At 71.1% G+C, this 53886-nt stretch carries 57 protein-coding genes (1 of these 57 cut by a window edge); 29 read left to right on the forward strand and 28 right to left on the reverse strand.

The annotated features are described in order from the left end of the window. Positions 1-141 carry the 5' portion of an anthrone oxygenase family protein gene (locus tag ACZ3II_RS13040; protein WP_465517815.1) on the reverse strand. 417 nt of this gene lie to the left of the window's left edge, so the window shows 141 of its 558 coding nt (coding positions 1-141); its start codon is at positions 139-141; the stop codon falls past the left edge of the window. A gap of 93 nt (positions 142-234) precedes the next feature. On the opposite strand from ACZ3II_RS13040, the gene ACZ3II_RS13045 reads away from it, so the two are divergent. Both ACZ3II_RS13045 and ACZ3II_RS13050 read left to right on the forward strand, forming a co-directional pair. Further along, entirely contained in the window at positions 235-873 is a 639-nt protein-coding gene (locus ACZ3II_RS13045; protein ID WP_465517816.1) for a TetR/AcrR family transcriptional regulator, read from the forward strand. 51 nt (positions 874-924) lie between these two features. Next, the gene (locus tag ACZ3II_RS13050; RefSeq protein ID WP_465517817.1) at positions 925-2055 is read left to right on the forward strand and encodes a hypothetical protein; all 1131 of its coding nucleotides are present in this window, start codon (positions 925-927) and stop codon (positions 2053-2055) included. 288 nt (positions 2056-2343) lie between these two features. Here ACZ3II_RS13050 and ACZ3II_RS13055 read toward each other — a convergent pair whose 3' ends face one another. Further along, positions 2344-3891: a pectate lyase family protein gene (locus ACZ3II_RS13055; RefSeq protein ID WP_465517818.1), complete on the reverse strand. Its 1548-nt coding sequence runs from the start codon at positions 3889-3891 to the stop codon at positions 2344-2346. Between the two features lie 382 nt (positions 3892-4273). Between ACZ3II_RS13055 and ACZ3II_RS13060 the strand changes: the two genes are divergently transcribed. Then, on the forward strand, positions 4274-5788 hold the full coding sequence (locus ACZ3II_RS13060) for a Re/Si-specific NAD(P)(+) transhydrogenase subunit alpha (RefSeq protein WP_465517819.1): 1515 nt from the start codon (positions 4274-4276) through the stop codon (positions 5786-5788). A 2-nt stretch (positions 5789-5790) separates the two neighbouring features. Then, complete coding sequence (gene pntB, locus ACZ3II_RS13065) at positions 5791-7230, forward strand: Re/Si-specific NAD(P)(+) transhydrogenase subunit beta (protein WP_465517820.1); 1440 nt, start codon at positions 5791-5793, stop codon at positions 7228-7230. 47 nt (positions 7231-7277) lie between these two features. Here pntB and ACZ3II_RS13070 read toward each other — a convergent pair whose 3' ends face one another. Beyond that, a complete protein-coding gene (locus ACZ3II_RS13070; RefSeq protein ID WP_465517821.1) occupies positions 7278-7769 on the reverse strand; it encodes a CAP domain-containing protein in 492 nt (163 codons plus the stop codon). Positions 7770-7957: 188 nt separating this feature from the next. Between ACZ3II_RS13070 and ACZ3II_RS13075 the strand changes: the two genes are divergently transcribed. Both ACZ3II_RS13075 and ACZ3II_RS13080 read left to right on the forward strand, forming a co-directional pair. Further along, positions 7958-8746 carry a hypothetical protein gene (locus tag ACZ3II_RS13075; protein WP_465517822.1) on the forward strand — a complete coding sequence of 263 codons (789 nt, stop codon included), beginning with the start codon at positions 7958-7960 and terminating at the stop codon, positions 8744-8746. A 91-nt stretch (positions 8747-8837) separates the two neighbouring features. Continuing rightward, a complete protein-coding gene (locus ACZ3II_RS13080) occupies positions 8838-9269 on the forward strand; it encodes a PRC-barrel domain-containing protein (protein ID WP_465517823.1) in 432 nt (143 codons plus the stop codon). A gap of 172 nt (positions 9270-9441) precedes the next feature. Here the strand turns inward: ACZ3II_RS13080 and ACZ3II_RS13085 are convergent, their stop codons facing one another. After that, positions 9442-9918, reverse strand: coding sequence for a nucleoside deaminase (locus tag ACZ3II_RS13085; RefSeq protein WP_465517824.1), 477 nt, complete (start codon positions 9916-9918; stop codon positions 9442-9444). 197 nt (positions 9919-10115) lie between these two features. Next, positions 10116-10541: a nitroreductase family deazaflavin-dependent oxidoreductase gene (locus tag ACZ3II_RS13090; RefSeq protein ID WP_465517825.1), complete on the reverse strand. Its 426-nt coding sequence runs from the start codon at positions 10539-10541 to the stop codon at positions 10116-10118. A 164-nt stretch (positions 10542-10705) separates the two neighbouring features. Between ACZ3II_RS13090 and ACZ3II_RS13095 the strand changes: the two genes are divergently transcribed. Continuing rightward, positions 10706-11701, forward strand: a complete 996-nt coding sequence (locus tag ACZ3II_RS13095; RefSeq protein ID WP_465517826.1) for a S1 family peptidase — start codon at positions 10706-10708, stop codon at positions 11699-11701. A 22-nt stretch (positions 11702-11723) separates the two neighbouring features. Then, complete coding sequence (locus tag ACZ3II_RS13100; RefSeq protein ID WP_465517827.1) at positions 11724-12335, forward strand: hypothetical protein; 612 nt, start codon at positions 11724-11726, stop codon at positions 12333-12335. 343 nt (positions 12336-12678) lie between these two features. Here the strand turns inward: ACZ3II_RS13100 and ACZ3II_RS13105 are convergent, their stop codons facing one another. Beyond that, complete coding sequence (locus ACZ3II_RS13105; protein ID WP_465517828.1) at positions 12679-13206, reverse strand: helix-turn-helix domain-containing protein; 528 nt, start codon at positions 13204-13206, stop codon at positions 12679-12681. A 53-nt stretch (positions 13207-13259) separates the two neighbouring features. On the opposite strand from ACZ3II_RS13105, the gene ACZ3II_RS13110 reads away from it, so the two are divergent. Next, the gene (locus ACZ3II_RS13110; protein WP_465517829.1) at positions 13260-14597 is read left to right on the forward strand and encodes an alpha/beta hydrolase family protein; all 1338 of its coding nucleotides are present in this window, start codon (positions 13260-13262) and stop codon (positions 14595-14597) included. Positions 14598-14717: 120 nt separating this feature from the next. On the opposite strand, the gene ACZ3II_RS13115 is transcribed toward ACZ3II_RS13110, so the two are convergent. Together ACZ3II_RS13115 and ACZ3II_RS13120 are read right to left on the reverse strand one after the other, a co-directional pair. Then, positions 14718-15398, reverse strand: coding sequence for an AbfB domain-containing protein (locus ACZ3II_RS13115; RefSeq protein WP_465517830.1), 681 nt, complete (start codon positions 15396-15398; stop codon positions 14718-14720). A gap of 60 nt (positions 15399-15458) precedes the next feature. Continuing rightward, entirely contained in the window at positions 15459-16484 is a 1026-nt protein-coding gene (locus ACZ3II_RS13120; protein ID WP_465517831.1) for a GNAT family N-acetyltransferase, read from the reverse strand. 31 nt (positions 16485-16515) lie between these two features. Here ACZ3II_RS13120 and ACZ3II_RS13125 point away from each other — a divergent pair, with 31 nt between their 5' ends. From ACZ3II_RS13125 to ACZ3II_RS13135, 3 genes are read left to right on the forward strand one after another with little or no spacing between them, the layout of a single operon-like run. Then, a complete protein-coding gene (locus tag ACZ3II_RS13125; protein WP_465517832.1) occupies positions 16516-16962 on the forward strand; it encodes a MarR family winged helix-turn-helix transcriptional regulator in 447 nt (148 codons plus the stop codon). A 7-nt stretch (positions 16963-16969) separates the two neighbouring features. After that, positions 16970-17272, forward strand: a complete 303-nt coding sequence (locus ACZ3II_RS13130) for a GNAT family N-acetyltransferase (RefSeq protein ID WP_465517833.1) — start codon at positions 16970-16972, stop codon at positions 17270-17272. After that, a complete protein-coding gene (locus ACZ3II_RS13135; RefSeq protein ID WP_465517834.1) occupies positions 17273-17791 on the forward strand; it encodes a putative periplasmic lipoprotein in 519 nt (172 codons plus the stop codon). A 115-nt stretch (positions 17792-17906) separates the two neighbouring features. On the opposite strand, the gene ACZ3II_RS13140 is transcribed toward ACZ3II_RS13135, so the two are convergent. Further along, positions 17907-18518, reverse strand: coding sequence for a TetR/AcrR family transcriptional regulator (locus ACZ3II_RS13140; RefSeq protein WP_465517835.1), 612 nt, complete (start codon positions 18516-18518; stop codon positions 17907-17909). Between the two features lie 84 nt (positions 18519-18602). On the opposite strand from ACZ3II_RS13140, the gene ACZ3II_RS13145 reads away from it, so the two are divergent. Further along, entirely contained in the window at positions 18603-19199 is a 597-nt protein-coding gene (locus ACZ3II_RS13145; RefSeq protein WP_465517836.1) for a flavodoxin family protein, read from the forward strand. Next, the gene (locus ACZ3II_RS13150; RefSeq protein WP_465517837.1) at positions 19196-20242 is read left to right on the forward strand and encodes an NAD(P)H-dependent flavin oxidoreductase; all 1047 of its coding nucleotides are present in this window, start codon (positions 19196-19198) and stop codon (positions 20240-20242) included. Before ACZ3II_RS13145 ends, ACZ3II_RS13150 begins: the two co-directional genes overlap by 4 nt. On the opposite strand, the gene ACZ3II_RS13155 is transcribed toward ACZ3II_RS13150, so the two are convergent. The 5 genes from ACZ3II_RS13155 to ACZ3II_RS13175 all read right to left on the reverse strand — a co-directional run bounded on the left by ACZ3II_RS13155 (position 20243) and on the right by ACZ3II_RS13175 (position 23823). Continuing rightward, the gene (locus ACZ3II_RS13155; protein WP_465517838.1) at positions 20243-20803 is read right to left on the reverse strand and encodes a MepB family protein; all 561 of its coding nucleotides are present in this window, start codon (positions 20801-20803) and stop codon (positions 20243-20245) included. Positions 20804-20872: 69 nt separating this feature from the next. Further along, positions 20873-22660 carry a sodium:solute symporter family protein gene (locus ACZ3II_RS13160; protein WP_465517839.1) on the reverse strand — a complete coding sequence of 596 codons (1788 nt, stop codon included), beginning with the start codon at positions 22658-22660 and terminating at the stop codon, positions 20873-20875. After that, complete coding sequence (locus ACZ3II_RS13165; RefSeq protein ID WP_465517840.1) at positions 22657-22863, reverse strand: DUF3311 domain-containing protein; 207 nt, start codon at positions 22861-22863, stop codon at positions 22657-22659. The genes ACZ3II_RS13160 and ACZ3II_RS13165 overlap by 4 nt, the downstream gene beginning before the upstream one ends. An 89-nt stretch (positions 22864-22952) precedes the next feature. Continuing rightward, entirely contained in the window at positions 22953-23498 is a 546-nt protein-coding gene (locus tag ACZ3II_RS13170) for a QsdR family transcriptional regulator (RefSeq protein ID WP_465517841.1), read from the reverse strand. 34 nt (positions 23499-23532) lie between these two features. Beyond that, positions 23533-23823 carry a chorismate mutase gene (locus ACZ3II_RS13175; RefSeq protein ID WP_465517842.1) on the reverse strand — a complete coding sequence of 97 codons (291 nt, stop codon included), beginning with the start codon at positions 23821-23823 and terminating at the stop codon, positions 23533-23535. 129 nt (positions 23824-23952) lie between these two features. Between ACZ3II_RS13175 and ACZ3II_RS13180 the strand changes: the two genes are divergently transcribed. Continuing rightward, the gene (locus tag ACZ3II_RS13180; RefSeq protein ID WP_465517843.1) at positions 23953-24651 is read left to right on the forward strand and encodes a hypothetical protein; all 699 of its coding nucleotides are present in this window, start codon (positions 23953-23955) and stop codon (positions 24649-24651) included. Between the two features lie 59 nt (positions 24652-24710). On the opposite strand, the gene ACZ3II_RS13185 is transcribed toward ACZ3II_RS13180, so the two are convergent. From ACZ3II_RS13185 to ACZ3II_RS13195, 3 genes are read right to left on the reverse strand one after another with little or no spacing between them, the layout of a single operon-like run. Continuing rightward, entirely contained in the window at positions 24711-25049 is a 339-nt protein-coding gene (locus ACZ3II_RS13185; protein ID WP_465517916.1) for a VOC family protein, read from the reverse strand. Between the two features lie 2 nt (positions 25050-25051). Continuing rightward, on the reverse strand, positions 25052-25825 hold the full coding sequence (locus tag ACZ3II_RS13190; RefSeq protein WP_465517844.1) for a MerR family transcriptional regulator: 774 nt from the start codon (positions 25823-25825) through the stop codon (positions 25052-25054). A 5-nt stretch (positions 25826-25830) separates the two neighbouring features. Then, complete coding sequence (locus ACZ3II_RS13195) at positions 25831-26652, reverse strand: NAD(P)H-binding protein (RefSeq protein WP_465517845.1); 822 nt, start codon at positions 26650-26652, stop codon at positions 25831-25833. Between the two features lie 67 nt (positions 26653-26719). On the opposite strand from ACZ3II_RS13195, the gene ACZ3II_RS13200 reads away from it, so the two are divergent. After that, entirely contained in the window at positions 26720-27445 is a 726-nt protein-coding gene (locus ACZ3II_RS13200) for an AraC family transcriptional regulator (protein ID WP_465517846.1), read from the forward strand. Between the two features lie 23 nt (positions 27446-27468). Here the strand turns inward: ACZ3II_RS13200 and ACZ3II_RS13205 are convergent, their stop codons facing one another. Beyond that, the gene (locus ACZ3II_RS13205; RefSeq protein ID WP_465517847.1) at positions 27469-28608 is read right to left on the reverse strand and encodes an FAD-dependent oxidoreductase; all 1140 of its coding nucleotides are present in this window, start codon (positions 28606-28608) and stop codon (positions 27469-27471) included. Positions 28609-28688: 80 nt separating this feature from the next. On the opposite strand from ACZ3II_RS13205, the gene ACZ3II_RS13210 reads away from it, so the two are divergent. Further along, positions 28689-29267, forward strand: a complete 579-nt coding sequence (locus ACZ3II_RS13210) for a TetR/AcrR family transcriptional regulator (RefSeq protein WP_465517848.1) — start codon at positions 28689-28691, stop codon at positions 29265-29267. Between the two features lie 10 nt (positions 29268-29277). On the opposite strand, the gene ACZ3II_RS13215 is transcribed toward ACZ3II_RS13210, so the two are convergent. Further along, a complete protein-coding gene (locus ACZ3II_RS13215; protein ID WP_465517849.1) occupies positions 29278-30234 on the reverse strand; it encodes a DUF1152 domain-containing protein in 957 nt (318 codons plus the stop codon). 147 nt (positions 30235-30381) lie between these two features. On the opposite strand from ACZ3II_RS13215, the gene ACZ3II_RS13220 reads away from it, so the two are divergent. The 3 genes from ACZ3II_RS13220 (at position 30382) to ACZ3II_RS13230 (ending at position 36161) form a co-directional block, all read left to right on the forward strand. Continuing rightward, entirely contained in the window at positions 30382-32118 is a 1737-nt protein-coding gene (locus ACZ3II_RS13220) for a polysaccharide deacetylase family protein (RefSeq protein ID WP_465517850.1), read from the forward strand. A 1218-nt stretch (positions 32119-33336) separates the two neighbouring features. Further along, positions 33337-35040: a phosphatidylglycerol lysyltransferase domain-containing protein gene (locus tag ACZ3II_RS13225; RefSeq protein ID WP_465517851.1), complete on the forward strand. Its 1704-nt coding sequence runs from the start codon at positions 33337-33339 to the stop codon at positions 35038-35040. Further along, positions 35037-36161 (forward strand): alpha/beta hydrolase, encoded by a 1125-nt coding sequence (locus tag ACZ3II_RS13230; protein WP_465517852.1) that lies wholly within the window; start codon positions 35037-35039, stop codon positions 36159-36161. The genes ACZ3II_RS13225 and ACZ3II_RS13230 overlap by 4 nt, the downstream gene beginning before the upstream one ends. Here the strand turns inward: ACZ3II_RS13230 and ACZ3II_RS13235 are convergent. Then, a complete protein-coding gene (locus ACZ3II_RS13235) occupies positions 36112-36681 on the reverse strand; it encodes a MarR family winged helix-turn-helix transcriptional regulator (protein WP_465517853.1) in 570 nt (189 codons plus the stop codon). The genes ACZ3II_RS13230 and ACZ3II_RS13235 overlap by 50 nt on opposite strands. A 99-nt stretch (positions 36682-36780) precedes the next feature. On the opposite strand from ACZ3II_RS13235, the gene ACZ3II_RS13240 reads away from it, so the two are divergent. Further along, positions 36781-37350, forward strand: coding sequence for a hypothetical protein (locus tag ACZ3II_RS13240; RefSeq protein ID WP_465517854.1), 570 nt, complete (start codon positions 36781-36783; stop codon positions 37348-37350). A gap of 47 nt (positions 37351-37397) precedes the next feature. Here ACZ3II_RS13240 and ACZ3II_RS13245 read toward each other — a convergent pair whose 3' ends face one another. Beyond that, positions 37398-38558 carry a cytochrome P450 gene (locus ACZ3II_RS13245; protein WP_465517855.1) on the reverse strand — a complete coding sequence of 387 codons (1161 nt, stop codon included), beginning with the start codon at positions 38556-38558 and terminating at the stop codon, positions 37398-37400. Positions 38559-38652: 94 nt separating this feature from the next. On the opposite strand from ACZ3II_RS13245, the gene ACZ3II_RS13250 reads away from it, so the two are divergent. Continuing rightward, on the forward strand, positions 38653-38844 hold the full coding sequence (locus ACZ3II_RS13250) for a ferredoxin (protein ID WP_465517856.1): 192 nt from the start codon (positions 38653-38655) through the stop codon (positions 38842-38844). Here ACZ3II_RS13250 and ACZ3II_RS13255 read toward each other — a convergent pair. Both ACZ3II_RS13255 and ACZ3II_RS13260 read right to left on the reverse strand, forming a co-directional pair. After that, positions 38837-39841 (reverse strand): ABC transporter permease subunit, encoded by a 1005-nt coding sequence (locus ACZ3II_RS13255; protein WP_465517857.1) that lies wholly within the window; start codon positions 39839-39841, stop codon positions 38837-38839. The two genes, ACZ3II_RS13250 and ACZ3II_RS13255, sit on opposite strands and share 8 nt — an antisense overlap. Then, positions 39838-40824 (reverse strand): ABC transporter ATP-binding protein, encoded by a 987-nt coding sequence (locus tag ACZ3II_RS13260; protein WP_465517858.1) that lies wholly within the window; start codon positions 40822-40824, stop codon positions 39838-39840. Before ACZ3II_RS13260 ends, ACZ3II_RS13255 begins: the two co-directional genes overlap by 4 nt. A gap of 315 nt (positions 40825-41139) precedes the next feature. On the opposite strand from ACZ3II_RS13260, the gene ACZ3II_RS13265 reads away from it, so the two are divergent. From ACZ3II_RS13265 to ACZ3II_RS13275, 3 genes are all read left to right on the forward strand, one after another. Beyond that, entirely contained in the window at positions 41140-42519 is a 1380-nt protein-coding gene (locus tag ACZ3II_RS13265) for a S28 family serine protease (RefSeq protein ID WP_465517859.1), read from the forward strand. A 357-nt stretch (positions 42520-42876) separates the two neighbouring features. Further along, positions 42877-43266, forward strand: coding sequence for a DUF2750 domain-containing protein (locus tag ACZ3II_RS13270; RefSeq protein ID WP_465517860.1), 390 nt, complete (start codon positions 42877-42879; stop codon positions 43264-43266). Positions 43267-43317: 51 nt separating this feature from the next. Further along, positions 43318-45627, forward strand: a complete 2310-nt coding sequence (locus ACZ3II_RS13275) for a DUF4132 domain-containing protein (protein ID WP_465517861.1) — start codon at positions 43318-43320, stop codon at positions 45625-45627. Positions 45628-45664: 37 nt separating this feature from the next. On the opposite strand, the gene ACZ3II_RS13280 is transcribed toward ACZ3II_RS13275, so the two are convergent. The 3 genes from ACZ3II_RS13280 to ACZ3II_RS13290 all read right to left on the reverse strand — a co-directional run bounded on the left by ACZ3II_RS13280 (position 45665) and on the right by ACZ3II_RS13290 (position 47585). Further along, positions 45665-46297, reverse strand: coding sequence for a hypothetical protein (locus ACZ3II_RS13280; protein ID WP_465517862.1), 633 nt, complete (start codon positions 46295-46297; stop codon positions 45665-45667). After that, entirely contained in the window at positions 46294-46785 is a 492-nt protein-coding gene (locus ACZ3II_RS13285; RefSeq protein WP_465517917.1) for an RNA polymerase sigma factor, read from the reverse strand. Before ACZ3II_RS13285 ends, ACZ3II_RS13280 begins: the two co-directional genes overlap by 4 nt. 209 nt (positions 46786-46994) lie before the next feature. Then, entirely contained in the window at positions 46995-47585 is a 591-nt protein-coding gene (locus ACZ3II_RS13290) for a hypothetical protein (protein ID WP_465517863.1), read from the reverse strand. Between the two features lie 84 nt (positions 47586-47669). Between ACZ3II_RS13290 and ACZ3II_RS13295 the strand changes: the two genes are divergently transcribed. Next, entirely contained in the window at positions 47670-48551 is an 882-nt protein-coding gene (locus ACZ3II_RS13295) for a hypothetical protein (protein WP_465517864.1), read from the forward strand. Here the strand turns inward: ACZ3II_RS13295 and ACZ3II_RS13300 are convergent. Further along, positions 48548-49729 carry a cytochrome P450 gene (locus ACZ3II_RS13300; RefSeq protein ID WP_465517865.1) on the reverse strand — a complete coding sequence of 394 codons (1182 nt, stop codon included), beginning with the start codon at positions 49727-49729 and terminating at the stop codon, positions 48548-48550. The genes ACZ3II_RS13295 and ACZ3II_RS13300 overlap by 4 nt on opposite strands. Before the next feature lie 100 nt (positions 49730-49829). Between ACZ3II_RS13300 and ACZ3II_RS13305 the strand changes: the two genes are divergently transcribed. Next, positions 49830-50663: a polysaccharide deacetylase family protein gene (locus tag ACZ3II_RS13305; RefSeq protein WP_465517866.1), complete on the forward strand. Its 834-nt coding sequence runs from the start codon at positions 49830-49832 to the stop codon at positions 50661-50663. Between the two features lie 111 nt (positions 50664-50774). After that, the gene (locus ACZ3II_RS13310; protein WP_465517918.1) at positions 50775-52499 is read left to right on the forward strand and encodes an FAD-binding dehydrogenase; all 1725 of its coding nucleotides are present in this window, start codon (positions 50775-50777) and stop codon (positions 52497-52499) included. Here ACZ3II_RS13310 and ACZ3II_RS13315 read toward each other — a convergent pair. After that, positions 52496-53227: an MBL fold metallo-hydrolase gene (locus tag ACZ3II_RS13315; protein WP_465517867.1), complete on the reverse strand. Its 732-nt coding sequence runs from the start codon at positions 53225-53227 to the stop codon at positions 52496-52498. The genes ACZ3II_RS13310 and ACZ3II_RS13315 overlap by 4 nt on opposite strands. Positions 53228-53282: 55 nt before the next feature. On the opposite strand from ACZ3II_RS13315, the gene ACZ3II_RS13320 reads away from it, so the two are divergent. Further along, positions 53283-53858: a CGNR zinc finger domain-containing protein gene (locus ACZ3II_RS13320; RefSeq protein WP_465517868.1), complete on the forward strand. Its 576-nt coding sequence runs from the start codon at positions 53283-53285 to the stop codon at positions 53856-53858. Positions 53859-53886 lie beyond the last annotated feature (28 nt).

Raw genomic sequence — 53886 nt, forward strand, 5'->3', positions numbered from 1 at the left:
ATCGATGAAGGCCCGGTCGTCGAGCTGCGCCAGGCCCAGCATGACCGAGCAGGCGTACGCGTAGAAGAAGCCGGCGATGAGCCCGGTCGCCACGGTGGCCGAGCCGAGGGTCCAGGCGCGGACATGAACGGATGCGAGCATGGGCGGTCTCCCGATATATTCGAACCGGCGGGTACGGTTTTAAACGTACCCGCCGGTTCGAATAAAGGCCAGAGCGACAGTGGGAGTTCCACGGTGACCGGACAGACCCGCCGCGGCAGGCCCCGCGCCGGCGAACAGGCGGCCCGCCGCCACGCCGCCCTCGACGCGGCGCTCGAGGAGATCGTCGGCCACGGCCTCGAGGGCACGACGATGCAGGCCGTCGCCGTCCGCGCCGGCTGCTCCAAGGAGAGCCTCTACACCTGGTTCGGCAACCGGGAAGGACTGCTCGCAGCTCTCGTCGAACGGCAGTCCGAGCAGGTCAACACCGCTGTCACCGCAGCCCTCGACCAGCCCGCCGCACCGCGCGCCACGCTGGCCGCCGTCGCCGGGAGCATGCTGCGGATGCTCACCGGTGACGTCTCGGTGGCGCTGAACCGGGCCGCCATGACCTCCCCGGACCTCGCCGCTGTGCTGCTGCGGCACGGCCGCCACACCACCGGGCCCCTGATCGAGGCCTACCTGGCGCGGCTCGCCGCCGACGGGCTGCTGCGCATCGACGACCCCGCCGAGGCATTCGGGCTCTTCTACGGGCTCGTGGTCCGCGACGTGCAGATCCGGACCCTGCTCGGAGAGGCTCCGCCACCCGGCGCCGAACTGGAGGCCACCGCCCACCGCGCCGTCGACCGTTTCCTCACCCTGACCGAGCATTCGAGCCACACCCGCCGTGCTTAGAGTGATGAATATGGGCACGGACACCTCGCGGCCGGCTCCGTCGCTGCGGCGATGGAGCCGGTCCTCCTCGGCATGCCGGCGCGGACGGTGCTGATGCGAGACGTCGCCGCCGTGCCCGCCGGCGATCCGGCGAACGCCGACGTGGCCGTCGTGGTGCTGCCGCTCGTTGCCGGCATCGTCGTCGGAGTCCTGTTGATCCTTCGGATCCGTGGCGCCGGCGGCCGGGCTGTCGGGAGTTCGACCCAGCTGGCCGGAGGGCTGATCCTCATCGGAACCGCCGGGTTCGCCATCGCCGCCGCGAAAGACGTCCTGTTCGCCTCGCTCACCGGCGACCATCGCACTGACGCCGCAGTCCTGGCCCTGGCCCTCGTCGCGATCAGCATGACGATTCTCGGCCTGTCGGTGCTGGCGAAGGCGGAGGTCGTGGCGAAGAGAGAGGTGACGGGGGACCGGGAGACGCGGATCGCCAGGGCGCTCGGGAGGCCGCCGGAGCCGGCCGACATCCGGGCCGCCCTGAAGTGGCGACATCTCGACGAACCCTGGCGGGCCTGGTTGCGGCGCTCGGGCGCCGGGGTGGACCTGGTCAACCGGTGGATCGAAGCCAGTGAGCACGTCGCGTTGCTCGGCGAAGAGGCCTATCGGGAACAGCTGGTGCAGACGCTCTCCCGCGTCGCTCCGCGTGACTGCGCGGCCGCCGGATTCGGCTGCACCAGGCGCAGCGACCGGTCCTGCCGTGAGCCGGAGATCTGCTCGCAGGATCCGCCCGCGGACACCGGTGGAGCCGTCCGCCGGGAAGGCCCTCTCCCCGGTGGATGCGACCACTATTACGGCTGGCGGGGCGACGACGATCCACTGCATGTCCGCTTCAGCGCCGGGAATCGGCATCGTGCGGTGGAGTGGGCCGGGCGGATGTGGATCGACGGAGACCCCATCGCCTTCGGGTACGGCGCGGAGTGGCTCGACGACCGGTTCCTCGTGGCCTCCGGCAGGGAATACGACGGGACGATCTCCTCGGTGGTCGTGCACGACGCGGACCGGAGATCGACGGTGATCCTCACGCCCACGGCCGAGGAGACGTGGACCGACCCGGCGGTGGTCCGGGACGGCGCCGTGCTGCTGGTCCACCCGGACCGGACGGGCGGGAAGCCGGACCGAACCCTGCCGATCCCACCGCCTTGCTGACCGGCGCCGGTGAACGAAGGGGATCGCGGTGGAACTGCGGATCGGGGCGTACGGGCGGATCCTGCGAGGCCTCTACGAAGGTATTACGTCCAGTTACGGGACGACGCGGAGCAGACCGGCGGCTACCTGGTGCTGATCGTGGACGACCCCGCGGCCCCCACGGACGGCGCTGACTACCGGGTGGCGGACCGCTCCGGTCTGGAAACGTTCGCCGCGGATGCGGAGTGGCGCATCCAGTGGTGACACGGGACCGCCCGGTCCGGGAGTTCCGGACCGGGCGGTGGTGGATCAGGCGAAGGTCTGGAACTCCGCGATCTTCGGGGTGCCGGACGAGCTGGTGATCTTGAAAGTCAGCTTCGTCGTGGTGGTGGCGGGGATGCTGATCGAGCCGCCACCCGTGCCGGAGGCCAGGACCGCGCCGGTGGCGCCGTTCAGGACCTGGTAGGCGCCGATGGCCGAACCCGACGCCTGGACGATGTTGATCCGGGAGACCGTGGTGGCGGCGCTCCACTTGATCGAGATGTCACCGGTCGCGCCGTTCGGCGACCAGATGGTCGACAGGTTGCCGTCCTTCACGTTGCCGTAGCTGGTGCCGCTGGCCTTGCTGGAACCGTCCGCACCGGCGCCCAGGCTCAGGTTCGTGCCGCTCGGCGTGGACGTGGACGGGGTCGGCGAGACCGAGGTGGTCGGGGAGACCGAGACGGTCGGGGAGACCGTCGGCGAGCTGGTCACCGAGCAGCTGCCGCTGGAGACCTTGAGGCCGGTGTTCGCGCCCGCTGTCGCGGCGACGATCGAGGGGACGCAGGACGCGTTGTCGAGCGCGAACGCGTACGGGATCGACACGCTCGTGTTGGACGTGACGTTCGGGCCGGCCGGGTTGGTGTCCTCGCCGGGAGCGGACCAGGTCACGTTGTCGAAGATGTTGCCGGAGACCTGCCAGTACCCGGCCGCGTCGGTGTAGAACGTGCCGAGCACGTCCTTGGAGTCCTCGAAGTAGTTGTTGTCCACCTTCGCCCGGGCGCCGGCCCGCGAGTTGATCCCGGACTCGTTGAGGCTGACGTAGTGGTTGTTGTAGATGTGCGCGATGCCGCCGCGCAGGAGCGGCGTACGGGAGTCGATGTTCTCGTACTTGTTGTGGTGGAACGTGATGAAGCCGTTCCCGGTGTCGCTCTCGCTCGAGCCGATCAGGCCACCCCGCCCGGAGTTGCGCAGGATGCTGTAGGAGAGCGTGACGTACTGGGTGTCGTCCTTCATGTCGAACAGGCCGTCGTAACCGGCCGACTCGCCACCGGAGGCGATCAGCGTGGTGTGGTCGACCCACACGTTACGGACGCTGCTCTCCATGCTGATCGCGTCACCGCCGTTGGACAGCGGCGAGCCGGACTTCTTGACGTTCTTCACCGTCACGTTCTGGATGATGATGTTGCTGGAGTCCCGGATGTGGATGCCCAGCTGGTCGAACGTGGCGCCGCTGCCGACCCCGACGATCGTGACGTTCTTGATGCCCTTGAGCTCGATCTTGTCAGCGGCGGTGTTGCAGCTGCTGCCGGACACCTTGGTGGTGTTGCCGTGGTTGATCGTGCCCTCGACCTGGATGGTGATCGGGGTGTCGGTGCTGGCCCGGGTGCACAGTGCGGCGTGGATCTGGGTTCCGGTGCTGGCCTTGACGACGGCGCCGCCCGCGCCGCCGGTGGTGCCGCCGTTCTGGCCGGCGAATCCGAGGGCGGAGGCGACGGCTGCCGAGGCGTTCGGCAGGGGGAGGCCGAAGGCGATCGCTCCGGCCACACCCGCGGTGCCGAGCACTGCGGAGAGTCGCAATGCGACTGATCGTTTCATTCTGTTCACCTGTTCCCGCGCATGGGGATGCGCGCTGGGGGATGAGCGGCGGCACGCGTGGGGATGGCCGCCACAGGACGCCTCCAACAGTGGGAAAGCGCTTTCCTGTAGTGGCAGGTTAAAGTGGCTTAAGTGAATGTGGCAAGCCCTTGTCGGGGGTGTTTCGCCGTCGATATCCTTCCGATGCTCTTGATCACCCAGGGTTGTGATCCTCGTTGCCGGCCGCGGGGGCCGAGGGAGGACGGGTCCCGTCTCACGCCACGGGACGAGGGTGCATCGGCCTCTGGCCATATACGTACTGGTGAGTAACAATCACTCGACGTTTTGAACCGGCGACGTCCGTCGACCGTTTTCAAGGTCAACATCTACCGAGGAGTCGACGATGATCATCGGTGTACTGAGGGATCCGGACCCGGCCGAGCGCCGGGTCGCCGCGACTCCCGCCACCGTGACCCAGCTGGTCAAGCTGGGATACGAGGTGGTCGTGGAGCCCGGAGCCGGCGCGCTGGCGTCGTTCTCCGACGAGTCCTACGCCGACGCCGGCGCGCGCGTGGGCGACCCGCTCGCCGCCGACATCGTGTTCGCGATCAACCCGCCGTCGGTGGCGCAGCGTGACAGGCTCCCCGCGGGCACCACGCTGATCGGCCTGCTGAACGCCCGCCTCGACCCCGATCTCGTCAAGGACCTGGCCGGGCGGCCGATCACCGCGCTGTCGATGGACGCGGTGCCGCGGATCTCCCGGGCGCAGTCGCTGGACGTGCTGTCCTCGATGGCCAACATCGCCGGCTACCGCGCGGTCGTCGAGGCGGCGCACGCCTTCGGCCGCTTCTTCACCGGTCAGGTCACCGCCGCCGGCAAGGTCCCCCCGGCCAAGGTCCTGGTGGCGGGCGCGGGCGTCGCCGGCCTCGCGGCCATCGGCACGGCAGGGAGTCTGGGTGCGATCGTACGGGCCACCGACCCCCGCCCCGAAGTCGCCGACCAGGTCCGATCCCTCGGCGGCGAGTACCTCTCGATCGAGTCCGCCGACGTCGAGGTGTCGTCCACCGGCTATGCCAAGCAGATGTCCGACGACTACAACGAGCGGGCCGCCCGCCTCTACGCCACCCAGGCGACCGAGGTCGACATCATCATCACCACCGCGCTCATCCCCGGCCGGCCGGCCCCACGGCTGATCACCGCCGAGATGGTGGCGAGCATGCGGCCGGGCAGCGTCATCGTCGACATGGCCGCGTCCAACGGCGGCAACGTCGAGGGCACGGTCGCCGGCGAGGTCGTCGTCACCGCCAACGGGGTGACCATCATCGGGTACACCGACCTGGCCGGGCGGCTGCCCGCGCAGGCGTCCCAGCTGTACGGGACGAACCTGGTCAACCTGATGAAGCTGATGACGCCCGGTAAGGACGGTCAGCTGGTCCTGGACTTCGAGGACCAGGTCCAGCGGGGCATCACCGTGGTCCGGGACGGCGAGCTGACGTGGCCGCCGCCGGCGGTGGCGGTGTCAGCGGCCCCCGACGTTGAAAAAGCCCCAGAAGTACCGAAGAAGCCGGACAAGAAGCGTGCGAACCCGTTCGTGCCGATCGGCATCGGCGCCGTCGCCCTGTTCCTGCTCACCGCCCTGGCTCCACCCGCGCTACGCGGCCACCTCACGGTCTTCGCGCTCGCCATCGTGATCGGCTACTACGTGATCGGCCACGTCCACCACGCCCTGCACACCCCGCTCATGTCGGTCACCAACGCCATCTCCGGCATCATCGTCGTCGGCGCCCTCCTGCAGCTCGGCCACGGCGGCATCCTGATCACCGCGCTGAGCTTCGTCGCGATCCTGCTGGCCAGCATCAACGTCTTCGGTGGCTTCGCGGTGACCCGCCGCATGCTCGCCATGTTCTCGAGGAGCTGACGATGACCATCGAAACAGCGGCTCAGGCTGCGTACATCGTCGCCGCCCTGCTCTTCATCCTGGCTCTCGCCGGGCTCTCCAAGCACGAGACGGCACGGTTCGGCAACGCGTTCGGCATCGCCGGCATGACCGTGGCGCTGGCCGCGACCGTCGCCCTGGCCATCGGGCGGGAGATCGACGCGGCCGGGATCGGGCTGCTCGTGGTGGCCATGGTGATCGGGGCGGCGATCGGCCTGCACCGGGCCGCGAAGGTCGAGATGACCGGGATGCCGGAGCTGATCGCCCTGCTGCACAGCTTCGTCGGTCTGGCCGCGGTGCTGGTCGGCTGGAACGGCTACCTGCACGTGGAGGCGCACCTCGACGGGGCCGAGGCGACCGGGCTGGAGAGCCAGGGCATGCTCGGCATCCACAGTGCCGAGGTCTTCATCGGCGTCTTCATCGGGGCCGTCACGTTCACCGGTTCGATCGTGGCGTACCTCAAGCTCTCCGCCAAGATCAGGTCCAGCCCGCTGATGCTGCCCGGCAAGAACGTCCTCAACCTCGGCGCCCTCGCCGTCTTCGCCGTGCTGACCGCCTGGTTCGTGATCGACCCGCAGCTGTGGCTGCTGATCGCCGTCACGGTCATCGCGCTGCTGCTCGGCTGGCACCTGGTCGCGTCGATCGGCGGCGGCGACATGCCGGTGGTCGTGTCGATGCTCAACAGCTACTCCGGCTGGGCAGCCGCGGCGGCCGGCTTCCTGCTGGAGAACGACCTGCTCATCGTCACCGGCGCGCTCGTCGGATCGTCCGGCGCCTACCTGTCGTACATCATGTGCAAGGCGATGAACCGCTCCTTCCTGTCGGTGATCGCCGGTGGTTTCGGGATCGAGGCCGGCCCGGCCGAGGACAAGGAGTACGGCGAACACCGGGAGATCAACGCCGAGGGGGTGGCGGAGCTGCTGACCGGCGCGGATTCGGTGATCATCACTCCGGGGTACGGGATGGCGGTCGCCCAGGCCCAGCACGGCGTCGCCGAACTCACCCGGATCCTGCGCGACCGCGGCGTCGACGTCCGGTTCGGCATCCATCCGGTCGCCGGCCGGCTCCCCGGCCACATGAACGTGCTGCTCGCCGAGGCCCGGGTGCCCTACGACATCGTCCTGGAGATGGACGAGATCAACGACGACTTCACGGGTACGTCCGTCGTCCTCGTCATCGGCGCCAACGACACCGTCAACCCGGCCGCCCTGGACGATCCGTCCAGCCCGATCGCCGGCATGCCGGTGCTCAAGGTCTGGGAGGCCGACCAGGTGATCGTGTTCAAACGGTCGATGGCCTCCGGGTACGCGGGTGTCCAGAACCCACTGTTCTTCAAGGAGAACACCGCGATGCTCTTCGGCGACGCCAAGGACCGGGTCGACGACATCCTGCGCGCGGTCGCCGCGCTGCAGCCCGCCCGCTGACAGGAAACGAGGCCCCCGCCATCCGTGGCGGGGGCCTCGTCACGTTCTCAGTAGCCGAAGTCCTGGGTGTAGTACGGGGTGCCGGAGGCGTTGTAGACGACGCCGACGCCGACGGTCCTGGACTGGCAGTTGAGGATGTTCTTGCGGTGGCCGGGGCTGTTCATCCAGCCGTCGACGACGGTGGCGGCGTTGCGGTAACCCCAGGCGATGTTCTCGGCGGAGGGCTTGGCGTAGCCGGCGGCCTTGGCGCGGGTGATGAAGCTGGACCCGGCGCGGCCGGTGTGGGAGAACGTGCCGGTCTGGCCCATCCAGGCGCTGTGGGTGCGGGCGGCGGCGGTGAGGGCCGGGCTGACCGTCAGGGCGGGGCAGCCGTGGCTGGTGCGCTCGACGTTGATCAGGCGGTTGACCTCGGTCTGCAGGGTGGTCTCGCTGGTCTTCGCCGCAGCGGCCTCGGCGGGTGACGCGATCATCGTGGCGCCGATGGCGGCGACCGGGGCGAGGAGGGCGGTCACGGCGAGGCGGCGAAGAAACTGGCGCAAGAGCAATCCCTTTCGGTGCGGCTGGTTGGTCTCACCGTTGACTTCGGCCCACGCCCGGGCCCGTTGATCGCGGACCCGGAGCACGATCGGTTCCGAACGGTTGCCGCCCCCGGCGCCGGAAAGTCACGTCGTTCCGGTACCGTGCCCAGCGGACATCGATCAACATTGAAGACATCTGGGAGTACGCGGTGGGTGTAGGCACTACGCCCGGCGACCGTCCGGTGGAGGACGGTGCGGGATACGCGGATGAGCGGGCCGCCTCGTTGCGCAGGATGTTCCCCAGCCGGCCCGAGGGCTCCCGGCCGTTCATGGCGCCGCCGCCCGCATCCCGGCCCCTGCTGCCGCCGGCCCCGCCGCCGCCCCCGGCCCTTCCGCCCGCGCCGCCGCCCGCTCCGCCCCGGCGCCGCGGCCGTTTCCTGGCGGTCGCCCTGGTGCTCGTGCTCGCCGCCGCCGGCACGGCAGCCGCCTTCCGGCTGCGTGACCCCGGCCCCGCCGAGCCGCCGCCGGTCGAGGTGGCGAAGGGCTTCCCCGCCGTGACACCCCCGACGTTCAGCGAGCCGTCACCCCCGCCGCCGTCCCGGGGCGCTCCCGCGTCGAGCCGCGGGACGATCACCGGGTACTCGGCCTGCTCCACGGAGTACGCGGTGACGTTCACAGCCAGGTTCAGCGACGGCTTCGCGTACCGGCACGTCTTCATCGACGCCGACGGCGACCCCTCGACCGGCTACCGGATCGACGAGATCGCGGGCGGTTTCGGCGCCGACTACCTCCTGGAGAACGACACCTTCCTCAAATCCACCGGCCCGCACTGGGCCTGGGAGCCGATCGAGCAGGGCAGCCCCCTGATCTCCGGCACCGGCGGCACCCACATCTGGAAGGTGCGCCCTGCCTACCACCCCCGCCGCGCCGTCTTCAACGGCTCCGACGGCGCCAAGTCCGAGGTCTTCAGCCCGATCCTGACCATCAAGAACTGCTGACCTGTCGGCGGTGGCGGTACTGTCGGCGGGAGCAGGTCGGGCGTGATGCCGCCGATCGAGCGGGCACCCGGCCGGTCAGGGGGTGGGTCACATGAGTGAGCCGATGGGCACGTTGACGCCGCTGAGTGACACCGATCAGGTCGTGGCGGACCCGGAGCAGGATGTGCGCGGGCGCGACGTCGTCGACAGCGCGGGGGAGAAGGTCGGCACGGTCGCGGACCTGTTGGTGGACACGGCAGCGAACCAGGTGCGGTTCCTGCGGGTCGAGCACGGCGGGATCTTCGGGTTCGGGGCGGTGTCGTCGTTCATTCCGGTGTCGGCGGTCCGGGCGGTCGACCGGGAGCGGGTGCACGTCGACAGCGACAAGGAGCACATCGCCGGCGCGCCGGGGTACCACCCGGACCTGGTTCCGGAGCACTACTACAGCCAGGTGTACGACCACTACGGCCACGAGCCGCACTGGTCGGCCGGCTACACCCAGGGCGGGTTCCCGACCGGCCCGGGTATCCCCCCGCCGCGCTGAGGGCGTTTTGTCCGGCTGGTTGTGGTGGCTGTCTCAGCACCGCTGAGACAGCCATGAGAACCAGCCGAGAGGGCATGCATGACCCGCACCCGCCGGACGGTCGTGAGGGAACGCCCGCGGTGGCCGCCGCGAGTCACGGGACCGTGGGTGGCCCGTACCGGACAAGGGGTTTTCAAGCGAGGCGGGCCAGGTGGAGAGCGCGGAGTTCGGCCTCGAAGGCGGGGACCGGGCCCTCGACGGGCACGTTCGGGGCGATCGCGTTGATCGGCAGGGGCATGACCGGGCCGGGCGGCAGGCCCCACTCGATGCGCCAGGCGGTGAGCTGGGCCGTCGAGGCGGCGTAGACGATGCGGCCCAGGCCGACCCAGCCGTGACTGGCCGCGCACATCGGGCAGTGCTCGCCGGACGTGTAGACCGTGGCGGTGGCGCGCTGCTCCGGGGTCAGGTGATTGGCGGCCCAGCGGGAGATCTCGAACTCCGGGTGCCGGGTCTCGTCGCCGTCCTTGACCCGGTTGCGGTCCTCGAACAGGACGGTGCCGTCGGCGGCGACCAGCACCGAGCCGAACGGTTCGTCGCCGTCGGCGAGCGCCTCCCGGGCCAGGTCGACGCAGCGGCGCAGATGGTTCAGATCGGTCTCGGTGATGGTCATGCCGACCATTGTCAGTGATGCGGCCGGCGGTGGTGCTGCCGGAATGCCCAGCGGCTCTCCACCACGGCCAGGACCAGGGCGGTCAGGATCCCGATGGCGCTGATCGTCCAGAACGCGATGTCCACGGCCCACCTCCTCTGCTTGCCGTGACCCACTCGGGTTCCCCCAGCAGGCCACGACAAACCAGGACGAGATGGTCAGGCGCGGGTGAGTTCGAGGACGGGGATCGTACGGATACCCTCGGTCTTCTTCTCGTACTCGGCGAAGTTGGCGTAGCGCCGCGCCTGCTCGGCGTAGACCCGGTCCCGCTCGTCGCCGGTCAGCTCACGCACGCTGACCGTGTAGGTCTCGGTGCCGACCTCGATCTGCGCCTCGCCGGCCGCGGTCAGGTTGTAGTACCACGCCGGGTGCTCGGGGGCGCCGGCCTTGGAGGCCATGATGTAGAGGGTCTTCTCGTCGGTGTCGTGCGGCAGGTACATCAGCGGGCTGACGGTCTCCTTGCCGCTCTTGCGGCCGCGATGGTGGATCAGCACCATCGGAGCGCCGGCGAACGGGCCGCCGACCCGGCCCTCGTTGGCCCGGAATTCCTCGATTACTTGGGTGTTCCAGTCGCTCACTCGCATCTCCGTTCAGTCAAGACCATCATGCTGCACGGCGCCGGGACACGGTGAACGGACGGGGGCTGTGCCGCGTACCACTGCCCGTGATGCAACCCGCCGGCCCGGACACGCGTCATGCCGTTGTGATCATGGCCGGGCTTGCTGTCGTCGTTTACCATCCGGACCCGTTGAAAAAGTTACGGAAGTTCCTCGTGTTGCTGGCCGGGCTGCTCGCCGTGATGCTCGCCGGTTCGCCGGCGCATGCCATCGCCAACGGTGAGGCGGTGCCGGACGGGCGGTACCCGTTCGCTGTCAAGATCACCGAGTTGGGGATCCCGACCCCGGAGGGCGGCAAGCGGGACAGCTCCTGCTCCGGCGGGCTGATCTCGCCACGCTGGATCATCACGGCCGCGCACTGCTTCCGCGACGTGGACGGCAACCGCGTGTCGACGATCGTCGCCGACCGGGTGATCGCCACGGTCGGGCGGGCCGACATCACCGGCCGCGGCGGCTACAACATCGACGTGGTGCAGGTCGAGCAGCACGGCGAGGCGGACGTGGCGCTGGCCCGGCTGAAAACGCCCGCGGCCGGGATCACCCCGTTGCGGCTGAACACCGCGGAGCCGGGCGAGGGGCAGAAAGCCAGGCTCGTGGGGTACGGGTTCACCAGCAAAAACGCCGACAAGACGCCGGACCGGGCACGCACCGGACGGTTCGAGGTGACGTCGGTGGCGGCGACCGAGATGGGACTGTCCGGGATCGCGCCGCGCAGCAACACCAGCCCGTGCGAGCGGGACTCCGGCGGGCCGTACTTCACCGAGGCCAACGGGACCGCGACCCTGATCGGGGTGGTCAGCCGCGGGCCCGACTGCCCGCACACCGGCCCCGACATCGCCACCAGGGTGGACGCCATCGCCCCGTGGATCACGTCGGTGATCAAGGACGACCTGGCCGAGTCCAAGCCGGCGCCGACGAAGAAGCCGGCGTCGACACGGAAGCCGTCCGGCCGTACCCCCTCGCCAGCGGCCCCGGCCACCGCCGACGCCGCACCCGCGTCGTCACCCGCCGGATCGCTCTCCCCGATTCTGCTCGTGGCGATCCCGGCGGTGGCCGTAGGGTTCGTGGCACTACTGCTGTCGAACACCCGAAAGCGACGCCAGGGCGGTCATCGCCGGCGGAGATGAATGCCCTTCCTACGATCGGGTGATGCGGATACGAGGGGTGGTGCTCGCCATGCTGCTGGCCAGTGGGGGCTGCGGATCGCCGGCGCAGGAGCCGGTCGACCCGGCGCCGGGCGGGACGCCCCCGGCGACCGTGCTCACCGCGACGGCGGAGGTCCGGGGCGCGGTGCTGCACATCCGGTACGAGCTGGTGAACGAGGCGGGCGAGGAACTGGCCGTGCTGAACCGGCTGCCCGCCGGGCTGGACGACGACGGCACGTCCACCGCGCACGTGGTCGGCGCCGCTTCCGTTGGGCGGGTGGAGGTCACCACGCGAGCCTTCGCCCAGCCGGAGGGATCGAAGATCAACTACGTGGCGACGCCCGAGGTGGGTGGGACGTACGTCGTGGCGGGTGGCTCGGTCGGCGGGGACGTCGAGGTGCCGTGGCCGTTGCAGCGCACGCATCCGTGGGGCGACGACTTCGGCGACGGGGTGGTCACCCTGCCGGATCCGGTGCGTGAGGTGGTCTTCTGCGTGGGCGTGATCCGGCGGGCCGAACTGGGGCAGGTCCGCGGCGACAACGGTCCGGTGGTGCCGCATTCCGCCGAGACGACCCGCGTCCAGTACGTGTCCTGTTCCGCCCCGCTCGACCTGTAGGGAACGGCTGCTTCCGCCGGCCGTCGTTCAGGCCGGTTGTGGGTGGCGGGTGGGCGGTCTGGCGTACGGCTGAGTTCGCGAGCCGTCGTTCAGGCCGGTTGTGGGTGGCGGGTGGGCGGTCTGGCGTACGGCTGAGTTCGCGAACCGTCGCTTAGGCGGGTTTCGAGGGGCCGGTGAGCGGCTTGGCGTACGGCTGAGTTCGTGAGCCGTCGCTCAGGCCGGTCAAGCGGCAGCCATAAGCGGCCTGAGCGACGGCTGGACTGGTCAGCGGCTCAGGATCCCGACCGGGATCCTGCCGCTCAGGGCGCCGGCCGGGCGGATCATGACCAGGGTCGTCATGGTCTCAGCCTTCGGCCGGGAAGATCACGGGGCTCAACAGGTAGCGTCTGCGGTCCGGGCCGGCCGGGTTCGCCAGCTTCGGCACGATCGCTTCCCGTAACGCCGCGATCAGATCGGTGAGCTCGTCGTCGGTGAGCCAGAGACCGTGCTGGCGGTATCCCACCGGATCGCCGGCCGGATCGGTGGCGTCCCGGTCCAGGTAGGCGCCGAACTCGGCGATCAGCGTCGCCATCGCGGTGGCGAATGCCTGCCGGTGATCATCCTTGGACATCGACCGGGCGGCTTCCGGGTCGATGCCGGCCCGGTGCTCGTGCAGCCGGTAGTGCCGTTCGATGGCGCCGCGCACCCGCCGCTCCTCGGAGACCTCCAGGATCCCGCCGGCGGCCAGGGCCTCGACGTGCCGGTAGACCATCGCCTTGGACACGTCCGGCAGCAACGCGCCGAGCTGCGCGGTGGTCAGGGTGCGGCCACCGCGCAGCGCGTGCACGATCCGCAGCCGCGCCGGATGCCCCAGCAGTTCCATCGTGGTCATTCGCCAACGATCTCATACGGTGCTACCTTTCTCGTGAATTGAGAAAGGTGGGGATGGATGTGACGACCGACCCGGTGGCGGTCGCTCTCGAGGTCATCGACATGGCCCGGGACGAGCGCTACACCGACATCGAGGCACGTTTCGCGCCGCCGCTGCGCGCCGTCGTCTCCGCCGACACCATGCGGACGGCGTGGGCCGCCGAGCGCGTCCGCATCGGAACCGACTGGTCCGTCGGCCCCGCCGAGCCCGGACCGGCCGGTCCCGGACTGACCCGGGTCGAGGTGCTGGTCACCGCGGAACGCCACGGCCACACCGTGATCGTGACGGTCGACGAGGCCGGATGGCTGCACGGGCTCCGGATCGGCCCGCTGGCCAGCGCCGCCTGGCGGCCACCCCGTTACGCCCTGCCGGTCCGGTTCCGCGAGCACGATGTCACCATCGGATCCGGGCCGCTCGCCGTCGGCGCCACCGTCACCCTGCCGCGTCGCTGGGGCGGAGTGCCGGGTGTGGTGCTGCTCGGCGGTGGCGGGCCGTTCGACAGGGATCAGAGCGTCGGCCCCGACAAGCCGCTCAAAGACCTCGCCTGGGGCCTGGCCAGCCGGGGCATCGCGGTGCTGCGGATGGACAAGGTCACCTACGACCGGCCGGAGCTCGCCTCCGAGCCCGGGCACACCATGGTCGAGGAGTACCTGCCGTCCGCCCTGGCCGCCCTCGACCTGCTGCGCCGGCAGCCCGGCGTGGCCCCGGACCGCGTCCATCTGCTCGGTCACAGCGCCGGCGGCCGGGCCGCGCCCCGGGTCGCCGCCGCCGACGGCCGGGTCGCCGGCCTGGTCATCCTGGCCGGTGACGCCGCCCCACTGCCGCAGGCAGCGGTCCGGGCGGTCCGTCATCTCGCCGCCGGGCACCCCGGTCCCGACGGCGACGCGGCGGTCGAGGCGATGATCCGGCAGGCGGCGCTCGCCGACAGCCCGGACCTGTCACCGTCGACCCCCGCGGCCGGGCTGCCGTTCGGCTTGGCCGCCTCGTACTGGCTCGACCTGCGCACCTACGACCAGGTCGCGACCGCCGCATCCCTGAACCTTCCGGTGCTGATCCTCCAGGGCGGTCGTGATCATCAGGTCACCGTCGCCGATGATCTGGCGCTGTGGCGGGCCGGCCTTCCCGGCGCCACCGTCCGCGTCCACGACGACCTGGACCACTTCTTCTTCGGCGCCCCTGATGCGGACCGCGGCCCTGATGCGGACCGCGCCCCTGATGCGGACCGTCCCGCCGCCGCGGACCGCGCCACCGCGAACCGTGCCGCTCACGCCGACCGGCATGTCGACCCGGCCGTGATCAGCGACATCGCCCGCTGGCTCCAGCCCTCCCGCCAGCGCCGCTGGTTCGCCTGAGCCCCGCGTCATCCGACTGACCCCATCGGCTGGTTCTTCTGGCTGTCTCAACGGCCGCGAGACAGCCAGAAGAACCAGCCGCACAAGATCCACGGCAGGCCGGCTGAGCGGCGAACCGCGTCAGGTGGTGGCGGACGGGTCCTGCACCATGAAGGAGCTACGGGCGGCGAAGTCGTCGCCCTCCGGCTTCGCGATGTAGAGGCTGTTGTCGTCCCGCCGGTGCAGCAGGAATTCGGGATAGTTCTTGGAGCGCAGCCGGATCGTGCCGACAGCGGTCCCGGCCTCCTGACAGAACGTCGCGTCGGCGCGGAACAGGTCGCTGTCGTCGGCGGCGTCGAAGCGCAGCCGGTAGTCGAAGTGCCGCAGGTAGCGCCCGTCCTCGAGCCGGAACGAGAAGCACGTGTCATCGGCGAGCCCGGTGACCACGGACAGCTTCGTCGGATCGGCCGGCGACATCTTGGCGAACTCGTTGCTGACCGTGAGATAGGTGTTCGGATCACCGAGCGGGGACACGAGCCACGTGCCGGTGGTCAGCTGAGCCGGGACCGGGTTCGCCGCGGTCGGTTCCGGCGCGGCGGAGGCGGTGGCCACGGAGGTGGCGGCGATGGCGGCGGCCGGCTCGTCGGGGCTGCCGCCGATGCTCGACCAGGCGGTGTAGCCCAGGATCAGGACGGCGACCGCGCTGACACCGACGATGGCCGGGACGATCCGGGGCATGCGGCTCGGCGCGCCCGCGCTGACGTTCACGCCGCCACGGCCGTAGACGGTGCCGGAGCCGCGCGACGGGTCCTGGTCGGTCATCGGAATGCTCCCTTCGACAGGAAACCGGCCGGAGGAAGGACCGGTGCCCGGGCCGAAAGGTTACGTGGTCCCCGGCTGCCGTTTCCAGGAGACCTCCCCGGCGGGAACGGGCCTGGTCAGCTGGACGACGCCGTCGGCGGTGCTCACGATCTCGTACCCGGCACTGCGATAGAGGTCGATGTTGCGTTTGCTGGCGGCGCCGGTGAACAGCACGAGGCGGCGGATGTCCGGGGTCGCCGAGGCTTCAGCGGTACGCAGCAGCCAGCGCCCGAGTCCATGCCCGCGCACGTCCGGCAGCACCCCGAGGCGTCCGATGTGCCAGTCCGGCCCGTCGGCGTGGGTCCGCACCATGCCCAGCAGCCGCCCGTCCCGCCACACCCCGGTGACGTGGTGAGCGGCGAGCCAACCCCGTACGTCGCCGATCGTCTCGTGCAACGCCGGATGGTCCAGGGTGTCGTTGAGGATCGCCTCCTCGACCCAGCAGCACCGCTGCAGCACGGTGACCTGCGGCGCGTCGTCCGGGGTGAGCCGCCGCGCGTACGACCCGGGGACCGGCGCGGCCGTCGCCCCGTCCCGTTCCCGCATCGGCCGCAGCGCGTGGGACAGCCGCACCAGCTCGTCCAGCATGCCGAGCGCCGCGCCGTCCGGCCGGGTCTCGTCACCGATCCGGATGGTGACCGTGGCGCCCAGCGGAACCAGCCGCAACGCGGTCACCACCTGTTTGGCGTGCTGCACCGAACGGGTCCCGGCCGAGGTGTGGCCGTAGCTGACGAACCCGATCGGCTTCCACGCCCACTCGCGTTTCAGGTAGTCGAGGGCGTTCTTCAGGGTCGCCGGCATCCCGGAGTTGTATTCCGGCGTCACCGCGATGAATCCGTCCGCCCCGGCGACCGTCTCGCTCCACCGGCGGGCGTGGTCCCCGGCCTCCTCGGTGTCGAGGAACGGCAGGTCGAGCCGAACCGGGACGATCTCCGCGCCCAGCTCGGCGGCCCGCGGCGCGATCGTGTCGGCGAGCCACTGCCCGACGGACGGGCCGAGGGCGCCGGAGCGGTTGCTGCAGATCAGCACGAGCAGTTTCGTTGACATGGAAACGAAGCCTAGGTGCTAGTTTGATTACATGTCAACGAAACCGCCGGTGCGCTGGCTGGAGCCGGCCGAGGAGCGCGCCTGGCGTGCGTACCTGCGCATGGTCGTCGCCGTTCACACCGCCACCGCGGGCGACCTGGCGGAGTCCGGGCTGTCCGAGCCCGACTACGAGGTGCTGAGCACACTGTCCGAGCAGCCCGGCCACACCGGCACGCTGCACGCGCAGGCCGACAAGATGGGCTGGTCACGCAGCCGGCTGTCCCGCCACGCGACCCGGATGGAGGCCCGCGGGCTGCTGCGCCGCGAACCCGATCCCGCCGACGGCAGGGGCTGCCTGCTCGTGCTCACCGAGCAGGGACGCGAGGTCCTGGAGAGCGCGGCGCCGGCCCACCTCGCGTCGGTGCGGCGGCACTTCATCGACCGGCTCACCCCCGATGACCTGGCCGCCATCGAGCGGATCGCCGGGCGTCTGATTTGATGACCGGGTGAATCTCACGGTGGAGGACGTGCCCGAGCGGGAGCGGTTCGAGGCGCGCGACGAGACGGGCGAGCTCGCCGGAGTCGTCACCTATCAGCTCAGCGGCGCGATCATCGTCTACACGCACACCCAGGTGGACCCGCGGTTCGAGGGGCACGGCGCGGGGTCGGCGCTGGCCCGCGCGGTGATGGACGACGCCCGCAGCCGCAGCCGGACGGTCGTGCCGATCTGCCCGTTCCTGAGCGGCTGGCTCGACAAGCACCCGGAGTACAACAAGGTCGTCGCCCGCTCCACCCGCAAGGTGAAATAGGTGCGCAGAGCATTTGCCCTGCTGGCGGTCGTGCTGCTCGCCGGCTGTTCGAACCCGCTCGACACGATCTCCCGTACCCCCTGGCACAGCGTCGACGGCGGCTGCCCCGTGCTCTCCGGACGGCAGCTCATCGCCTCCCAGCCCGCCGAGAGCAGCGAAAGCTACAAGATCAATTGCGATTACGGTACGGGTGACAAGGTCGACCTCCCCGTCCGGATCATCATCGACCGGACGATCGCCGACAGCGCCGCCGATTACGAACTCAGCGAGAAGGCGGCCCGCGACTCCGGCCTCACCGTCGTGTCCCTGCCCGATGTCGGCGACCGCGCCATGATGATCGTCGACCCGGCCGGCCGGCTCCTCCCCGCCACCACGGTCCACGCCGAGACCGTCTCCCGCAACGCCATCATCACCGCCAAGATCGAGTCCGCCACCCCGGTCACCGCCGACGCCGCCGCCCACGCCCCGGCCCTGACCGCCGTCCTCACCGGCACTCTGAAGTCCCTCAAGGTCTCCTGACCGGATCCACATCGCGTTCCGGCCCACGGGGGACCTTGCTCGGCTGGCTGTCGTGGCTGTCTCCCGCGCCCGGAGACAGCCACGACAGCCAGCCGAGGTTTCCGGCCGGACCCTGTCATCGATCGTCGGGCGCGCTGGTCGTCACCAGCCGTCGCACGTGCGGCCACAGATCGTCGAGCGGCCGCACCTCGCGGGCCAGTTTCGCCAGCAGCACGGCGCCTTCGATCTGTGCGACCACGGCCCGTGCGGTGGCCCGATCGGCGTACCCGGGCGCCACGCTGCCGTCCTGGACGCCCTCGGTGAGGACGGTGTGCACCATCGCGGCCTGTTCGTCGAAGGCGGTGGTGAGGCGCTCCTGAACGGCGGCTTCCTGATTGCTCAGTTCGAGGGCGAGATTGCCCAGGAGGCATCCGTCGACCCGGCCGGTCTCCTGCCAGGCCTCGCGCTGTGTCGCCACGAGCCAGGCGACGAGCCGGCGTAGGCGTTCGACAGCCGGTTCGGCCCCGTGGAGCTGCTCCCGCCAGGCTGCCCGTTGTGCCTGCCAGTGGGTGTCGATCACTTCGATGGTGAGAGCCTGCTTGGACTCGAAGAAGTGGTAGAAGCTGCCCTTGCGGACGTCGGCGCGGGCGCAGATCTCGGCCACCCCGATCGCTGCGTAGCCGCGGGTGTGCAGCAGTTCACAGGCGCTGTCGCGGAGCCGGTCACGGGCGGTGCTGGTTCGACCCATGGCACAAGTATACGGCCGGTCAACTATCTTTTAGTTGACCGGTCGTCTACCTTTCAGGGCGTCACCTCTCGGAAGGAGAGCGACATGTCCATCAGTGTCGCCATCGCGTATCACAGTGGATACGGCCACACCGCACGCCAGGCTCGGGCCGTTGCCGAGGGAGCGGCATCGGTGACCGGTGTCACCGCCACGCTGCACGACGTCGCTGTCGTGGGCGAGCCGCTGTGGCAGGCGCTCGCCGAGGCCGACGCGATCGTCTTCGGCACTCCCACCTACATGGGCAGCCAGTCCGCCGTCTTCCAGGCATTCGCCGAGGCCAGCGGGCCGATCTGGGCACAGCAGGGCTGGCGCGACAAGATCGCTGCGGGGTTCACCACGTCCGCCGGCGTCAACGGGGACAAGCTCAACACCCTGTCGTCGCTGACGGTGTTCGCCGCTCAGCACGGCATGCACTGGGTCTCGCTCGGCCTGCCGCCCGGCTGGCTCTACACCACCGGTGGTGACGCCGGAGACCTCAACCGGCTGGGCGGGTTCCTCGGGGCGATGGCGCAAGCGCCCTCGGATGCCGGCCCCGACGACGCGCCGGGGACAGCCGACCTGCGCACCGCTGAGCACCTCGGGCGCCGGGTCGCCCAGGTCACGGTCGAGCTGAGCCACGGCCGTCTGGTCGGTGCGGCATGAGGGCCCGCCTGACCGAACTGCTCGGCATCGACGTCCCGATCATTCAGGGTCCGTTCGGCGGTGGCCTGTCCAGCATCCCGCTCACCGCCGCGGTCAGCGGCGCCGGCGGCCTCGGCTCGTTCGGCGCGCATCACCTGGACCCCGGCGCGATCACGGCGCTCGTCGCCGACCTGAAGTCGGCGGTGCCCGCCGGCCTGCCGTTCAACGTGAACCTGTGGGTGCCGCACCCGGGGGAGGCGGACCTGCGCCCGGCGCCCGCTGACCTCGAACGGCTCCGGCCACTCTACGAGCGGTTCGGCATGCCGGTTCCGGCCTCGTACGCACCCCCGCCCTCCTTCGACGACCAGGTGGACGCGCTGCTGGCGGCGCAGCCACCGGTGATCAGTTTCGTCATGGGTGTGCCGTCCGCCGACGTGGTGACCGAGGCGCGCCGCCGCGGCATCGTGACGATCGGCACCGCCACCACCGTCGACGAAGCGGTGGCCGTGGAAGCGGCGGGACTCGACGTCGTGGTCGCCTCCGGCAGCGACGCCGGCGGGCATCGGGGCGCCTTCCTGCGGCCGGTCACCGAGTCACTGGTCGGCACCTTCTCGCTCGTTCCGCAAGCCGTCGACGCTGTCGGCATCCCCGTCGTCGCGGCCGGCGGCATCGCCGACCGCCGGGGCGTGATCGCGGCACACGCCCTCGGGGCCGCGGGGGTCCAGATCGGAACCGGCTTCCTGGCGACGGCGGAGTCCGGGGCCAGCCCGGTGCACAAGGCCGCGCTCACCGGGCCCGGCGCCCGGACCACCGTGCTCACCCGGCTGTTCTCCGGCCGCCACGCACGGGGGATCCTCAACCCCCTGATCCAGGAGTTCGCGGCGGAGGAGGCGAACGTGCCCGAATATCCGGTGCAGAACGCGTTGATGCAGCCTCTGCGCCGAGCCGCCGCCGCACGCGACGACTCCCGCTATGTCAACCTCTGGGCGGGACAGTCCGCGGCGCTGTCACAGTCGGTCACCGCCGGGGAGTACCTGGCCACGCTGACGGTCACCGACGCCTGATCAGCGAGCTGCCGTGCGGTACAGCTCCCGGGCCCGGGTGATGTCCAGCGACATGCCGTCGTCCACGGGCAGGAAGTAGCCGATCTGCCATGCCTGCGACTTGCCGGCCTGGCGGCTCGTGGTGGTGACCCAGGGTGGATATAAGCGGAAGCCGCGCTTGCCCCCGGCACGGTCGTTCCCGACGACGCCGTGATCGCGGAGGGCTTCCATCGGGAAGACGAAGTGGCCGAAGCACCCGGCGTCCCGGGTGCTGATCACCACCAGATCGACGGGGTCCGTCATGTCCAGGGGCCGGATCGGACCGTCGCCGGACCTCACCCACAGTGTGACGAACTGTCCCGCCTTCGCCGGAGTCGTCCGTCCCGTGCGAAACCGGACGGACAGGCCGTTGATCAGGAGGGCATGGGCGCAGTAGTCAGCGCTCTCCCGCTCGGGCGCCGGACGGGAGCAGGAGAAGCCGCTCGGGTCGTACACCAGCGCTTTGGCGGCGCGAAGCTCGTCGTGCACAGGGTCGGCGTCGATCCACGGGCCGGTCGTGGCCTGCTGCGAGGGTGCACTCATGCCGGGAACAGTAGCGGCGGGCGGCAGTGTGGAGTTCGGGCGCGAGCAGCGGCCGAACTCCACACGCGGTCAGGGGCGGTTGATGTGACGGTGGCGGGCGGTGTCGTGGTCCGGGATACGGGCGCGGCCGACCGGCGGCGGGCTGTTGAGGTGACCGAGGCCGGGACCGGAGGTCAGGTCGGACAGGTCGGCGGGACGGGCTGCGGGCGGGGCTTTCAGGTCGGGTGGCCGCGACGCGGTGGCGTGGACCGGGGCGTTGCGGCGGGGGAGCCCGTCGATCAGCTCGTCGAGGCGTTTGATGTGGGAGTCGTCGGCGTCGGTGTAGTAGTCGGCGGGCCGGGTCGCGTCCTGGCCGCCGGTCCGGCCGAGCCCGCGCAGCAGCGCCGTCAGCACGGTGGCGAGAACCAGGTTGACCAGCAGGGCGACGATGCCGACGTAGACGGTCCGGCCGTCGCCGACCGGCCAGCTGGAGCCGCCGAAGTGTTCGGCGACGACGCGGCCGGCGCCGTCGCGTTTCGGGATCAGGTAGAGCATGCCGACGCCCACGGCCAGGCCGGTGATCAGGCCGGTCATCAGGGCGGCCCGGTGGAACCAGCCGGTGAGCAGGCCCAGCACGGCGGCCGGGATGGTCTGCAGGATGATCACGCCGCCGATCAGTTGCAGATCGACGGAGAACGCCGGGTCGATCGCCAGGATCAGCGCGGCCGCGCCGAACTTGACGATCAGCGACACCCAGCGGCTGACCTTGGCCTCGGTGGCGGGGGAGGCGTTCGGGCGCAGGTAGGGCCGGTACAGGCTGCGGGTGAAGGCGTTCGCTGCGGCGATCGACATGACGGCGGCGGGGATCAGGGCGGCGACACTGAGTGCGGCGTACGCGACCCCGGCCGACCAGCTCGGGAAATACTCGTGGATCATCCGCGGGATCACGGTGTTGAGATCCTTGTCGACCGGGGTCACGCCCTTGGCCAGCGCGAAGAAGCCCAGCATCGCCATCAGCGCCAGGGCGAGACAGTAGATGGGCAGGGCCGCGGCGTTACGGCGTACCGTCGCCCGGTCTTTCGCCGCGAGCATGCCCACCAGCGCGTGCGGATAGGCGAAGATGGCCAGCGCCGAGCCGATGACCAGGGTGAGGAACCCGAGGTGGCCGGTGTCGGGCAGCACCAGGCCGTCGGCCGGCGACGGGGTGGCCGCGAAATGCGCCTCGGCGGCCCGGAAGGTGTTGCCCCAGCCGCCGTACATCGCGACCATGACCACCGCGGTGAGCAGCATCCACGCCATCAGCACGTCCTTGAGCACCGACAGTAGGGCGGGCGCGCGCAGCCCGGACCGGAACGTGCAGATCGACACCACGGCCACCGCGGCGAGCAGTGGCCATTCGCCGCCGAAACCGACCGTACGCAGCACCGCTTGAAGAGAGAGGAGCTGCACGGCGACGTACGGCATGGTGGCGAGAATCCCGGTGACCGCGACCGCCGCGCCGAGGCCGGGTGAGCCGAACCTGGCGCTCGCGAACTCGCTGTGCGTGAGATATCCGTGCCGTCGCGCGACCGACCAGGCCCGCGTGGTGAGGACGAAGGTCAGCGGCGTCGTGACGATCGCGAACGGGACGGCGAAGAAGCCGATCACGCCGACGCCGTAGGTGAGGGCCGGCACGGCGATGAACGTGTACGCGCTGTACATGCTCCCGCCGATCAGGAACCAGATGGTCCAGTTGCCGAACGCCCGCCCGCCGACACCCCACTCCTCGAGGGAGTGCGGGTTCTCCGGGGCACGCCAGCGGGCCGCTCCGAAACCGAGCAGCACCATGCCGGTCATCAGGACGGCGAAGACGCCGACCTCGACGGCGCGGTCGCTCATGGTCGCTCCTCACGGGTGAGGAGGTGCACCGCCGTGATCATGACGATGGCGAACAGCGCGCAGGCGAACTGGTACCAGAAGAAGAACGGAACGCCCATCAGGGTGGGCTCGATCCGGTTGGTGAAAGGCGTGAGAAGCGGTGCGGTGGTCGGCAGGACGAGCAGCCACTGCCAGTGCCGGGAACGGCGGGCGGGTGTTGCCATCGGACTCCCTGTCGCGAATCTTGGGGCCGCACCATATGCAGTCTTCGATGAGTTACGCCACGGTTACCGGGAAACGTGCGACAGGTGTCTCAGCACGCCGTCAACAGCGCCCGGGCGGCCTTCTGCGCCATGTCCAGATCGGCCGGATGACCGGCGACCAGCTCGCCGTACAGAGCGGACTCGATGAGGCGCACGTACAGGTAGGCGAGGTCGGGGCCGGCGTCGGTCAGCCCGACCTCCTGGAAGATCTCGTGCTGGGCGGCGACCACCCGCTCGGTCAGGCCGCCGGCGCTGGTCAGCAGGATCCGCGCGGCCGCCTCCGGCTCGCCGGAGAGGAACCGGCGGAACGGCTCGGCAGACAGCAGCGCCGCGGTGAACCGGTGGGTGACCTCGATCGCGCCGTCCACTCCGGCCCGGGTGCGCCGGCGGCGGGCGTCGTCGAGCATGTGCGCGGCGAGACGCCACAGCACCTCGCCGAGCAGCCGGTCCCGGCCGCCGGTCACCCGGTACAGGGTGGCGCGGCTGACGGACATCTCGGCGGCCAGCCGCTCCATGTCGACGGTGCCGTGCCGCACGAAGTAGTGGCAGCCGGCCCGGGCCACCTCGTCGTCACTGACCACCCGGCGGACGCTCATGCGAAGCACCGTACGACATGAGCGTCGATGTTTGTTACCCGTCGGTTCGGCGGTGTTCGGACAGCTCCAGGTCGATGAAAGCGTTGATCATGGCGCGGTAGACGCTCTCCACCACGTCCGGGGAGCCGCCCGACGCGGTGGCGAGCGCGCGGACCTTGCCGATCACCTGCTCGACCCGGGCCGGCGCGCGGACCCCCTGCTCGTCGGTCTTGAAGGTGGCGGCCCGGCGCACCTGCACCTCCCGGGCGGCCAGCAGCGCGACCACCTGCGCGTCGATGGCGTCGATCTCGCGGCGAACGTCGATGAGGGAGTTCTCGGGAGTCATCCGCCCATGGTCGCAGGCGTGTTGATCCGGGGTGGGCCGGTGCGCCCGAACTCGACACATATCCGGGGTTCGTGCCAGCCTGTGCCCCGCCCGGTGTCGGCAGTGGATCAAGCGGGCAGTGTGTACCCCATGCAGAAGAACGTCATCCGTCTCGCCGTCACCGCCGCGCTCCTGTCCCTCCCGCTTGCCGGATGCGGCTCCACCCCCGCCGCCACCGGCGCCTCACCGGCAACGCCGGAGCAGTCCGCGGCCCCCACCTCGGCGGCCCTGGCGCCGGAGGACAACGGCATCCCGGCGGAGGCGTTGCTGCAGCCGGCCGACACCGGCGGGGTGAAGGCGGAGAAGCTGCCGGAGGGCGAGTTCGCACATGTGCGGCCGCTGCGCCCGTGCGGGGACGCGCGGTACCCCAGCGACGCGAGCCGGACCGACGCGGTGGCCATGCGGTACATCATCCCGGGCAAGGAGGCCGGGAGCGTGCCGTCCGGTGTGGTGGTGGAGTTCATCGGCAAGCACCGTGCGGGCGGCGCCGCTGAACAGTTCACCGACATCAAGGCGGCGATCGCCAAGTGCCCGGGCGGCCTCGGCAAGGGCCAGCACAAGTGGGAGATCGTCGAGTCGAAGGCGGATTCCATGGTGGTGCGGATCAGTTCGAAGTACAGCTACGCCGACGAGGCCCCGTCGACGGTCAGCACGTACGCCGCGGTTGCCCGGGTCGGCAAGGCGGTCGTGGTGGTCACCGACAACGGCTGGGAGAACATGGGCGGCGACGAGGCCCTGGTCCGGGACCTGATCGCCAAGGCGTCGAAGCGGGCCGAAACCATCGTCTGACGGCCGGGTCCCGCGTCTCGCCCGCATGGCCGGGCGAGACGCGTGCCGCGGCACGGGCGTCAGGCGACGCAGAACTCGTTGCCGGACGGATCGCGCAGGACGATCCACTCGTGGCCGTGCTCGGCATGCTCGGAGACGTGAACCGCGCCGAGATCGACCAGGCGTTTCACCTCGGCGGCCCGATCGCCGGCGGTCAGGTCGAGATGGCACCGGTTCTTCGCCGTCTTGCCCTCGCCGACCTGGAGGAACATCAGCGTCGGCCCGGGGTCGGCGGACCCGATCGTCGCGAAATAGGGGTTGGCGCCGGCATCGACCGGCTTGCCGAGCGCCTGCGACCAGAACCCGGCGAGGGCGGTGGCGTCGGCACAGTCGAACGTGATGTTGGCGATGGCGAGCATGCTCACTCCTGAACGGTGATGGGCCAGCAGATCTCGGTGCGGTAGTCCTGCTCGGAGGAGGTCTCGCCGGGGCCGAGCAGATAGGTCTCGCGGACGCGGCCGCCGATCGCGTATCCGGTGCCGGCCAGCCAGGCGCCGAGCGACCGGTAGCCGGTGGACAGCTCCCGATAGGGGCCGGTGAACTCGGCGACGGCGAACCGGCCGCCCGGCAGCAGTTCGGGGCCGTCGGCGGCCGGGACGAACGCGGTGACGGGGCTGGGCTCGTCGCGGTACTCCACCGGGAACAGGGCCCCCGGTGGACCGGACGCGTGCCGGCCGAGCAGCGCGAACGCCTCGCCGAGGAAACCTGGGAACTCCTCCTCGGTCACCTCACGGGTGATCGTGAACGCGGTGAACGACGGCAGCGCCCGCTCGGTCACCGCGGTCGGGGTCACCGTGGCCGGATCGCCGAGCAGCCCCTCGGTCAGCCGCAGGACGTGCTGGAGGTGCGCCTGCCGGGCCAGCGTCCGCTCCCGGTGCTCGGCCAGCACCCGCCGGGTCACCTCCGGATCGCGGGCGGCCAGGACCTCCCGGATGGCGGCAAGCGGCACATCCAGCTCCCGCAGGCTCCGGATCACGGCGGCGTCGCCGAACTGGGCCGCCCGATAGCCGCGATAGCCGGTGCGTGGATCCACCACGGCCGGCTCCAGCAGGCCGGACTCGTGGTAGGCGCGCAGCGTGTTGGCGGAGATCAGCGTCGCCCGGGAGAACGCGCTGATCGGCAGAAGGTCGTCCACGCGTTTCAGTCTCGACCTTCGCCCAGGGTGAAGGTCAAACGGGCCCACTCCCGGAAACTCGTGGGGGAGCGTTTCAGCACGTCCCGGACGCCCGTGGTGAGGATCGCGTTGTGCCCGGCGCGGGCCCAGGCGGAACCGAGGACCACCTCCGGCGGCAGCCCGGGGACATCGGCGACGTCGGTGATGGTGACGGGTCGCCCGAGCACCTCGGCGAGGATGTCGGCCTGATCGCTTACGGTCAGCAGCTCCGGCCCGGTCAGCGTGTAGGTCCGGCCGCCGTGACCCGGCTGCGTCAGCGCCGCCGCGGCCACCGCGGCGATGTCGGCCGGGTCGATGACACCCTGCCTGCCGTCGCCGGTCAGGTTCGGCACCGGCTGGCCGGCCCGGATCGCACCCGCCCAGTGCAGGGTGTTCGAGGCGAAACTCGACGGCCGCAGGATCGTCCAGTCCAGGCCGCTGCCCCGTACCGCCTCCTCGGCAGCCAGATGCCACGCCCCGACCGTCGCGCCCGCGAACCGCTCGCCCGTGCCGATCGCCGACATCTTCACCACCGTGGCGACGCCCGCGTCCCGTGCGGCGTCCAGCAGGTAACAATCAAAATCGGGCGTGGGTACGGGCGGAGCAGTCAACAGAAACACCGCTCGCACCCCGGCCACCGCCCGGCGCAGCGAGGCCGGGTCGGTGAAGTCGGCGTACGCCACCTCCACGCCGTCCGGCAGCGCCCCGGTCCGTCCCCTGGTCATCGCCCGGACCGGATGCCCGCCGTCGTGGAGCTGTCGTGTGAGGTGGCGGCCGACGGTGCCGGTCGCCCCGGTTACCAGAATCATGATGATCACGGTTCCAGAGCGCGGGCGGCAGGCCTTGGAGATTTCGGCACGGGTCGATAATGGGCGGATGGGCGATCTCGGACCGTGGTTCTCCGCTGTCACCGTCGGCGCGCCGCCGGACGGCCCCCGGGCGCCGTCGGTCGTCGAGGAGCCGGATCACGCGACCGTCCTGACCTGGCGACTCGGGGCTGCGAACCCGTACGACATCGTGATCCTCGGCCCCCGCACCCGGGCCGGATATTTCGCCGCCCAGCCCGCCCAGAGCTGCGTGCAGATGCGGTTCCGGCCCGGCCGCGCCGCTGAGCTGCTGGGCGTGCCGGCGCGGCAGCTCGCCGACCGGGCCGTGCCCGCCACCGACCTGGACAGCGGGCCGCTGCACGACCTGATCCGGGAGATCGTCCGGGCCGGGCCGGCCGAGGACCGGCTGCACGCGCTGGCCCGGGACCTGCCGGCGGCCGGGCCCGCGGACTGGCGGTCCCGGATCGTCGCCGAGGCCGCCGCACTGCTGCCCGGCGAGCGCGTCGGCGCCGTCGCGCAGCGCCTCAACGTGAGCGAACGGCATCTGCGGAACCTGTTCACCGACCGGGTCGGGCTGGGACCGGCGATGTTCGTACGCATCGATCGTCTGCGCAAGGCCCTCGCCGGGATCGACCGGAGGCTGCCCGCGCTCGCCGCGGAGGCCGGCTACTACGACCAATCGCACATGAACGCCGACTTCCGGCAGCTGATGGGCACCACCCCGCACGCGTTCGCGACCCGCCGCTGGCCCACCGCCGCGATCTGCACCGGCTGAGAGCGACCGGCGCCGCTGTGCCGTCAGGCGCCGTGATCGTCGCCGAATTCGGGTGGCAGGTCATCGCTGAGCAGGTCCTCGGCGCGGCCTTCGAGCAGCTTGGCGGCATCGACGGAGCGCGGCAGCATGGTGTCCTCGTAAGCGCGGACAGCCTCGCCGATGGTCGCGGAGCCGGCGAGCGCGAGCGCCAACTCGGCGGCGTCGAGCATGGCGAGGTTGACACCGACGCCCAGTGGGGGCATGAGGTGGGCGGCGTCACCGAGCAGAGTGACGGTGGGATCGTGGTTCCAGACGTGCGGGACGGGGAGCGCGAAGATCGGCCGATCGGCATATCGGCCGTCGTTGTCGCTGATCATCCGCCGCATGCGGGGCGACCAGCCGGCGAACTCGCCGAGCAGGTGGGCACGGATGGCGGCGGTGTCGCCGGGCCGTAAGCCGGCGGCGGTGATCCAGTCGGCCGGGACCTTGCGGATGATGTAGACGCGGATGTGATCGCCGCCGTTGCGCTGGCCCCACAGCGCGCGGCTGCCGTCGGCTGCGGTGGCACTGCCCGGGCCGACCAGGGTGGACAGCTCGGTGTGCCGATCGGTCACGGCGTGGAACCAGGCTTCGGTGAAACAGACGCCGGTGTACTGCGGGACGGCCGGGGAGACCGCCGGGCGGACGCGGGAGAACGCGCCGTCGGCACCGATGACCAGGTCCGTCTCGACGGTGGCGCGGTCGGCGAAATGCAGGGTGCGGGGGCCGCCGGCGGGCCCGCTGACATGGGTGAGCGCCTGACCCCACCGGACGGTGCCGGGCGACAGCGCATCGAGCAGGAGGTCACGCAGCCGGCCGCGGTCGATCTCGGGTTTGACCAGTTCGCCCTCCTCCGGGACGATGCGTGCCCGCAGCTCGCCGTCGGCGCCCAGGATGCGCATCTCCTGGCCCTCCGGGCGGGACAGCCGGAGGAACGCGTCGAGGAGACCGGCCTCGCGCAGGGCGAGCTGACCGCTGCCGGCGCGCAGGTCGAGGCTGCCGCCCTGGTCGCGGGCGCCGGGGCCGGGGTCACGGTCGTGGACGGTGACCGTGATGCCGTGCCGTTGCAGGATGCGGGCGCAGGTGAGCCCGGCGGGCCCGGCGCCGATGATGTCGATCCGCGCTTCTCTGATGGGTGAGGTCATGCCTCAAGAAAAGCAGAACGATTGAAAAAGTGCAACGAGTCAACTTTTTGCCTGATGCCACCTAGGCCTATACTCGGCTCATGACCCAGGCACCCGTCGGTCGCCGAGAGCGCAAGAAGGCGACCACCCGGCAGGCGATCGCCGACGCGGCCCTTCGCCTGTTCCTCGAGCACGGTTACGACCGGGTGAGTCTGCGCGAGATCGCCGACGCGGCCGACGTGTCGACGACGACGCTGTTCAAGCATTTCCCCGGCAAGGAGGCGCTGGTCTTCGACCAGGAGTTGAGCAACGAGGCTCAGCTGATCGCCGCGGTGCGCGGGCGAGCCGACATCGTCGGCGCGCTCCGCGAGCACCTCCTGGGCGCCTACCTCCCCATCGCGCGGCATCCCCAGGCGGCCGAGTTCGTCGCGCTGGTCGAGGCCACGCCGGCGCTGCGCTCGTATGCCGGACGCATGTGGACCCGGCACACCGGGAGTCTCAGCGCCGCCATCGCCGAGGAGTGCGGTGTGGACCCCGGCGATCTCAACTGCGTGGCGCTTGCCCGATTCGTCCTGGAGATCCCGGCCCTCGTCCGGGGGCGGCCGGACCCACGCGCCGCCATCGAGGCGATCTTCGACATCCTGGCCCGGGGGTGGGTGCGACCAGATCCGGTCAGGTGACCAGGTCGCTCTAATGCGGGAACACGCGGGGGATGCGCGGCGAGATCTCCTCGCGGAACGCCTCGATCCGGGTGATCACCTGGCGGCGGCCGACGGTGTTCTCGATCCGGTCCAGGTACAGACATCGGGCGGCCAGTTTGTCCAGGTCCACGGTGAAGTAGATGGCCATCAGCGGATTCACGAACAACGGACTGCCCGCCGTACGCCTGGTGAACTGGACGTCGCCGAACCGGCCACCGATGGCCGCCGCGATCTGGCCGTTGACGATGCTCGGCCGGTCCGGGGTGGCCGCCGCCGCGTGCGCGACCGCATCCCGGTAGAGCTTCGCCTCCCGGCTGTCACCCGGGATCGACAGCGCGCCGAGGTAACCGCCCTCCCGGTCCAGGGCGGCGATGTTCTCCAGCACCTGCACGTGGCTGACGCCGTGGTAGGCGTCGATGCCGAACCCGAGGCTCGTCACCAGCTTGATCGGCAGGTCGATCCCGGCGACCGCGCCGACACTGGTCAGATCCTCGACCGGGGTGCCGAGGCTGTTCTCGTCGCCGCGCAGCAGGATGTCGGTGCCGCCGTCGACCAGCACGATCGCCTCGATGTCGTGGCGGCCGATCAGGAAACGGTACGCGTCGCGGAGGGTCTGGACACCCAGTGGCGGGAACGCGTACACCGTCGAGGGCAGGTCGTGGCCGGCCAGCCAGCGGGCCAGCGCGCGCTCCGGGAAGTACCAGTCGGGGCTCTGCGACTCCGGGGTGACCTCGACCACGGTGTCGGATATCCAGCATTCGCGGTCGACCAGCTCCAGTTCGGAGAAGGACAGGTTCGCGAGATGCACCTGTACGCCTTTGTCCCACAATGCCAGGGCGAGCGGCAGGCCGGCGTAGACGTCGAAACCGCCACCCGCGCCGGCGATCAGCACCCGGCGAGCCGGTTCCAGGGCGGCGAAGAGTGGGGGAGTGCTCAAATTCGTCACCTGTCAATGATCACCCGAGCGGGTTACGTGAATCGATGCAAGTCGGTCTTTCGGTAGTATTGACGGGCAGTGTTAGCCTCGCTCGCTGGCAAGATCAATTCCAGCGACAGGCACCCGCGGGCCCCTCCGGCAGGTGCAGAGGTACTCATGTCCGACAAGTCCGAAGCGTCGTCACCCACCGATGAGCCGACCGCGGCGATTCCCTCCGCGCGGCCCTCCTCTTCTCCTACTTCCTCGGATGAGGTCACTGCGGCCCTCTCCTCCGGTACCTCTCCCGACGAGACCACCACCGTGATTCCGGCTGCCCGTTCCGCGGCGGAGTCCGAAGAGGTGACCGCGGCGCTGGGGGACGGTGAGCAGACCGCCGTGGTGATTCCGGCGCCGCGGTCCTCGAGCGAGACCGTTGCGGCGCCTGCCGATGCCTCCGATGTCTCGGCTGATGAGGCCACCACGGTTATCCCGGCTCAGCGGTCCTCGGGCGAATCCGAGGAGGTCACCGCGGCGCTCGCGGCCCCGGACGAGGTCACGACAGTGATTCCGTCCGCGGGCTCACCGGCCGAGCCGGCCGAGGGCGCCTCGTCGGAGGAGGTCACTGCGGCGCTGAACAGTGACGACTCGTCCGACGAGACCACGACGGTACTCGCTACAGGTGCTGCCACTGGCGGGGCCGCACCTGTGGACGAAGGCGACGCCCCGGCGGATGAGAACACGGTGGCGATTCCGGTCGGCGGTCTCTCCGGCGAGCGTACGGTCGCGCTCCCCTCCGCTCCCGTCGACGAGCCCACGATCGCGATCCCCGCTGCGCCCGCCGATGAGGCCACGATCGCGTTCCCCGCCGGTGGGCGCCCCGCACGCGGTACGGTCACGCCGCCGCCCGCTGTCGTTCCCACCGCCGCGCTGGCTCCTCCGGCCCCCGCGGCGCCGCCCGCTTCCGGTTCGGTTTACTCCGGGAACAGCGGAGCGACCGTTCCCCCTCCGGCACCCGCCTCCGGGTCGGTCTACTCCGGCACCGTCTCGCCCCCACCCCCTGTGTCCGGTGCCGTCTACTCGGGCAACAACGGCGGGACCCTGAGCCGCCGCCGACTCCTGTTCGGTGTCTCCGGTGTGGCCGGTGTCGCGCTGGCCGCGGCAGCCGTCGCCCTGGGCTCCTCCTCGAGCGACACCCCGACAGCGCCGGCCGCCGCGGGTTCGACGCCTCCGCCGTCGCCCGCGACCACCCGGTCCCGAGCCCCCGAGAGCGCGCCGGTCACCGTTGCGCCGGTGGCGGTGCATCAGCCGATCAAAACCCTTGCGGAGTACGCCAAAGCCAGCGGCAAACCCCCCTTCCCGTCCGATGCGATCGCCCTGACCATCGACGACGGCCCCCATCCGGTGTGGACGCCGAAGATCCTCACGCTGCTCGACAAGCTGCAGATCCCGGCCCTGTTCTGCATGATCGGCAACCAGGTGCTCGGCCATGAGGACGTCGCCAAGCTGGTCACCGGCGACGGCCACCAGCTCGCCAATCACACCTGGAGTCACCCGCTCAACCTGGGTGACAAGCCGTCGGCCGTCACCGAGAACGAGATCCGCAGGTCCCAGGCGAAGATCCACAAGACGACCGGGCAGACTCCGACCCTGTTCCGTTCACCGGGCGGTGACTGGTCGCCGCGGCTCCTGAAGGACATCGCGAAGGCCGGTCTCCTGCCCCTGGACTGGAGCAACGATCCCCGGGACTGGGAGCGCCCGGGCGTACCCGCGATCAAGCAGCGCATGCTCTCCGCCCGCCCCGGCCAGATCCTGCTCTGCCACGACGGCGGCGGCGACCGTTCACAGACGTACGCCGCCCTGAGCGCCGTCCTCCCCGTCCTCAAAGCCCGCGGCCTGCAGTTCGTAGCTCTCTAGGACGCACGCCCAGTGCCCCGGGTCGCTCGCCCTGCACGGCGACCACGGGGCACTGGCGTCCCCACCCCGCGTCCTACCGCGGGTTCCCGTCACCCCCTTGCGCAATGGTTTCTGGCCGCTCCCTGTCCCACCGCGGATTCCAGCCGCCCCGCTTCGCTGTGGATCCGCCGCCGACCCAGCCACCCCACCCCGGACAGGGCGGCCGGGACCGCTACCCGTGATGGCATGGATCCACTGAGCGGCTTCCCGCCGCGATCTTGATGAACCACTGCCGGAGTCAACCGCACAAGATCGAAAAGCTGCCCATACTTGTGCGCCTGGCTCCGGAAACCCGGCGCTTCCCGACCGGGATCGAGGCAGATTGCGATCTTGGTTCATAACCACCGGCGTGAATCGCACAAGATCACCAGCGGGTGGGTTTTGTGCCAAAACGGTCGCGTCGTCCCCACTGGATTCTCTCGACGAGCATTTCTCGTTCCCGGCATGCCGGCTCCGCGTTTCGCCGAGCACTCCAGGCATGCGCGATCGAATTGATCCGCGGGGCCCGAAATATCCGTCCGGAACGGTTATTTCGCCCCAACTGGGCAACGGCGAGAAAATAGCTCCCGTCCCTGAGTGTCCGCTCGGAGTCCCTGGCCAGCGGGATCATGAAAAGAAGACGACAACGATGAACCGTCCACGATCGCGGGTAAGAAAGAGGGTGACCGCCGCCAACTTGGCGCAGACGCTGAAGGGCCGAGCAGAAAAGCCCAAGATCGCGCTGATAGGACGGCGACAAATCGGATCCATCCAGTTGATCGTGGATCTTGTGCGGCTGGTTCTCATGGCTGTTTCAACGGCCCGGAGACAGCCTGAGAACCAGCCGAGGTTTCCCGGGGCGGGCCGGCTGGTCACCCGGGCTGTCTCCGGCCGGTTGAGACAGCCCTGAGAACCAGCCGAGGCGGGCCGGCCGGTCACCCACGGCTGTCTCCGGCGATCGAGGCGGCCCTGAGAGCCGGCCGAGGCGGAGCCGGTGCTGCCTTCGGCCGGCCGCAGACAGCGCGGACGACCAGCCGGATGGCGTCGGCCGCGTACGACGTCGTACCACGAAGGGGTCTGCCTTAAGGAGGATGCGGGTCTGCTCGTGGGCGGATCCCGGGGTTGCGCGACGATGCCAGACTCTCACCGGTTCGGCTGATCTTGGTGATCGGAGGCCGGGTTCGAGCGGGGGGTACGACATTGAGGCAGACGCGTGGCGACCGGGCCGGGAACCGCTGGCGGTGGGTGCCGACCGCATTCGGGCTGCTGTGCTCGCTGGTCGGGGTGCTCGGGATCCTGGCGGCGGTCGGCACGGTGCGGGCCGAGTTCGTCGGCGACGCCTCGGTCCTGTCGGGCCTGCCGGCGATGACGTCGGCCGCCAGCGGCATCCTCTACCTGATCGTGGCGCGCGGCCTGGGCCGCCGGGAACGGACCGCCTGGCTGTGGCTGGTCTCGCTGATGACGTTGCAGATCGTGCTGGCCGCTGCCGGGATCGTCGCCGACAACCCGCACAAGCACGCCGCGGGGCTGCGGATCGGCGTCGGCGCGCTGCTGCTGGCGGTGCTGGTGGCCGCGCGGGGAGAGTTCGCGGCGGGTCACCGCAAGCGCCGCCGGTCGACGACGGGCCTGCTGGTGGCGCTGGCCGTGCTGGGGCCGCTGGCGAGCTGGCTGGTGCTGACGGTGTTCAGCCCGCGCACGTCCGGCGGCGCGCACCGGGCGCTGTGCGGGGCGTGGTTCCTGGTGCGCTGGCTGTTCGGGGTGCGGCAGCCGCATTTCGAGGTGGCGCCGCCGGCCTGGCTGCCGCCGAGCATCGGCCTGGCGGGGGCGGCCGCCGTGATCGTGGCCGCCTATCTGAGCCTGCGCCCGGGGCGCCGGGTCCGCCGGAACTCGCGTGCGGACCGGGATCGGGTGCGGGAGTTGCTGGCCCGGCACGGCGACCAGGATTCGCTGGGCTATTTCGCGTTGCGCCCGGACAAGGCGGTGGTGTTGTCGGCGTCGGGCAAGGCGGCGGTCTGCTACCGGGTGGTCAACGGGGTGAGCCTGGCCGCCGGTGACCCGATCGGCGCCCCGTCGGAGTGGCCGGGCGCGATCGCGGCCTGGCACGAGGAGGCGCTGGCGCACGGCTGGACGCCGGCGGTGCTGGGCGCGGGCCCGGCCGGGGCGCGGGCGTACGCGCGGGCGGGTCTGCGGGTGCTGGAGATCGGCGACGAGGCGATTCTGCACGCCGACGAGTTCACCTTGGCGGGCCAGCCGATGCGGGCGGTGCGGCAGGCGGTGCAGCGGGTGCGGCGGGCCGGGTACGAGGTGCGCGTCCACCGGGTCGGCGACGTCGCGCCGGGCACGATCGACGAGCTTGCGGGGTACGCCGAACAGTGGCGCAACGGCCGTACCGAACGCGGTTTCTCGATGGCCCTGGGCCGTTTCGGTGATCCGGAGGACCTGGAGTACGTGGTCGTCGAGGCCCGCGACCCGCAGGGCCGCCCGGTGGCGATGCTCGGGTTCGTGCCGTGGGGTTCCGGCGGGCTGTCGCTGGACCTGATGCGCCGCGGCGCGGACAGCCCGAACGGCCTGTTCGAGTTCATGATCGCCGAGCTGCTGGACCGGTCCGCCGCGATGGGGGTGCGGCGGGTGTCGCTGAACTTCGCGATGTTCCGGTCGGTGTTCGCCCGCGGCGAGAGTCTCGGCGCCGGACCGCTGCTGCGCTGGTGGTACGCCGTCCTCATGGTCCTGTCCCGCTGGTGGCAGCTGGAGTCGCTGTACCGGGCGAACAAGAAGTACCAGCCGACCTGGCAGCCCCGGTTCCTCTGCTATCCGCACGGCCGTTCCTTCCCCCGGGTGGCGATGGCCGCCGCGGTGGCCGAGGGTTTCGTGGCGCTGCCGCAACGTGCGGAGGCCGGCCGGTGAACGGCCTCGTGATCACCAGCGGCTGGGTGGTCGGTCTGCTCGCGCTGGTCACGGTGGCCGCCGCCGTGGTCACTGCCGTGTTCTGGGACCGCGGCCGGTTCCGTGTCGTGCACCGGGCGGTGGGTCTGCTCGTCGTGCAGTTGCTGCTTCTGCTGAGCGTCGCCGCGGTGGTCAACAAACAGGCCAACTTCTTCGGTACGGTCGGCGAGCTGTTCGGCACCGGCGGCGCCGACACGTACGCGCACACGATGCCCCCAGACGCGCCCCGGCTGTCCTCGGACGACGGCGACGGCGCGCTGAACCGCTGGCTCGCCGCCCATCCGGCCGGGCCCGGGCGGAGCACTGTGGTCCCGGCGCTGCTCGCCGGCGCCGAGACAGGGTACGCGCTGCCCGCCCACGTCTACCTGCCGCCCGGGTATGCCCAGGCCCGGCAGCCCCTCCCGGTCGTCATGTTCCTGGCCGGCTATCCGGGCACCGTGGACAGCTGGCTCACGAGCGTGGGCGTCGGCGCGGCCCTGGACTCCGCGATCAGCGCCGGGACGCTGCCGCCGGTGATCGCGGTGCTGGCCGAACAGGACCCGGTCCGGGGCCGGGACAGCGAGTGTGTCGACTCGGTGCACGGGGTCCGTGCCGACACGTACCTCAGCTCGGATGTCCCGTCCGTGATCCGCCGTCACTTCCGGGCCGCCGCCGGGCCGGAGAGCTGGGCGGTGGTCGGCTATTCGACGGGCGGGTTCTGCGCGGTGAACCTGGCGCTGCGCCATCCCGGCCGGTTCGGTTCGGCGGCTTCGCTGGCCGGGTACTTCCGGCCGCTGATCGACCGGTCCACCGGCGACCTGTACCAGGGTGACCTGGACCTGCGCCGGGCCAACGACCCGCGGCTGACGATCGCGCACCGGAGGCCCGTACCCCTGCACCTGTTTCTCACCGCCGGGCTCGGCGACCATGCCGCGCAGCGGGACCTGAAGGCGTTCGCGCCGCTGGTCCGGGCGCCGGACACGCTGACCGTGGTCGCAGACAGGCCGGGCGGGCACAATTTCGGCACGTGGCGGGCGATCCTGCCGGACGTGTTCAGCTGGCTGGGCCGTCATCTGCGTCCCGGTGGCGCAACCAGGCCGTGAAGGCCCGCACCTCGGCGCGCTGAGCCGGGGTCAGATCGGGCGGCGCGCTGTCGGTGGCGCCGGGCGCGGCGGTGACCTGGTACGGCCGGGGAGGGACCTTCAGCGCCTTGCGGGTGGCGGCGTCGATCTCCTGCACGGCCAGCCGGGCGCCGTCGTCGGGCCCGAGGTGCTCGGCGAGGCGCGTCTGCGCGGCGACCAGGGCGGGCAGCGCCGACTCGTAGACGGCCCGCCCGTGCGCGGTGAGTTCGACCAGGTTGCTGCGGCGGTCGGCGACATTGGGGGTACGGGTGATCTCGCCCCGGGCCTGACAGCGGCGCAGGATCGCGGACAGCGTGGTGGGCGGCAGACCGGTCCACTGGCCGAGCTGGGTGGCGGTGACCGGCCCGAGATCGCTGATGAATCCATAGAGCGCGAACTCGTCGACCGACAGCGGATTGTCGGCGAGCTCCTCGCTGACCAGCGCGGTGGCGACCGACGCGAGCAGCCAGATGTCGGCGAGGAGGTTCTTGGGGCCGGGCACGTGATCAGCATACCAACGAGTTGTTGCGATCTCGCACTAACTAGTGCGATAGTGCAATGACTCGAACGGAGGAACCCCTTCATGACCACCATCGCCCCTGTGCGGCAGTCCTTTTCGCTCCATCGGCTCGCCGGCGTCGCCGGTCTGCTCAGCGCCGCCATCCTGGTCGTCAACGCGGCCAAGCGCGCCGGGCTCATCCCGTCCACCGCGCTCACCCAGCTCGTCGCCCCGCTCGCCGAGGTGTTCGCGCTGGCCTTCGTCACCGCGCTGTTCCTGGTCTGCGCGCCACGGCTGGGCCGCTTCGGCCGGGCCGCGTTCGTCGCGAACTACGTGGCGCTCGGCGCGCTCGTCGGCGTCGAGTTCGTGATCAACCTGGTGTTCGCCCGGCTCGACCCGGCCCAGATCACCGAGCTGCGGGCCGGTCCGCTGGGCGCGGCGCTCACCGGCACGTCGATGCTGTTCCTGATCGGCACGGTCGCCTTCGCCGCCGCCCTGGCCCGGACCGGACTGCCGCCGCGCGCGGCGCTGGCGCTCTACGCGCTGGGCTCGATCCCGGTGGCGCTGCGCGCGTTCGTGCCGGAGCTGGTCCTGGACCTGTCACTGGCCGTCCTCGCGAGCGGGGTGGCCTGGCTGTCGGTGTGGCTGATGAACACCGCCCGCACGCGCTGACGGCACGGCGGGCCCGGTTCGCACTCCGCCGGGCCCGCCCTGCGGGGTCACCAGCGGACCGGGACCTCCTCCAGGCCGCCGACCAGCAGCCCTTCGCGGCGGCGCAGGTCACCGACCGCGACGGCCAGGTCCAGGGTGGGCAGTCGTTCCAGCAGGACGGACAGGACCGCGCGCAGCTCGACTCGCGCCAGGGACTGGCCCAGGCAGGAGTGCGGGCCGGCGCCGAAGGTCAGGTGCGGGTTGGGGGAGCGGGCCAGGTCCATCCGGTCCGCGTCGGTGAAGATCCGCTCGTCGCGGTTGGCCGACGGCATCGAGGACAGCACGGTGGTGCCGGCCGGGACGACCGTGCCGGCGATCTCGACGGTCTCGGTGACCAGGCGGTGCGTACCGAAGCCGAGGTTGGTGTCGAAGCGCAGCACCTCCTCGACGGCGGTCGGCACCAGGCCCGGGTCGTCGAGCAGCCGCTCCCAGCGCTCACGCCGGGCCAGCAGCATCGCGACCATCTTGCCGATCATGTTGGCGGTGGTCTCGTGGCCGGCGACCAGCAGCGCCTGCCCGGTGAAGACCGCCTCCTCCTCGCTGAGCCGGCCGTCCTGCGCGTCGGCGACGGTGATCAGCCCGGACAGCAGGTCGTCGCCGGGGTTCTCGCGTTTGCCCAGCACGTGGGCCTGCATGTAGGTGAACATCTCGATGCCGGACTGCCGTACCTCGTCGGCGGTGAAGGCGCTGATGTTCAGGAACCGGTCGGACCAGAAGGCGAACCGGTCCCGATCGGCGGCGGGCACGCCGAGCAGATCACAGATGACGTAGACCGGCAGCGGGAAACCGAGCGCGGTCCGCAGGTTGGCCGGTGGCGGCTTGCGGGTCATCTCGTCGATCAGCTCGTGCGCGATCGTCCGGATGCCCGGCTCCAGGGCGGTCATCCGCTTGGCGGTGAACGAGCGGCTCAGCAGCCGCCGCCAGCGCATGTGCTCCTTCTCGTCGTTCATGAACGCGATCCGGGCGGCCATCATCTCGCCGCCGGCCGGGGTGTTCCGGACGAACCGTCGATCGGTGATCATCCGGCGGACGTCGTCGTAACGGGTCAGCAGGAACGCCTCGCTGCCGTCGGGCTTCCGTACGTGCGCCACCGGGCACTTCTCTCGCAGCTCCTGCCACTCGGCCGGCGGGTCGACCGCGGTCGGGGGCGTGAACGGATAGTCGAGCATGCCGCCTCCCCAGAGATAAACGCTTGATTACTTGGTACCGTACGGGCGGGACGAGAAGGTGGCAATCACCCCAAAATGATCATCGGAGGACGCCGTGAAGGTATCCGTCGACCAAGATGTGTGCATCGGTGCAGGTCAATGCGTGATGACCGCGCCACGAGTGTTCGACCAGCGTGACGACGACGGTGTGGTGATCCTGCTCGACGAGACACCGGCCGAGCAGGATCAGGAAGCGGTCCGCGACGCGGCGGCGGTCTGCCCCGCCGCCGCGATCGCGGTCAGCTGATGTCGCGGCGCCGCATCGCCCACAGCGCGGCGCCGACCACCAGCACCGTCACCACCGCGAAACCGGTGCCCGCGACCTGCCAGGTCATCGTGAACACCTCCGGCTTGCACCCGCCGGCGGAGAAGTCACAGGACTGCATGTTCTCCAGCGGGATCTCCTTGACCATCCAGGCGTACGCCCAGAGCGGCCCCAGCCACGCCTCCGGGTAGGCCGCGCCACCCAGCTGGGCCATGATGTAGACACCGATCTGCACGGCCCCGACCCCGATCAGCGCGCCCAGCGCCATACCGGTGTGCCGGCCGAGCGACGCCAGCGCGAAACCGATCGCCCCGGCCGCCAGGATCAGCCCCAGGCCGCGCAGCCCGGTCAGGCCGAACGACTGCCACACGCCGGGCGTCATCGTCTCGGTGGAGCCGCGCAGCAGCGCGAGCGCCTGGAAGGTCCCGGTCCACGCGGCGCCCAGCAGCACGCTCAGCCCGGTGAACCAGCCGAGGAACACCAGCATCTTGGTGCCCAGCACCTGCAGCCGCCGGGGCCGCCACAGCAGCAGGTTCATCATGCCGCCGCTGTGCCACTCCGAACCCACGAACGACGCCCCGATCAGGAACGCCGCCGCGGCCAGCACCACCGCGAACACCATGATCATGTCCGGGAAATTCTGCCGCAGGTCGAAGGTCGGCGGCATGTACCAGGTGTAGTCGAACTCCTCCGGCGTCGGCGTCCACATGTCGTCGCAACTCGGCGGATAGTTCGAGGCCTGCGGTGTGCCCTGCGCCGCGACGCACTGCTCCTTCTCCTGCTTCGCCTGCTCCACGTTCCGCTGGTAGCTCGCCGCCGCCTCGGCCTTCGCCGCGGCGATCCGCTCCGGACTGGCCTTCTCGTTGCTGAGGAACGTGCCCGCCGCGACCAGCGCCAGCACCAGCACCACACCGATCAGGATCAGCGAGGTGAACCGGCGCTTGAACAACCGCCGGGATTCCGCTTTCGCCAGACTCACTGTCCCCACCCGTTCCGGCCCGCGCCCAGCGCCGACTCGTCGACCTGCCGGTTCTGCCCCTCGACCGGCGCGGTGCCGGTCAGCTCCAGGAACACGTCCTCGAGGTCGGCGGCGATCGGCGCCAGCTCACTCACGTACACCCCGCGCTGCGCCAGCAGCTTGGTGATCAGCGCCGGGTTCGACGCGTTCCCGACGATCATGTAGTCGGACTCCAGGGTCACCTGCGCGCCCGCCTCCCGCAGCACCTGTGCCGCGCCGAACAGATCGCCGCCCTGCTCGATCCGCACCCGGACCGCGCCGGACGTGTGCGAGGCGAGGACCTCCGCGACCGAACCGGACGTCACCCGGCGGCCCGCCGAGATGATCGTGACCGAGTCGCAGATCAGCTGGATCTCGCCGAGGATGTGACTGGACAGCAGCACCGTCATCCCGGACGCCGACAGGTCCCGCATCAGCGTGCGCATCTCCCGGATGCCGCCCGGGTCCAGACCGTTCGCCGGCTCGTCCAGGATCAGCAGCTTCGGCTCCTTGAGCAGCGCCGACGCCACGGCCAGGCGCTGCTTCATGCCGAGCGAATAGGTCTTCACCCGCTCGCCCGCCCGGTCGCGCAGCCCCACCAGGTCCAGCACCGCCGGAACCCGGGACCGGTTCACGTTCCCGGCGTCGGCGAGCAGGCTCAGCGTGTCCTTCGCGCTGAAGTTGCCGAAGAACTGCGGGCTCTCCACGATCGCCCCGACCTGCCCGGCCACCTGCGGCAGACGCTGCGGCACCTCATGGCCGAGAATCGCCATCCGGCCGTCGTTGGGACGGATCAGGCCGAGCAGCGTACGCAAGGTGGTGGTCTTGCCGGAGCCGTTGGGCCCGAGGAATCCATGCACCTGCCCGGCTTCCACAACCATGTCGAAGCCGTCCAGCGCGTTGCGGACACCTTTACGGCTGCGATAGGTCTTTCGCAGGCCTGATATCTCGAGTACGGCGGTCATGCGCGCACCCTAGATCAACCGCGCCACCTCCCGCAGTCAGTGCGTTCCCTCCCGGCCTCCCGAGTCTCCGGCGGGCCCGTCGCACCGGCAAGTCACGGACCGCCCTGTGAACAGCGACGAGTGGCGGCCGCGCTGGGAGGAGGCCCGGGACCGGGCCCGCGGCCGCCTCCGCGCCGCCGCCCGCCACCGAGCGGGCCGTCGTCACCGTGCAGAACAAGGTCGCGCTGGGCGCCGCCGAACTGGTCGATGACGCCACGCCCGCCTACCTCTCGGGGGTCTATCGTGTTATCTCGATTCGTCGATATCGTGTCGGGCGTGAAGATTCGCATACTGGCAGTCCTCGCTTCCTTGTTGGTGGTGCTATCGCCCGCCACTCCCGCACGCGCCGCGGACGACCCTCTGCTCGACCAGCTGAAGTCGATTCCCGGCCTGACCGTCGTCTCCGAGACCCCGGGCGCCACCTACCGGTTCTTCGTGCTGACCTACCGGCAGCCGGCCGACCACCGCCGCCCCGGCGACGGCACCTTCGAGCAGCGGCTCACCCTGCTGCACCGCAACACCGCGAGCCCGACCGTGCTGTTCACCAACGGGTACGGCCTGGCCGCGAGCCCGCGGCCGACCCAGACCGAGCCGACGGCGCTGCTCAACGCCAACCAGCTCTCGGTCGAGCACCGGTTCTTCACCCCGTCGCGGCCCGCCCCCGCCGACTGGTCGGACCTCAACATCTGGCAGGAGGCGACCGACGAGCACCGCATCGTCAGCGCCTTCAAGAAGGTCTACTCCGCCAAGTGGATCCAGACCGGCGGCAGCAAGGGCGGCATGACCTCGGTCTACCACCGCCGGTTCTACCCGCGCGACGTGGACGGCGTGGTGGCGTACGTGGCGCCCAACGACGTGATCAACCCCGAGGACCGGGCGTACGACAAGTTCTTCGACACCGTCGCCACCCCGGAGTGCCGGGCCGCCCTGGACAACGTACAGATCCAGGCCCTCAAGCGGCGGGCCACGCTGGTGCCGCGGCTGGAAGCGGACGCGGCCGCGCAGGGCTGGACGTTCACCCGTACCGTCGGCACCGCCGACCGCTCGTTCGAGCTGACCGTGCTGGACGCGGTGTGGGCGTTCTGGCAGTACAGCCTGGCCGCCGACTGCGCGGCCGTGCCTCCGGTGACGGCGACCGACGAGGAGCTGTACACCTGGATCGACACGGTGGCCGGCTGGAGCTTCTACACCGACCAGGCCCTGGAATACTACTGGCCGTACTACTACCAGGCCGCCTCCCAGCTCGGCGCGCCCAGCCTCAAGTTCGAGCACCTGCGCGGCCTGCGCAACTACCCGGGCATCTACAACCCCAACTCGCAGCTGCCCAAGGAACTGCGCCGCCCCCACAACCCGATCCCGATGATCGACGTCGACCTGTGGGTGCGCACCGCCTCCGAGCGCATGCTGTTCATCTACGGCGAGAACGACCCGTGGGGCGCCGAACGCTTCAAGCCCAGCAAGCGTGACTCGGCCCTGTACGTCGCCCCCGGCGCCAACCACGGCGCCAACATCGCCCGCCTGAACCCGGACGACGCCGCCGCGGCCACCGCCATGCTGCGCCGCTGGGCCGGCGTGCCCGCCACCACGGTCAGCTCGTTCCGCGCCGACGCCATCCCGCTGGACGACGGCCTGATCGACCGCCACGAGATCCGCTGACGAACCCGTCGCGCCGCGCCCGCCGTCCCCGACCGGCGGGCGCGGCTCCCGTCAGGGCTGTCTCCTGCCGTGCGAGACAGCCCTGACGATCAGCCGGGTGCGGGGCAGTGCCGCTAGGTGCGGGCCGGCGCCGGCAGAATCAGCAGGAGCTTCGTCGCCACGGCCATCGCCTGTGATCTTGTGCGCCCCATCCCGGCCTCCCCAGCCCAACCGGGCGCCCTTTCCGGCACCTGCCGCTGCTGGCGAGGTGGAACTCACGCTGATCCGGTGTGGTGGCCTGTTGGGCGGGGCGTGACCAGTACCATCGCCGCGGACGCCGGAGAAAACGGACACCGGTGAAAGCGGACAGGAGCACACGTGGCATCGGACGACATCTCGCGCGGTGAGGCGCAGCGGCTGCGCGGCCTGGACGACGCGGCCCGGCTCGACCGGACCTTCGAGATCATCGGCGGCAAGGGCTCGCTGTGGGTGTGGGGTGACGAGGACGAGGTGCTGTTCACCGAGGACGGGGAGCGCCGTACGGTGCTGCCGGTGTGGCCGTACGCGACAGTCGCCCGCCTGGAGAACGAGGGCGAGGTCGCCGGGGAGCACGCCATCCGGATCCGGGCCGCGGAGTTCCTGACGGAGTGGCTGCCGCAGCTGGAGGAGGACGAGGCGCGGATCGCGGTGTTCCCGGTGGAGGACCGGAACGCGGCCGTCCTGGACCTGGCCGACTTCCGTGCGAGGCTGACCGCCGTCCTCCGTTAAAGTCCCGCCGACGACCTCGCGAGCCGCGGGGCGACGCGGGGAGGCACGACGATGGCGGTGAACGACGGAGCCATGCGGGCCCCGGTGGGTGACGGGGCCGCGATGGTGTGGGCGGACGGTGAACGGGACCGCTGGCTGGCCCGGGCCGCCGCCCTCGATCACGGCCGGGCGGAGCCGGACTGGAGTGCCGCCGTGACCGGCAACGCCTATCCGACGCCTGCTCAGGTGGTGTGGGCGGTCGCGCAGGGCTCGGACGAAGTCGCGCGGGTGGTGATCACCAAGACCCGGCTGAGGGGACTGCGGCAGCGGGTCGATCTGGACAAGGTCGCGGTCGCCCGGTTCGGGCTGGACATGCTGGATCACGTGGTCACCGAGGCCGAGGGCAGCCCGGATCATCTCGGGATGCTGTTGCTGCCGTTCCGTACCCCGCGGATCGCTCCGCTGGTGGCGAGCTGGCTGCGGCATCTGGGGTCGGCTCGGCTGTGGGCCCGGCTGTGGTTGCGGCGGCATCCGGAGACGGCGGCGCGGGCGCTGCTTCCGGTCGCGACGGGCAAGCCCGGCCGGGCGCGGCAACAGGCCGAGGATGCGCTCCGCTTCCTGACCGATGTCGGTCACGACAAGATCAACACCCTTGCGGGGTACGCCGTAAGCAGTCACGGCGAGTCCACCGTCGCTGGGCGTGGTAGCGGTGATCCCACCACCGCTGCGAGGCGCGTGGGGAGTAGTAGCGGTGGGATCAACGTCGAGGTGGGGGACGGGCGGAGCGGTCGCGGCGAGGGATCGATCGAGGGAGATGGGCTTTTCCCCGTACCGCCGCGGATGGAGCCGCCAGTGGCGCGGACCGTGCGGAAAGCGCCTGCCTGGACCCGTCCGGAGGGGTTGCCGGAGATCCGGCTGGCCGGTGGGGGAATCCTGCCGGAGGACGAGGTCGCCGACCTGATCGCCGCCCTGGCGGAGTCCCGGCTCGAGGATCCGCCGGAACCCCCGCCCGGCGACCCGGAACCGGCCGGCGGCGAGCAGCCCCTGGTGGTGGAGGCGTCCGCGGCGGCCCAGCCGATGGTGCGCGCCCCGGAGCCCGCCGCCGAGAAGCTGATCGCGCGCTGTGACCGGGAGAGCCTGGCCGGATTCGGGCGTGCGCTGCTGGACGAGTGGCTGACGGCGGACATGCCGGCCGCGCAGGCGTGGGTGCTGCTGGCGCAGGCGCACATCGGTGACGACGCCACCATGGACCGGCTGGCCCCGCTGGTGCGGGGATGGCCGCCGAAGAGCCGGTACCTGCGGGCGATCGACGGGCACGCGGTGCTGGCGACTGCCGGGACGGATGTGTCGCTGACGCATCTGCTGGCGATCGAGGAGAACATGTCCGGTGGGGCGATGAACGAGCGCGCCACCGTCTATCTGACGCAGGCCGCCGCCCGGCGCGGGCTGACCGTGACGCAGCTGGCGGACCGGCTGGCCGGCACGCACGGGCTGGACACCGGGGTGACGCTGGACTACGGCACGCGTACGTTCGCCGTGACCGTCGACGAGAAGCTGAGCCCGCAGGTGGTGGCGGCGGACGGGCGGGTGCTGGCCCGGCCGCCGAAACCGGGGGCCAGGGACACGCGGCCCGAGGCGTACCAGTGGTTCCTGCAGTTCAAGAAGGATCTTCGGGTGACGGTGGGGGGCCGGATCGCCCGGTTCCGCAAGGAGATGACCGAACACCGGCTCCGCCCGGCCCGGGACCTGCCGGCGGTGCTGCTGCCGCATCCGCTGCTCGGGCCGCTCGCGCGGCGGCTGTTGTGGGGCGAGTACGACGCGGCGGGCCGCCTGGTCCGGGCGCTGCGGATCGCCGAGGACGGCAGTTTCGCCGACCTGCACGACGACACCGCCGCGGTCGGCGGCGACACCCCGGTCGGGATCCCGCATCCGGCGGAACTCGGCGCGGACCTGGCCGCCTGGCAGCAGATCTTCGGCGACTACGAGATCCTGCAGCCGTTTCCGCAGGTGCACCGGCGGGCGATCGCGCTGACGGCGGAACAGGGGGCGGCGACCAGCCTGCCCGGGTGGGGACCCGTCGCGCCGGAACGGATCCTCGAACTGGTGGACGGGGCCTGGAAGGGCAACGGCGACTACCCGGCGACGCCGCACACCCGGATCACCCGGGATCTGGCCGGCGGGCACACGCTGGTGGTCGAGATCGCGCCGGGCGTGCCGACGGCCGCCAGCCACAGCCCGGCGGGCGAGCAGCGGGTCGTCGAGATCTGGGCGGATCACCGCTGGTCGGATCTTCTGCAGCGGGTACGGCGTACGCCGCTGGGGGTCCTTGATCCGGCCGCCCTGTCGGAGGCGCTGGTCGAGCTCTACCCCGACGGCGTGTGAAGTTCGGGCGCGCATAGCGGCCGAACTCCACACACCACTAACTCCGGCTGGGCAGGGGCGCGGCGTCCTCGCGGGTGAGAGCGAACGAGAACGCCGCGCTGCCCGCCGCCCGGACGTCGCCGCTGAGGAACACCCGCAGGTAGCCGTCGACCGGCTGCCGCAGGGTCAGCTGGAGGGCCTCCGGTTTCTCCGCGCAGGTCACCGTGCCGGCGGCCAGCTTCTCGTCGCCGGTGTCGAAGGCTTTCACCAGCACCTCCGCGGTGCCCTCGCCGGCGCAGTAGACCGACAGCACGTAGCGGCCGGCCGGGATGTCGTTCACGTCGTTCTCGTAGTCGGCCTGCACCACACCGGACGTCGCCATCACCCACGGGGTGGACGTCCGGCCGACCAGCGCGGCGTACGCGGCCGCCGCCCGTGCCGGGTCCGGTTGCGGCAGCAGCGGGATCCCGTAGGACGGTTCGCCGGCCGGGATCCCGCCGGGCCCGGGTGGAGGCGCGGCCAGTGTGCCGCCGGCCGCGATCGCCGCCAGCACTGCCACGGCGCTGGCGCCCGCGGCCAGGCCCCGGCGGCGGCGGACGGTCCGCCGGACCTCGGCGGTTCCCGGCGGGCGGACGTCGCGCAGCGCGTCGGTACGGGCCGCGTCGAGAAGCTGCTGAATACGGTCGGTCACCGGGACTCCTCCTCGATCCTCAGGTGCGCGGCGAGATCGGCGCGGGCCCGGTGCAGCCAGGACTTCACGGTCCCCTCGGCGACACCCTCCCGTTCGGCGATCTGCGGGACGGTCAGATCGGCCAGGTAGCGCAGCACCACGGCGCGGCGCTGCCGGTCGGGCAGGGCGGCGAGCGCGGCCATCACGGCGACCCGGTCCGGGCTCGGGCCCTCGACGGCGGCCTCGACCGTGGGCTGGCGGCGCAGGAACGACCAGGCGGTCCGGGTGCGGCGCCAGCGGCTCAGGGCCAGATTCCAGGCGACCCGGCGGACCCAGGCGACCGGGTCCTCGTACCGCGAGATCTGCCGCCAGCGGGCGTAAGCCCGGCAGAACGCCTCCTGGACGACGTCGTGCGCCTCCTGCCGGTCGCCGAAGTACAGATGAAGCTGCACGGTCAGGTCGGCGTAGTGGGCGGCGTACAAGTCGTCGAACGAGGCGGGCCCGGTCATGGACGCCGCCTCCCCGGGCCGGTCACGGATGTGCGCCTGTCGTGTCACCACGAGGATGACACGCGTGGCCGCCCCGAACCGTTGCACCCGTCTCGGAACAGGTGGCCCCGCCTATGATCACCGGCATGTACGCGCTGTCGGACTGGGGCAACTTCGTCCAGCACGAGACCGGCCTCTGACGAGGGAACGCGTCGTGCCGGCCCGGCCGGTCAGCGTTGTTTCTTCAGGTCGATCAGGTCGCGCATGCGGTCCGGGTCGGAGCGGCTCAAACCCCACAGCAGGTGGGTGAGGACCTCCGGGACGGAGAAGCACAGCACCGGTACGGGCTGCTGCTCCAGACCGTGCGTGTGCGGCGCCGCCTCGATCGCCTTGCGCAGCACCTCGCCGTCGCCGGCGTACGCCATCGAGGTCACGGCGGCCTGCGGCGGCCACGGGTGGCACACCGGGTGCGGGCTGCCGGCCTCGCCGGTCGGGTCCTGGGCGAGCAGGGTCTCGCTGGCCGCGAACAGGATCAGGCGCTCCGGGGGCTTCAGTTGGGAGTGCAGCATGTTGAAGGACACCTCGGCCATGCACGCCGGGTTCTTGCCGAGGTCGTCGGCCCACTCCACCACGGTGTCGGCGACGGCGTCGACCGCGGCGATCATCAGGGCGGCCGGGTGCTGCGACGAGAACTGGCTGATCAGCTTCTGGGTCGCGATCAGGCCGCCGGCCTGGTCGTTGAGGAGCCGGGAGTCGGCCAGCTCCCAGAAGGCCCGCCAGGCCGCGGCGGTCTCCGGGTCCGGCTGGAGTCGCTCAGTCATCGGTACAGTGTCTTACCCATCGATGCGCGGTTGACCTTGGGGGTCGTGGCGGCGCTGTTGACACCGGAGTTCATGATCTTGCGGGTGACGGAGCAGTGGAGCACGCCGGAGTTCGACGACTTCGGGCCCTGGATCGACGAGGTGCGCACGGCCGCCGACCTGCCCTGGCTGTACCGGCAGGCCGGGATCGAACCGTCCGCGTACCGGCTGGTGCTGAAGGTGCCGCGCAACATCGACCGGCGCGAGGCGCACCCCGGCATGCACCTGTACGACCACCTGCTGGCCGTCGACGCGGAGACGTTCACGGTGCTCAGCCGGCGCGACGACACCTACGACGGCTGGCGGGTGCCGCTCGACCAGGTGGTGGCGATCCAGGACAGCGTGCGGATGCTCGACGGCCGGCTCACCGTCCGGACCGTCGGGGGCGGAGAGCTGACCGTGCCGTACAACGGTTCGGCGAACGGCCCGATCCGGGACCTGATCCGGGTGCTGCGCCGGTCCTACCTGCCGGAGGCCCCGCTGCCGGACCACATGCCGGCGCCGCTGACGCCCTATCTGGGGCGCGAGGACACCGCCCTGTTCACCGACTACCAGCGCCTGGTGACCGAGGAGCCGGGACTGCGGCTGGTCCTGGTCGGCGAACGCCAGGTCCTCACGCCGGTCGCGCCGCTGGACCGGATGCGCAGCCGGGTCAAACCGGAGACCCTGCACGCGTCGCTGCTGGTCACCGACGACCGGGAGATCCAGGTGCTGCATCGCAGCGGCTGGATCACCACGGCCGCCGGTGACCGGTCCCTGGCCCGGACCGTCCTGCCCCGGGACCGGATCACCGACATCGCGGTCCGCCCGCACGAGCGGTACCACCACGTGCACGTGCTGACCGTCGAGTCCGGCGCCACCCGCCTGGAGTTCCCGGTGACGGCGAGCCGGCACGCCGACGCGGTCCTGCTCGGCGGCTTCCTCTAGCCGGTGTGCACGGGCAGGGTGGCGTAGCCGCGCAGGACCAGGCGGTCGCGGCGCTGCGCCGGGCCGGCCAGGGCCAGCCGGGGCAGCATGGTCAGCAGCAGCGGGAACGCGACCTGGGCCTCCAGCCGGGCCAGCGGCGCGCCGAGGCAGTAGTGGGCGCCGCCGCCGAACGAGACCGGCTGGATGTTCGGGCGGTCCGGGTCGAAGCGGTGCGGGCCGGGGTAGCGGGCCGGGTCCCGGTTGGCGGAGCCGAGCAGCAGGGTCAGGCCGGCGCCGGCGTCGATCCGCTGGCCGGCCACCTCCAGGGGCGTGGTGGTGAACCGGGAGGCCAACTGGACCGGGGAGTCGTACCGCAGCATCTCCTCGACGAAAGCGGGCGCGAGGCCAGCGTCCGACCGCAACCGGGCAGCCTGCTCGGGGTGGTCGAGGAGGATGTGCAGGCCGGTGCCGAGCAGGTTGGTGGTGGTCTCGAAGCCGGCGACCAGCAGCAGCACCAGGTTGGCCAGCAGCTCCTGGCCGGTCAGCCCGGAGCCCTCGGCGGCGAGCGCGCTGGTCAGGTCCTCGCGCGGCTGGCGGCGGCGGTCGGCGATCAGGCCGGTGAAGTAGTCCTCGAGGTCGCGGCCGGCGGTGTCGGCGCGGGCCATCTCCTCCTCGGTGCTGATCGGCTCCAGGACGACGGTGAGGTCGGCGGCCCGCTGCCGGAACCATGGCATGTCGGTGTCCGGCACGCCGAGCAGCGCGCAGATCACGCCGATCGGCAGCGGGTAGGCGAAAGCGGACATGAAGTCGGCGTCGGCCGGCATCGCCTTGATCAGGTCCTCGGCCTGCCGCGCGATGACGTCACGCATCGCGGCGACCCGGCGGGCGGTGAAGGTCGCCGCGGCGGCGCGGCGCATCCGGGTGTGATCCGGCGGGTTCGACTGCAGCATCGAGATGACCACCGAGGCGACGCCGCGGTTCTCCCGCCAGCCCGGCCAGTTCCGGTCGTAGTCGGCGGTGTCGGCGACCCGCAGCCCCGGGTCGCGCAGCAGGCGGCTGGTCACCTCGTGGGTGGTGACGAACCAGCCGCCCTCGAACGCCGGGAAGACCGGCTTGCTGCGCAGCACGTCATAGGCGGGGTACGGGTTCCGGCGTCCCTCTGGCTCGAACAGCGACGCGAGCGCACTCTCAAAAAGCATGGCACCCATCATTGCCGTACGAGGCGAGAGGATCCCTTTACCGGTGCTTCACATCGCCCGTAGCAAGATCACCCGAATGGGTGGGGCGAGGATCGTTCGTGTGTTGACAGCGGCCGGGGCGGCCGCACTGCTGGCCGCCTGTTCCTCCGGGGCGGAGCCGAAGGCCGCGCCGCCCTCGGCGTCCGCGGCTCCAGGGGCGTCCGGCGCGGCGCCGATCCAGGCCAGCCCGAGTCTGGAGTCGGCCCGGACCGCCCAGCGGGCGAGGTACGGCATCCCGGACTTCGCGCCCGCCCCGCCGGCCGAGCCGATCACCCTGCCGGCCGGTGACTCGGTGGAGTTCCTGCGGCGCATCCCGACCACGCAGAAGGTGGCGTTCCTGACCATCGACGACGGCTATCTGAAGAAGCCGGAGGCGCAGCAGCTGATCGCGGCGGCCGGGGTGCCGGTCACGTTGTTCCTGACCACCGACGCGATCAGGGACGACCCGGACTTCTTCCGGCCGATGGTGGAGGCCGGCGCGGTGATCGAGGCGCACTCGGTGTCGCATCCGGGCATGCGCGGCAAGTCGCACGAGTTCCAGCGCCGGCAGATCTGCGAGTCCGCCGACCAGCTCGCCCAGTGGTTCGGCAAACGGCCCACGCTGTTCCGCCCGCCGTACGGGGAGAAGGACGCGACCACGCTGCGGGCCGCCAAGGAGTGCGGGATGGCGGCCACCTTCTTCTGGACCGAGACCGTGCACAAGGGGAAGGTGCGCTACCAGGAGGGATCGGCGGTTCAGCCGGGCGACATCCTGCTGATGCACTTCCGGGAGGCGTTCCGGGCCGACTTCGTGAACGCGCTGAAGGCGATCCACCAGGCGGGGCTGACGCCGGCGCTGCTGGAGGACTACATCCCGGCGCCCGCGCAGCCGGTCCCGGCGCAGTCTAGAAATTAAAAGCATCGGCGTGTTTCAATTCCTGACGATCCGAGAGTCCTTCGTGTTTCGTCGGGAGGAAGCGTGGAACAACCCAGATCTCCCCAGTTCAGTCGCCGGGCGGCGGTCGGCATGGCCGGCGGCGTCGTCGCGGCCACCACGGTCGGGCTGCCGGCGTTCGGCGCGGCGGCCCCGACCGACGCGGACGCCATCGTGGTCGGGCACGGCCTGGCCGGCCTGGTCGCCACCGCCGAACTCGTCGCCGCCGGCCGCAAAGTGCTGCTGCTCGACCAGGAGAACGAGGCGAACATCGGCGGCCAGGCGCACTGGTCGTTCGGCGGGCTGTTCTTCGTCGACTCCGACGAGCAGCGGCTGATGGGCGTCAAGGACAACGCCGACCTGGCCTGGCAGGACTGGCTCGGCACGGCGGGCTTCGACCGGGGCGTCGATGATCCGGCCGGGGCGGACTATTGGGCGTACCGGTGGGCGCAGGCGTATGTGCAGTTCGCGGCGGGGGAGAAGCGTTCCTGGCTGGCCGGGCTCGGACTGCAGTGGTTCCCGATGGTCGGCTGGGCCGAACGCGGCGGCGGGCTCGCCGACGGCCACGGCAACTCGGTGCCGCGGTTCCACGTCACGTGGGGGACCGGGCCGGCGATCGTCGAGCCGTTCGAGAAGAGGGTACGGGCCGGAGCCGCCGCCGGGAAGGTGGTGTTCAAGTTCCGGCACCGGGTCGACGAGATCGTGCAGACCGGCGGGGCGGTCACCGGCGTACGCGGCAAGGTCCTGGAAGCGAGCACCGCCGCGCGAGGGAAGCCCTCCTCCCGTACCGTCATCGCCGACTTCGAATTGAAAGCCCCGATCGTGATCGTGGCGTCCGGCGGGATCGGCGCGAACCACGACCTGATCCGGCAGAACTGGCCGGCCCGGCTCGGCCGCGCCCCGCAGAACCTGATCACCGGCGTGCCCGCCTACGTGGACGGCCGCATGCTGGCGATCACCGCGCGGACCGGCGCGCGGATCGTCAACCCGGACCGGATGTGGCACTACACCGAGGGCGTGCGCAACTGGGACCCGATCTGGCCCGGCCACGGCATCCGGATCCTGCCCGGCCCGTCGTCGCTGTGGCTCGACGCCACCGGCAAGCGGTTCTCCGCGCCGGACTTCCCGGGGTACGACACGCTGCACACCCTCGGATCGATCACCGCGACCGGGTACGACCACTCCTGGTTCGTCACCACCCAGAAGATCGTCGACAAGGAGTTCGCGCTCTCCGGCTCCGAACAGAACCCCGATTTGACCGGCAAGAACCTCTGGCTGCTGCTGTCGCGGGTCTGGCAGACGCCCGGGCCGATCCAGAAGTTCCAGCAGTACGGCCCCGACTTCGTGAAGGCCGCCACGCTGCCGGAACTCGTCGCCGGGATGAACCGGGTCGCCGGCTCGGACCTGATCGAACTGGACGCGCTGAAACGGCAGATCGAGGCGCGGGACCGGGAGATCGACAACGCGTACAGCAAGGACGCCCAGGTCCAGGGCATCCGCAACGCGCTCGCCTACCCCGGGGACGTCCTCGGCCGCACCGCGTCGGCGCACAAGCTCCTCGACACGTCGGCCGGTCCGCTGGTCGCGGTCCGCCTCAATGTGCTGACCCGCAAGACCCTCGGCGGCCTGCAGACCAACCTGAAGGGACAGGTCCTCGGCGCCTCCGGCGCTCCGGTCCCCGGCCTCTACGCGGCCGGGGAGGCTGCCGGCTTCGGTGGCGGTGGCGTGCACGGTTACCGCTCTTTGGAGGGTACGTTCCTCGGCGGCTGCCTCTTCTCCGGACGCGTCGCGGGCCGGGCCGCCGCCGCAGCGCTCTAGTCCAGCTGCACCCGGTCGATGAGGCCGGCCGTGGTGAACGCCTTCACCAGGGCGTCCCGGCCCTCGGTGAAGTGCGCCCAGCTGTTGAAGTGCACCATCACGACCTGCTGCGCGCCCAGGATCCGGGCCGCCTCGGCGGCCTGCTCGCTGTCCAGGGTGAGCAGCGCGCCGTCGAACAGCGGGGTCCGCACCGCGCCCGCGAACAGCACGGCGGCGCCGACCGGGCCGAACCGTTCGGCGATCTGCTCGACCAGCTCCAGGGCGGCGTTGTCGCCGCTGACGTAGACCGGATCGAGGCCGTCCGCGGTCAGCACGAAGCCGGTGACCTCCCCGGTCACCGGCTCGCAGCCCTCCGGGCCGTGCCGTGCCGGGACCGCGGTGATCGTCACCCGGCCGACCAGCGCCGACTCCCACGGGGCCAGCCCGCGGGCGGTGCCGCCGAGCCGCTGCGCGCCGTCCGGGGTGGTGAGCGTGAGCGGCACGCCGGCGAGCAGCGCCCGGCCGGAGTCGTCCAAATTGTCGGCGTGCTGGTCGTGCGAGAGCAGCACCACGTCGATCGGGCCGAGCGTGTCCGGGGCCGCCGCGGGCGGGGCGAGTTTGGTCAGCGTGTTGCCGCTGGGTGAGGTGTAGCTGCGGGGCTCGTCGAACGTGGGGTCGGTGAGCAGGCGCAGGCCGCCGTACTCGAACAGGGCGGTCGGGCCGCCGAGAGCCTGGACGGAGATCGACATTGGGAACCTCACGGTTGGGAGCGTTGGCAACCGTGACGCTAGACGTTTGTCACGGATGAGCGCAAGCGGTACCGTGAGGTTCGTGATTCCCGCAGCGCCCGGCGCCGACCGGTACCCCAGCCTCGACCTGGCCAACAGCCGGCTGTCGATGCCCGGCGGTCAGAGCGCCGACCTGCTCGGCACGCCCGCGGAGGCGGCACAGTGGCTGATCGAGCGAGGTCTCGTCCCGGCCGGGACGGTCCTTCACGAGGTGTGCGCGGGGCGGCTGCGCGGCCTGCGGGAGCATGTCCGGGCGCTGTTCGCGGCTCCCACCGAGCCGCCCGCTGTGGCGCTGGCCGCTGTCAATACGGCCCTCGGTAAGGTGCCGACCGCTGCCGAGCTGCGATGGGATCCGGCTCGGGGGCTGCACCGGGTGGTCCCGCATCCGACCGATCAGGTGGTCGACCACGCCCTCGGGGTGCTCGCTGCCGACGCGGCCGACCTGCTCACCGGCCCCGACGCGGACCGCTTGACGGCGTGTGACTCCCGGCCGTGCATCCGTTACCTGCTGCGAAGTGGCCGGCGGCACTGGTGCTCGGTGCGGTGCGGGGATCGTGCCAGGGCAGCCCGTGCCTACGCCCGCCGTGGCTGAGTCCCCTGTCCGGCTGGTTCTGGTGGCT

The organism is Actinoplanes sp. NPDC019969, assembly GCF_055562375.1.

Bases quoted from the DNA above. Each gene is read 5' to 3' on its own strand.
- ACZ3II_RS13050 (WP_465517817.1), top strand. From the start codon at position 925: ATGGAGCCGGTCCTCCTCGGCATGCCGGCGCGGACGGTGCTGATGCGA.
- ACZ3II_RS13055 (WP_465517818.1), bottom strand. From the start codon at position 3,891: ATGAAACGATCAGTCGCATTGCGACTCTCCGCAGTGCTCGGCACCGCG.
- ACZ3II_RS13060 (WP_465517819.1), top strand. From the start codon at position 4,274: ATGATCATCGGTGTACTGAGGGATCCGGACCCGGCCGAGCGCCGGGTC.
- pntB (WP_465517820.1), top strand. From the start codon at position 5,791: ATGACCATCGAAACAGCGGCTCAGGCTGCGTACATCGTCGCCGCCCTG.
- ACZ3II_RS13080 (WP_465517823.1), top strand. From the start codon at position 8,838: ATGAGTGAGCCGATGGGCACGTTGACGCCGCTGAGTGACACCGATCAG.
- ACZ3II_RS13085 (WP_465517824.1), bottom strand. From the start codon at position 9,918: ATGACCATCACCGAGACCGATCTGAACCATCTGCGCCGCTGCGTCGAC.
- ACZ3II_RS13090 (WP_465517825.1), bottom strand. From the start codon at position 10,541: ATGCGAGTGAGCGACTGGAACACCCAAGTAATCGAGGAATTCCGGGCC.
- ACZ3II_RS13100 (WP_465517827.1), top strand. From the start codon at position 11,724: ATGCGGATACGAGGGGTGGTGCTCGCCATGCTGCTGGCCAGTGGGGGC.
- ACZ3II_RS13105 (WP_465517828.1), bottom strand. From the start codon at position 13,206: ATGACCACGATGGAACTGCTGGGGCATCCGGCGCGGCTGCGGATCGTG.
- ACZ3II_RS13110 (WP_465517829.1), top strand. From the start codon at position 13,260: ATGGATGTGACGACCGACCCGGTGGCGGTCGCTCTCGAGGTCATCGAC.
- ACZ3II_RS13115 (WP_465517830.1), bottom strand. From the start codon at position 15,398: ATGACCGACCAGGACCCGTCGCGCGGCTCCGGCACCGTCTACGGCCGT.
- ACZ3II_RS13120 (WP_465517831.1), bottom strand. From the start codon at position 16,484: ATGTCAACGAAACTGCTCGTGCTGATCTGCAGCAACCGCTCCGGCGCC.
- ACZ3II_RS13125 (WP_465517832.1), top strand. From the start codon at position 16,516: ATGTCAACGAAACCGCCGGTGCGCTGGCTGGAGCCGGCCGAGGAGCGC.
- ACZ3II_RS13140 (WP_465517835.1), bottom strand. From the start codon at position 18,518: ATGGGTCGAACCAGCACCGCCCGTGACCGGCTCCGCGACAGCGCCTGT.
- ACZ3II_RS13145 (WP_465517836.1), top strand. From the start codon at position 18,603: ATGTCCATCAGTGTCGCCATCGCGTATCACAGTGGATACGGCCACACC.
- ACZ3II_RS13150 (WP_465517837.1), top strand. From the start codon at position 19,196: ATGAGGGCCCGCCTGACCGAACTGCTCGGCATCGACGTCCCGATCATT.
- ACZ3II_RS13155 (WP_465517838.1), bottom strand. From the start codon at position 20,803: ATGAGTGCACCCTCGCAGCAGGCCACGACCGGCCCGTGGATCGACGCC.
- ACZ3II_RS13160 (WP_465517839.1), bottom strand. From the start codon at position 22,660: ATGAGCGACCGCGCCGTCGAGGTCGGCGTCTTCGCCGTCCTGATGACC.
- ACZ3II_RS13165 (WP_465517840.1), bottom strand. From the start codon at position 22,863: ATGGCAACACCCGCCCGCCGTTCCCGGCACTGGCAGTGGCTGCTCGTC.
- ACZ3II_RS13170 (WP_465517841.1), bottom strand. From the start codon at position 23,498: ATGAGCGTCCGCCGGGTGGTCAGTGACGACGAGGTGGCCCGGGCCGGC.
- ACZ3II_RS13175 (WP_465517842.1), bottom strand. From the start codon at position 23,823: ATGACTCCCGAGAACTCCCTCATCGACGTTCGCCGCGAGATCGACGCC.
- ACZ3II_RS13180 (WP_465517843.1), top strand. From the start codon at position 23,953: ATGCAGAAGAACGTCATCCGTCTCGCCGTCACCGCCGCGCTCCTGTCC.
- ACZ3II_RS13185 (WP_465517916.1), bottom strand. From the start codon at position 25,049: ATGCTCGCCATCGCCAACATCACGTTCGACTGTGCCGACGCCACCGCC.
- ACZ3II_RS13195 (WP_465517845.1), bottom strand. From the start codon at position 26,652: ATGATTCTGGTAACCGGGGCGACCGGCACCGTCGGCCGCCACCTCACA.
- ACZ3II_RS13200 (WP_465517846.1), top strand. From the start codon at position 26,720: ATGGGCGATCTCGGACCGTGGTTCTCCGCTGTCACCGTCGGCGCGCCG.
- ACZ3II_RS13205 (WP_465517847.1), bottom strand. From the start codon at position 28,608: ATGACCTCACCCATCAGAGAAGCGCGGATCGACATCATCGGCGCCGGG.
- ACZ3II_RS13210 (WP_465517848.1), top strand. From the start codon at position 28,689: ATGACCCAGGCACCCGTCGGTCGCCGAGAGCGCAAGAAGGCGACCACC.
- ACZ3II_RS13220 (WP_465517850.1), top strand. From the start codon at position 30,382: ATGTCCGACAAGTCCGAAGCGTCGTCACCCACCGATGAGCCGACCGCG.
- ACZ3II_RS13245 (WP_465517855.1), bottom strand. From the start codon at position 38,558: ATGCTCGACTATCCGTTCACGCCCCCGACCGCGGTCGACCCGCCGGCC.
- ACZ3II_RS13260 (WP_465517858.1), bottom strand. From the start codon at position 40,824: ATGACCGCCGTACTCGAGATATCAGGCCTGCGAAAGACCTATCGCAGC.
- ACZ3II_RS13275 (WP_465517861.1), top strand. From the start codon at position 43,318: ATGGCGGTGAACGACGGAGCCATGCGGGCCCCGGTGGGTGACGGGGCC.
- ACZ3II_RS13285 (WP_465517917.1), bottom strand. From the start codon at position 46,785: ATGACCGGGCCCGCCTCGTTCGACGACTTGTACGCCGCCCACTACGCC.
- ACZ3II_RS13290 (WP_465517863.1), bottom strand. From the start codon at position 47,585: ATGACTGAGCGACTCCAGCCGGACCCGGAGACCGCCGCGGCCTGGCGG.
- ACZ3II_RS13300 (WP_465517865.1), bottom strand. From the start codon at position 49,729: ATGCTTTTTGAGAGTGCGCTCGCGTCGCTGTTCGAGCCAGAGGGACGC.
- ACZ3II_RS13310 (WP_465517918.1), top strand. From the start codon at position 50,775: ATGGCCGGCGGCGTCGTCGCGGCCACCACGGTCGGGCTGCCGGCGTTC.
- ACZ3II_RS13315 (WP_465517867.1), bottom strand. From the start codon at position 53,227: ATGTCGATCTCCGTCCAGGCTCTCGGCGGCCCGACCGCCCTGTTCGAG.
- ACZ3II_RS13320 (WP_465517868.1), top strand. From the start codon at position 53,283: ATGAGCGCAAGCGGTACCGTGAGGTTCGTGATTCCCGCAGCGCCCGGC.